Raw genomic sequence first — 57,138 nt, 5'->3', positions numbered from 1 at the left:
ATCGACGCGATTCGTAGCTTCACCGCCGCTTACAACAACAATGCCGCTCCCTTCGTCTGGCGTAAGCGTGAGGTCAAGGGCGCTCAGCTTCGAAACACTATCGTTAACTTGCGCAATTAGACACTAGATTTCCATGAATGCCTAAACCGGACATCACCCAGCTGAGCGCCTTCGCCGAGGTCGCGACCTTGCGCTCCTTTCGGAAAGCAGCAGAGATTCTCGAAATCTCACCCTCGATGGTGAGTCACCTGATGCGTCGCCTCGAACAGCGTATGGGCGTGCGTTTGCTTCACCGCACGACCCGCAGCGTGGCGCCTACGCAGGCTGGGGAACGGCTCCTCGCCCGTCTGCGTCCCGCGCTGGAGGAACTCCGCGGCGCGCTCGGCGAAGTCGATGACTTTCGGGATCAGGCCACGGGCCGCGTCCGCGTCGATACGCCCGAGCAAGGAGTCCGCCTCCTGCTCCGCGACGTCGTCCCCGCGTTTCAGAAGGCGTTTCCGGACATCGAACTCGACCTCGTGACCGAAGGTCGGCTCGTCGACATTGTCAAAGAAGGCTTCGACGCCGGCGTGCGGCTCGGCGGCACCATCCCCCGAGACATGATCGCGATACCGCTCGGTGGCCAGGCGCGCTGCATCGCGGTGGCTTCCCCGGGGTACCTCGCGCGGCATAAATGGCCGCAAACCCCGGACGACCACCAGTCGCACGAATGCATCCGGGTCCGGCTTCCAAACGGGAAACTGCCTGCATGGGAATTTGAAAAGCGCGGGCAGACGCTGGCGATCGACGTGCCGGGGACGCTGATCTTGAATCAGGAAGGTCTGATGATTGAAGCTGCACTCGTGGGGCTCGGCGTCGCCTACGTGTTCGAGAGTTCGGTGCGTGACGCACTCAAGGCTCGGCGGCTCACCAGCGTGCTCGACGATTGGTGCCCCGGCTTTCCGGGCGCGTTCCTCTACTACCCAGGCAACCGCAACCTCCCCTCGGCGCTCCGCGCATTCGTCGATACGATCAAGATCTCGCGTGCGTCGTAGCTCGTCCGCAGTGTCGAGGCGTGTCCCTCAGGTGCTCGTCCAATGGCTTTGCCTCCCAGGAGGCATCTCGCCGTGGCCACGCTGCCGGTGTCCTTCGAGCACCAAGATCGACGGCGAATAGCAACGCTTCCAGCCCGGAGAGCCGTACAGCAGCGATCGGACTCCTGGGCCATCACGGGATCACATGCCCAGGAAATCACCTGTTTGGGCGACCCGCAACAAGGTCGCGACGAAATTTCTGCTGGCCGGGTTGTCGTCATCGCGGGTCGTCACGATACCGAGTTCGAGCGCCGCTACTGGACCGCGCAGCGGCCGATATTGAACGCCCCGTCGCCTCAGGTTCTGGAGCGAGGCCGGGACCAGGGCGAATCCCATGCCGCTGGCGACGAGGCTGATAACGGTCTGCATCTGCCGCGCCTGCTGCGTGATCCGCGGCGTGAAACCAGCGGCGCGGCACTTGCCGATGATCAAGTCAAACAGTCCCGGTGCGAGTTCCCGTGGCGGGATGATGAAGCTTTCGTTGGACAGGGCCCTGAGGTCCACCGCCTTGCCACCCTTCGTCAGATGGTGTCCGGTCGGCGCCGCCAGCACCAAGCCTTCGGTCGCCACGGGTTCGAACAGCAGGTCCGGCGTGTCCAGCGGCCCGAGGCCGATACCGAGGTCAAGCCGAGCCGCGCGGATTTCCCGCACCTGGGCGTCCGTGGTCAGCTCATGCAACTGCACGGCCATGCCGGGATACAGGCTACGGAACTCCTTCAGCGCCGGCGGAAGGATGCTGTAGTCGGCGATCGACACGAAGCCGACCGACAGCGTGCCGACGTCGCCACGCCCGGCGTTGCGGGCCATCTCCTTGCCGCGCTCGAACCGGGCAAGCACCGCGCGCATCTCGTCGAAGAAAACCTGGCCGGCGGCGGTCAGTGTCACGCCGCGGTTGCTGCGGTCGAGCAGCCGCACGCCGAGTTCGTCTTCGAGCGCTTTCAGCTGCGTCGACAGTGGCGGTTGCGAAACATGCAGGCGCTGCGCCGCGCGTGAGAAGCTGCGCTCCTCGGCAACGGCGATGAAATACTTCAGCTGTCGCAATTCCACTATTCGTGCTCCATATACCGGAGAGGCTTAAATCGTATTGGTCAGTATAGGAGATGCCGGCCAGAATCCGGCCACCGCCGCATCGTCGGCTGCACGCCCAGGCTCAGACCCATGCCCGCTCTCCGTTCCCGCACCAGTACTTTCGGCCGCAACATGGCAGGCGCCCGCGCGCTGTGGCGGGCCACCGGAATGAAGGACGGCGACTTCGGCAAGCCGATCATCGCCGTGGCCAATTCCTTCACTCAGTTCGTACCCGGCCACGTCCATCTGAAAGACCTCGGCCAGCTGGTGATCAGCGAAATCGAGAAGGCCGGCGGCGTCGGCAAGGAGTTCAACACCATCGCCGTCGACGACGGTATCGCCATGGGCCATGACGGCATGCTCTACAGCCTGCCGTCGCGCGATCTGATCGCCGACAGCGTGGAGTTCATGTGCAACGCGCACACTGCCGACGCGCTGGTCTGCATCTCCAATTGCGACAAGATCACGCCCGGCATGCTGATGGCCGCGTTGCGCTTGAATATCCCGGTGATCTTCGTGTCCGGCGGGCCGATGGAGGCCGGCCGCACGATACTGGCCGGCAAGCCGGTGACACTCGACCTGATCGATGCGATGGTCGCCGCCGCAGACGACCGCGTGTCCGATGCCGATGTGCAGCAGATCGAGCGCTCGGCATGCCCCACCTGCGGTTCCTGCTCAGGCATGTTCACCGCTAATTCGATGAACTGCCTGACCGAGGCGCTGGGCCTCGCGCTGCCCGGCAACGGCTCGCTGGTCGCCACGCATGCCGATCGCGAAAACCTGTTCCGCGAAGCCGGGCGCCGCATCGTCGAGCTCGCCCATCGCTACTATCGCGACGGCGACGAGCATGCGCTGCCGCGTAGCATCGCGGCCAAGGCTGCGTTCGAAAATGCGATGTCGCTGGATATCGCGATGGGCGGTTCGAGCAATACCGTGCTGCATCTGCTCGCCGCGGCGCAGGAAGGCGGCATCGCGTTCAAGATGCAGGACATCGACCGCTTGTCGCGACGCGTGCCGACACTGTGCAAGGTCGCACCATCGGGCCCCCTGCATTTGGAAGACGTGCATCGCGCCGGCGGCGTCATGGCGATCCTCGGCGAACTGGACCGCGCCGGATTGCTCGACACCTCGGTGCCCACCGTACATTCGACAACACTAGCCGCCGCGCTCGATGGCTGGGACGTGATGCGGTCCGACGATGCCGCCGTGCATACGTTCTATCGAGCGGGACCGGCCGGCATCGCCAGCCAGCGTGCGTTCTCGCAGGACTGTCGGTATCCGAATCTGGATCTCGACCGAACGAAAGGCTGCATTCGTTCGGCCGCTGCGGCCTTCAATCGCGACGGTGGGCTCGCCGTGCTGTCAGGCAATCTCGCCGAGCGCGGATGTATAGTTAAGACCGCCGGTGTGGACGACGGCCTGCTGGTGTTCCGTGGCCAGGCCGTGGTCTTCGAAAGCCAGGACGCGGCCGTAGACGCGATCCTCGGCGGCCGCGTCACAGCCGGCGATGCCGTGATCATTCGCTACGAGGGCCCAAGAGGCGGCCCCGGCATGCAGGAGATGCTGTATCCGACGAGTTATCTGAAGTCCAAGGGCCTCGGCAAGCACTGTGCGCTGATCACCGATGGCCGCTTTTCCGGCGGCACCGCGGGGCTGTCGATCGGCCACGTTTCACCTGAGGCAGCAGAAGGCGGCAACATCGCGCTGATCGAAACCGGCGACATGATCCTGATCGACATCCCGCGGCGAACCATCCGCGTCGACATCGACGACACCACGCTGGCGCAGCGTCGCTCGGCGCAGCTTGCGAAAGGCTGGAAACCAGCACTGCCCCGCAACCGAAAAGTGAGCATGGCGCTCAAGGCCTATGCCGCCTTGACTACCAGCGCCGACAGGGGCGCCGTGAGAGATCGAGCGTTGCTGGACGCTTGACTCGAACGGCCGAAGGGCAATTCCCACTCATCCTGTCCGGGATTCGCAGGCATACCAGCCATAACCCATGATGGTTACGTAGCACAACAGGGGGATGAACAACGCGATCTTCAAACTGCTGTGGTCAGCGGTGTAGCCTGCTATCAGCGGAACGATGGCGCCGCCGACAATGGCCATGCAGAAGATGCCTGATCCCTCGGACATACGACTGCCGAGATTTTCGCAGCCCAACGAGAAAATGGTCGGAAACATGATCGAGTTGCACAGGCCGACTGCCAGTAGCGTCCAACCCGAAATGCTGCCTGCGGTGATCGACGACGCCAGGAGTAGCAGTGCCGCGGTGAAGGCCGCCGTCGCGAGCACCTTGCCCGGCGAGTAGACGCGTAGCGCCCAGGTCCCTATGAATCGACCCAGCATCGCGCCGCCCCAATATAATGGGACGTGCATGCCCGCGTCCCGCTCTGCCAGTCCCATCCCGTCGGCTTGCATCAGGTAGCTGACAATGAAGGAACCAACAGTGACTTCAGCGCCAACATAAAGAAAGATGCAGAGCGCTCCAAAGGCAAAACGAGGCCTGAGGAGAAGATCGAACGACTTCAGGAGACCCAATGCGACTTCAGGCTTCTCCTGCAGCTTGCTTCGCATACTCCACACCGCAACGGCGACCAGCGTCAGTGCTGCCGCCAGACCCACATAGGTGTGCACGATGACCATCGACTCTACCGAACGGTAGGACTCCAGCGCGGCGCCGGCAAGATCCCTTGCATTGATCGTCGTCAACGATCCCAGGATCAAGATAGAACCGACGTAAGGAAAAACCGTGGTCCCCAAGGAATTGAAAGCTTGAGCAAAGGTGAGGCGACTGTGTGCCGTTGATGCTGGTCCCAGGATCGAAATCAGCGGGTTCGCCACGACCTGTACCGTCGTCACTCCTGACGCGAGAACAAACAGTGCAAAGAGAAACATGCTGAAGATTCCGGACTGCGATGCAGGAATGAACAACAGGCATCCGGTCGTCATCACCATCAGGCCGATAGCCGCGGTCCGCATGTAACCGAATCGCCGGACCAGCAAGGCCGCGGGTATCGAAATAGTGAAGTAGGCGGCGAAGAAAGCGAACTGAACCAACATCGCCTGAGCGTAGCCGAGCGTGAATAGATCCTTTAGCTTCGGGATGAGCACATCGTTCAGGCTGGTGAGCCCGCCGAAGACAAAAAACAGACCGATGACGAAGAACTGCAGACTCCTCGGTGCTCCGGTCGCAGGTTTCGTTACTGAAGCGGTCGATGTGCCGCTCGGATCGATATTCATGAAACCGCCATTTGACTGATCGAAATCCATCCGGAATGCCCGATGGAAACTCTGAAGGGTGCTGAGCATCCACGGATTTGACGCCTTCAGAAAAGGATCTGTCAGCGCTGCCCGATGCGAATCGAACATCGGAGTGAGTCGACTGTGTTATCGCCGAGCCTAGCGATTTCGATATCTCCCGAACGGGGCCATCGAACTGGCTATGATCGGGTAGTTCTTGCTCGAGCGATAGCCCCGAGATAGTGGGCGCTCGGCTTCGGTGAGCGCTCAAAGGTTTTTCGATCGACTGATACCAGTCCAAATTTCGGTCGGTATCCAAAGATCCATTCAAAATTGTCCAGTAATGACCAGTGAATGTAGCTGCGTACGTCGACACCGTCTTTGATGCAGTTGTCCACCTCTGCCAGCGCAGCGTCGATGTATGCGATGCGCCGCGTATCATCTTCCGTGCCGATGCCATTCTCGGTGACGTAGACCGGCTTTCCGGTGACGGCAGCAGCATGTCGTATCGTTGCGCCAAGCGCCTGCGGATAGAACTCATAGCCCATCTGCGTCAGTTCAGCGCCAGCTTCGGGCCCGAGGTCACCGTCGGGCCCCGTCCGATTGCGTGAATAGGTCTGAACGCCTACGAAATCGGATTTGGCTGCGGCCTCAAGCCAGGATCCGTAGCAATCCTTCTGCCGTTGAGTGGCCAGATTGTTCGGGCCAACACCTTGTTCGTCCGATATCGCGATGTTGACGCCGACCGGAAAGTTGCCGGCCACTGATTTGATCGCTTCGTAAGCTTTGGCATGGGCCGCCAGATAGTTGGCCTGGATAGCATCCGAGCCGCTGCTATAAAACGTCACGAACGTTTCCGAGCCGCAGGCTCTTGCAGCAGCGGCAGCCATCTGCATCGCCTTGGGTGATTCCGCCAGCGACGCTTTGTGCCAGAACACGCTCTGCAATAGGTTCGGTTCGTTGAATGTGGCGGCCGCCGCAATCAAAGGACCCAAGCGGGAAGTCGCTTTGTCTGCATAGCGCGCGAACAGTTCGGAGCTGTCATCTCTCGAAAAACCGCCGCGGGCTGCAAACCATCGCGGGGCCGTGAAATGGTTATAAGTCACAAACGGAGCCAGGCCGTGTTTGTGACAGCACTCCAGAACTCGCTCGTAGCGATCGATTTCCGCTTGCGAGAAGAACCCAGCCTCCGGCTCGATTCGACTCCACTCAATGCTGAGCCGGATGCAGTTGAAGCCCAGGCGGGCGGTCAGGGCAATGTCTTCTTCATACCGATGATAGTGATCGCAGGCGTCGCCTGATCGTTCGGTAAAAAGCGTCGGATTGACGTTTTCATAGACCCAGAAATCGGAGTTGACATTGTTGCCCTCGACTTGATGCCCCGCAACCGCGCAGCCGAACAGAAAGCTCTTGGGCAGTGCTTTGGCTTTACTCGCGGGTGATGCCTGGGCACGGGTCGATAAAGTGCCGATGCCCGCCAAGCCCAGAGAGCCGGCAATGAACATGCGGCGATTCAAATCAAGTTCGCTCATGATGTCTCTCCCTCTATCGGCTTACGGAAGCCGCGACGCCGGCCTTGAGGTTTGCCAGATCCGTGCTGGATCGATAGAAACCCGAGCGGATGACAGCATTGATCCGATGCAAATTCCCAGCGTCGTCCAGCGGATTCGCGTCGAGCACCACAAGATCAGCGACCTTGCCTTGCTCGACAGTGCCCATTGTCGAAGTGCGCCCCAGAAAGCCGGCGGCATTGATCGTCGTCATCTGCAGGATGTGCAGAGGCGACAGACCCGCGGTAGCCAGCTCGTCGAATTCCGTATGGAGGGAGAAGCCGATCCAACCGGGCCCGGCATCGCTACCAGCCATCATGCGCACCCCGTCGGCATCCAGCAGCTTGACCAGCTTGAGATCAAGGGAATAAGCGTCGCGCAAAATCTGTTTGTCCTTCGGTGACACTTTTTCGATGAACTCCTTCGTCACCTCGCGCCACAGATTCAGCCGATCCGCGTCTACGTATTTCAGATTGAGATCGTTTGTAAACTCCGCTGAATCCGCAAGATGCGAGTTCTTCAGTCGAATAAGCGTCGGGACTTGCCAAGTTTTGTTGGTGGTGAACACCGCTGCCGTCGAATGACATTTGGCTTCGCTGTAGGTTGAAACCGCCAGTCGTATGCGATCGAAGTCTTTTGACGACAGCCCCATGGAAGGGTTGACCAAGATTCGTTTCAGGAAGTGCGCCACGATCTGGTCGCTGAAAGGGATCGCAAAGGGAATCTTGAGAAAGGCCGGCAAAGCGGGAGCCTCGCCCTGGAGAGCCGCTGACTCCATGGAACACGCGATCATGACGCTGTCGCCGGGGCCCAGATGTTCGATCGAATGCATGCCTTCGTTTGACGCGGTGATCGCGTCGACATCGGGTGGGACATGCCCCAGAGCCGGTATTCCGTCGCGGTGACTTTCTTCCAGAGCCGCTTTCAGAACGATGGGGCTGACCAATCCGATTTTGATGAAATCTGCGCCGGCAGCCTGCTGCTTCCGAACCAAGGCGCTCGCCATCTCCGGCGTTCGCGCATTGACCGGCGTCAGGATGGGCCCGGGCATTGCCAATAGTGCGGGTTCATCGTTCCGAATAGGCAAACCACCTTTTCGGCGCTGCTCGAGCAAAGCCTCCGATCCGCTCATCTGCCGGAATCCCGTGATGCCGTTCGCCAGCATCAGCGCCAAACTGTCGGCTAGATCGTCTTCTCCCATCACGTGTACATGCATGTCGTTGTAGCCGGGGACAACGAACTTGCCGGTGGCATCGACGATCTGGGCTGATGAATCCGCTGCAAGGCTCCCGCGGGGCGCAATGGTCGTGATTTGGCCGCGACTGATCGCGATATTCATCCCCGGTAAAAGCAACCCCTTGCGTACGTCCACGATCGTGGCGTTTTCAATGAACAGTTGATCGGCGCGCATTGGATGCTCGACCGGTGCCGCTTCTTTACGCGACTGCATGGATTCGGCGGGACAACCGCTCAGTAAGGCGGCAGAACTTACGATCGTGATCGCCAGAGCACGGGCTTTAGTCATCTGTGATAGCGAGCCCTCCGCGAACCTCATCCCGCGTTGCTTCTCCACTGCACTTCTCCTGCGCCGTTTCGGCCGTTGCTGTCGGAGACAGCGAAGCAGGCCGGGATATGTTCTGGGGCTAACGTCATCCCAGATTGGAAAATCGATATTGACAAAATTATCAGATATGCACAAGCTATCAATATAAGAAAGAAAATCGGAGGAGAGCCCAGCATGTCCCTGTCTGTGTTTCGAGCGTTCGCGCTTGTATTGCCCCTGTCTTGGTCGGTGGTCGCTTCTGCGCAGGAAGCTCCCGTCGCGCAGGGTAGTACGCCTGACGGTCAGGCTGCGGGGGCGCCGGAGCTTTCATCTATTCCCGTCGATACACCGGCTGAGACTCCGGTGGAGGCCGAAGCTCGAGACAGCAGTGAGCCAGGCGGCCTGGAAGAAATCGTGGTTACGGCCCAGCATCGTGTCGAAAGCGCGCAAAAGGCGGCCGTAGCCTTGGATGTCGTCTCCGGAGACGATCTGGAAAAGTCCGGAATTGTCGATTTGACGCGGCTCAACGAGAAAATGCCGGCGCTCGTGAGCAACGGCATCAGCAACTTCGTCCGCGGGGTCGGCACATTTTCCCAACTGGGTTACACCGATCCTGCGGTGGCCTTCAATTACGACGGCGTTTACATCGGTCGCTCGACTTCGACTCAAGGCCTTTTCTTTGATTTGCAACGCATCGAATTGTTGAAGGGCCCGCAGGGCACCTTGTATGGGCGAAATGCGACCGGTGGCGCACTCAATGTATTGCCCGTGGAGCCGCAGTTGGGGCAAACATCGGGCTACTTCAATGTGGGATACGGCAACTATGCCTTCTACAACGCCGAGGGTGCATTCAATGAGCCGATTGGTGAAGACAGCGCCATCCGGCTTTCGGCACTGGTGACCGCTAACGATGGCTTTGCAAACGACGGCACCGGCGATAAAAACATCAAGTCCGTTCGGCTACAGGAAAAGAGTCAGCTCTCCGACGACGTCACGTTACGATTGTCCGGGGATTATTCGCATGCTGGTGGAGTCGGCGGGTCCAGCACGTATCTGGACTACAGCCAGTACGATTCCCGGGCAGGCGCTTATACGGCTACGCCGACGCATTTTTCCCCCAGCGAAGGCTTGTTCTCAACCAAATTGCAGGACTACCGGACAACGCTCTTCATTCCGCAGGTCGGGCGAAATTATGATCATTTGAGTCCTTATCCTTTATCCGACAGCGACTATTACGGGACCAATGCCGAATTGGACTGGACCACGAACGCAGGCGTTGTCACGTTCATTCCGGCATACCGCGGCTATCATTCCAATGTGATCGTTGGCACGCCGTTCTCGCTGGGGTCCGTTGATACCGGAAATCAATTCAGCGTCGAAACGCGATTGGCCAGCGCCGGAGGAGAGCTTCTCGATTACACGACAGGCATGTATTTCTACCATGAAGCCGTGTCATCGGATGGCGCTATCAATCAGTCGGCCGTCTACGCACGCCAGTTTTACGATAGTGATTCAAGCTCCGCAGCTGCCTTCGCCCGGCTCACCTTCCACGTGACGGATGACCTGCGAGTAGTGGGCGGTGCCCGGTACACCCGTGACTGGAAGAAGTTTGATGGGAATACGGACGGCTTGGCCATGGTCTGTATCAATAAGATCATCGGGATTCCGAATTGCCCCAACGCCCGGCTGTTTATCTATGCACCCAAACCTGAAGATCAGCCATTCAATATCCCGACTGCCGGAGGGCTGCCAACGGTACAGCTCCCGGAAGAGACGATCATCATTCGCCAGATCACGAGTGAGCAAGCAAAGCTCAACCAGGGCAGGCCAACGTTCCGTGGCGCGCTTGAATACGATCTGGAGCCCGAATCGCTGCTTTACGCCAGCGTCGAGAACGGCTTCCGGTCGGGAGGCTTCTCGATTGCCGCCGGCTACGAGAGCTACCGACCGGAAAAGATCATCGCCTACACAGTGGGCTCGAAGAACCGTTTCTGGAATGGCAACTTCGAGCTCAACGCAGAAGCGTTCGATTGGGAATACAAGGATCAACAGCTGGGTTATTTGGGCGAGGATACCAACGGCAACCTGAACTTCATTATCCAGAACATCGGCTCATCGAGCATCCGTGGCTTTGAACTCGATGCCAAGGCGCTACCCTGGCCGGGAATGCATGCGGGCGCGACACTGCAGTATCTCGATTCGACTTATAACGCTTTTCAGTATGACACCCCGATCGTCGACGTTATCCCGATCATCACTACGGACAATTCACCGCCACAACTCGTGGGATGCCCCAGTACGAAAAACGCCGGCGGCGATTCATATCATGTGAATTGTGACGGTTACCCGGGATTCAATTCTCCGAAGTGGACGCTCAATTTATCGCTTTCTCAGGCGATTCCCGTCTCCGATTACATCGTACTGCTGAGCGCAGAGACTCAGTACCGCACGAGCTACTATGTTGGGTTCCAATATCTGCCCTTTCAGCAGCAGGGCGATGCATGGCGCAGCCAGGCCCAAATCGTCCTCACACCGAAGAACGCGACCTATGTTTGGTCAGTTTCGGCATATATCCGCAACATTGAGAACACGCGAAGCCTGACGTCCACTGCCAGCCAAAGCGGAATCGACTCCGCGAGCTACAGCGATCCTCGGACTTACGGAGTCCGGTTGAGCGTGCAGTTCTGATGCACGCCAGTCGGCTCACGATCTTTGCCCGCAAGCAATTTGAGGTGCTCGTTCTTCACTGCTCACTGTTGCTCAACCATGCAGCGCATCCACGCTTTGGAGCTCGTTCATGAAGCTGATCAGTTTTCGCATTCAAAGCCAGTCTGGCTACGGCGCTCTCAAGGGCGATGGAGCAGTCGATCTCTCGAAGCATCTGGGCAAGCGCTTCCCCGACCTGAAAAGCCTGCTCTCCAGCGCCGATGGCGAAGGGCTCAAGTCCGCCGCGGGGCTGCTTGAAGGCGCGGCGCCCGATCTCCGGCTGGAGCAAATCGAACTCCTGCCGCCCATCCCGAACCCGGGCACGATTTGGTGTGCGGGCATGAATACGCATTCGCACTTCAACGAGGCCAAGGCCTACATGGGCCTGAAGGACTTACCGCCCAAGCCCATTCTTTTCCTGCGCGCCAACGCGACCCTGGTGGGCTCCGGGCAGCCTCTGGAGAAGCCCAAGCTCGAACCCATCTTCGATTTTGAGGGCGAGATTGCGCTGGTGATCGGCAAGCGTGGCCGCAATGTCCCGGTGGAGTCGGCGCTCGACTACATTGCCGGCTACTCGGCCTTCAACGACGCGAGTGCACGGAGCTATCAGCAGGCTTCTCCGCAAATCACGGCCGGCAAAAATGCCTATCGCAGCGGCGGCTTCGGTCCCTGCCTGGCCACACCGGACGAAGTCGATCTCGCCACCATGACCATGGTCTGCCGTGTCGACGGCAACGAGATGCAGCGCATGCCGGTCGATGATCTGATCTTCAGCTTCGCGCAGCTGATCAGCTTCATCTCTGAATTCGCCTGGCTGGAAGTGGGTGACATAATGGTCACTGGCTCGCCCAAGGGCATCGGCGCACTGCGCAATCCGAGAGTGCTGCTGGTTCCGGGCACACGCGTCGAGGTGGAGGTGAGCGGCGTCGGCACGCTGGTGAACGACGTTCTAGAGCAGGTTCTGACCTAACTCGCCGCCAGGCCTTGTCCAGGCGAAAGAGCCCACACGTCTAAAAGGCCGGTCGTCTAAGGTAGCGATGACCCCTGAATCACCGGCAAACGCTTGCGGGCGATCTTGCCAGCCTCGGCGAACGAAATGCCCAGGCCATGGATCAAGAAGGCCGCAGCCCGTTCCGGCAGGCTCTGCTGGTCCAAGCCGTGGCGGGTGAACGCAGCGCCGTCACCGCCCCTCATCTGGATTTCGGCGGATATGGCGACCAGGATGCCGCCGCTGATGGCGATGAAGCTCATGATCGGATCGGGGGCCTTAAACCGACCACTGGCAACACCTCGTGTGATGTCGCGCATCAGTCGCACACCGAGGCCACGCGAAACCAGGTCCGGAGTCAATCCTTCGCGTATCAGCAGGCGGCCCCAAAGCGGATTCTGCTGGGCGTTCAACAGGGTGTGGCGAATCGATATTGCGATGACTTCAGCCGGATCTTCGATGTCCCGCACCAGCCGGTCCAGCGCGTCGCCGAATTTCTCGAATTCCACATCGACGATGGCCGCGTAGAGCGCTTCACGCGTATCAAAGTGGTTATAGAAGGAGCCGAAGCCAACGTCGGCAGCTTCGGTGATTTCGTTGATCGCGACGGCATCCATTCCGCGCTCGGCCATCAGGCGAAAACCCGCCTCAAGCAGCCGTTCGCGCGTCTCGCGCTTTCGCCGAGAGCCACGCGTCTCTTTTTCCGGCGCGGCATCTACTACGATTGCCGCGGCTGGACCGACCTTAGCCGGAACCGACTTCGGGACCGCCGCCGGTTTTCGCGGCTTGGGCTTGATTGCGGGGGTGCCACTCGCCGATGGCCGGCTGGCAGATTGGGTCTTCATTGACATCGAGCTTACGTGCCGGGTCTGTCAGAACAGATGATCAATTCTATTATGACAGAACTATCAGACCAGCTGAGCCTATGCGGCAACCGATGTCGGTCGATCTATTAGTCACCTGCCAGCCACTTCTGTCCGTCGACGTAGAGCGTCAGCATTGCGGGGCTCTTATCCAGCACCGCGGTCGGCGAGATTGATTTGCCTCCCTTTGCGAGCGCCGCAGCGAGGAATTTGAACTGTGCTGGGTATTGGCCCAGGTCCTTATAAAAGCCATCGGGCAGCGCGGCGTGGTCGACGGCGTCGGCTCGATCTTTCTCATAGATCGCGGTTCGTTTCAAAATTTTCCATTTTCCGTTCTGCTTGACGACATAGTCATAAAAGCGCGCATAGGACGTCGTATCGATCTCGCCGACCGGCGTCTTGGCGCGGACCATGATCGTCACGTTTTCTTCGGCGATTGCACGGTCGCCGTTGAGCTTGATCATCGGTACCCCGATGTAGTGCTTGACGGTGTTGTCCTTGTGCTCGGCGAGCTTTTTTGATGCAGCGACAAAGCCCTTGTTGGGGCCGTCAAACCAGCTCAGGGAAATCGAGCCGTCGTCAGTGAATGCGGCGAGCAAATCGTCCCAAGCCTCCTGGTCGCGGTAGAAGCCCCAGCTATTGATCAGCTCTGCGATTTCGGCTTTGGAGTTTGTCACGGCGGCATCACCTGTCTTTTGGGAAGCAGCAAGCAGCTGCGGGGATATCAGAAGCAGAAACAGTAAAGCAAGTCTCTTCATGGCTTGATCCTTCTTGTTGTGGTTCCGATACAAAAAACCGTATTCAAGTGCGCGTCGCCGAAGCTTGGCTCGGCCGGTCACTTGCCCAATGGCATTAGGGCATTGTCATTGTAGATATAAAACTCTATCATGATAAAAGTGTCAGTAGTGTAATAACAATCAAATATACGACCGTGAGTCGCTGATCCAGCCCGAGGATTTGCATGAAGAAGCTGATTCCTTCTGAGGTCGACGTGCTGGTCGTCGGCTACGGGCCGGTGGGCGCGGCGATGGGATGCCTGCTTGGTGGCTACGGTGTTCGTACGCTCGTGATCGACCGGGCGCCGGCCATATTCACGGCCCCGCGGGCGATCGCGCTAGACAACGAGGCGCTGCGCATCCTGCAGATGGTGGGCTTGGCGGACGACGCGTTCGACAAAGTCGTGATTCAGAAAGTCTGCATGCACAGCCCTTATTTCGGCCATTTCGGCACGATCAATACGCGCGGCATGATTGACGACCATCCTCGGCAGGTCACTTTCTTCCAGCCGGACCTCGAACGCGCTCTACGCAACAGAGCCGAATCGCAAACAAGCGTTACCGCGGTGACGAGTACCGAACTGATCGACTTCCAGGACCTGGGTGATCAGGTTGTTGCGCGATTGAAAACGGTCGATGGTCAGCTGTCGAATGTTTCGGCGAAATTCATCATCGGCGCCGACGGTGCCGGGTCCGCGGTCAGGAAAGCCATCGGGCAGGAATTTACCGGGCAGACCTACGGCGAAGACTGGCTGATCGTCGATGCGCTCAACGTGCCGAATAACATCGATCACATCGAGTTCATTTGCGATCCGCATCGGCCCACGCCTCACATGGTGGCGCCGGGCGGCAGAACCCGCTGGGAGTTCATGCTCAATGGCAGCGAAACCCGCGAAGAGGTGGAGAAGGACGAGTCGATCCGTCGGCTGCTCGCGCCCTGGGGCGATACAAAGGCCATGATCATTGAGCGAAAAGCCGTCTATCGTTTCGCGGCTCGCTCGTGTGAGCGCTACAGCAAAGGGCGTGCGTTTCTGATCGGCGATGCCGCGCACGTCACGCCGCCGTTCGCCGGACAGGGCCTGGTCGGCGGCCTGCGCGATACCGCGAATCTGAGTTGGAAGCTGGCCTGGGTGCTGCGCGGTCACGCTGCCGCTTCGATCCTGGAAACCTACGATCAGGAACGGCGCCCGCATGCGATCGCAATGATCGACCTCGCCAAGAAGATGGGGGGCGTCATCATGCCGCGGAGCCGGTTGAAGGCAGTGACCATCCACGGCGCACTGCGGTTGCTGCGCCTGGTACCGCCGGTGCGGAAGTATCTTGAGGATTTCGGTCCCAAGCCAAAGAACGAGTTTAGCGAAGGTCTCTTCGTGGCGGGCGTCGGCAAGCTGCGCCGGGGCGCGATGTTGCCGCAGTTTCGCGTCAAAAATCCGCAAGGCAGTTCGCATCGCAGCGACGACCTGATCGGATCGAAAATGACCTTGATCGGCTTCGGCGCGGATGTGCAGTCACAGTTGAGCGGTGACAGCCTCAGGCAGTGGCAAGAGCGCGGAGGGCAGGTCGTGAATGTGCGTGCGGCCGGCGACAGCAATGCCAGTACCGGCATCTTCTACGAAGTGATGGACGGTGAGCCGCTGATGACGAAGGTCCCGGCGGGCTGGTGTGCGGTGATCCGTCCTGACCGGACGATCCTGCACGACGGCGAGGTGGTCAATGCCGAGCAGATCGTTCGCGATTCCCTGGCTGCGCTCAAGGCTGCCGCGTGAAAGCAAAGATCAGTACGTCGATCGGTATATCGAACCTACACGAGCCATTATGAAATCCGACATCCAATATCCGGGCAGCGAACACCGGTCCGCCGCCGCTGTCGCGGCCGCCGGCACGATCAGAATCGATCGGATGGAGGCAATCGTCAAAGCCGACGCCGTCGCCTACATCCTGTTCAACAAGAACGATCTTGAAAAGCAAAAGCAGTTCCTGGCCGATTTCGGCATGCATCTCGCTGCCCAGACTGCCGATACGGTCTACATGCGCGGCGTTGGCACGCTGCCGTATATCTACGCGGCTTACGATTTTCGGCAGCAGAAAAAAGCGCTAGGAAAAGCAGCGCGATCGGGGTACATCGGGATCGGTTTCAGCTTTAACAGCGAGTCGGATTTGACGGCACTGAGTCGAGCCACCGGCATGCCGATCGAGACGATCGATGGCCCCGGCGGCGGGCAGCGGGTGCGCCTGCACGATCCGGACGGATTCATCGCCGACGCGGTCTGGGGCCGTACGCCGGTAGAGCGCTTTCCAACTCAATCGACGCTGACGCCGATCAATACCCCATTCGAGAAGCCGCGGATCAACTGCACAGTGCGCCCTGTCTTGCAGCCGTCGCCGGTGGAACGCGTCGGCCACGCCGTGCTGTCGGTATCCAATTTCCGCAAGTCGCTCGACTGGTACATGACGCATTTCGGTTTGATACCGACCGACGTGCAATGCCTGGAGGATGGGACACCGGCCCTGAGTTTCAACCGCCTGGATCGCGGCAAGGAGCCGACCGACCACCACTCGTTGGTGCTGATGCAGAACGTCGCCGCGCAGTACATGCATAGCGCCTACGAAACCTTCGATCTCGACAGTGTTGGCCAAGGCCAGCAGTACCTGTCCGCAAAAGGCTGGAAGCATCACTGGGGAATCGGCCGCCACATTCTCGGTAGTCAAATCTTCGACTATTGGCTCGATCCGGAAGGCGAGGAGGTTGAGCATTACGCCGACGGTGACCTGTTCGACGCCGGCTATGAGACAGGCTACCACCCGCTGGACATGGGCGGTCTATGGGCCTGGGGCGACGACGTGCCCGACATGGCGCCGAAGATGACTCCGAAGCAGATCATCGCGATCGTCAAGGCGATCCGCAGCGGCAATCTCTCTGGCAAGACGCTCGGCATGATCAAGAAGGCGATGTCGACGCAGGCGCGGCCCTGGGTCAAGTAGGCGATGAGCATGGCAGACCAATTGGTCGTCGAAGGCGAGTTGCTGTGGACGCCCGATGTCGATTGGGTGCGCAATTCCAATCTGACTCAGCATCTGGCCTGGTTGAGAAATTGTCGCGGCAAAGATTTCGAGGATTACGATGCGCTGTGGCGCTGGTCGGTGCGCTCGCCTGAGGAATTCTGGGCAGCGCAGTGGGACTACTTCGACGTATTGTCCGACACGCCCTACCGGCAGGTTCTCGATCGATGCGTGATGCCCGGCGCGAAATGGTTCGAAGGCTCGCGCGTCAACTACGCCGAGCATCTGCTGCGGCATGAGTCGAAAGCTGGCGCAGATGAGATCGCGATTCAGCATCTGACCGAGACCAGGCCGCTCGCGCGGATGTCCTGGCACGAGTTGGGCCGGCAGGTCCGCATTGTGGCCACGCAGCTGCGGTCGATGGGCGTGAAGCCCGGCGACTGCGTCGTCTCCTATATGCCGAACGTGCCTGAGACCGCCATAGCGATGATGGCGACGGCGGCAATCGGAGCCGTGTGGTCGTCCGCGGCGCCGGAGTTTGGTGTCAAGACCGTAATCGAGCGCTTTTCCCAGATCGCGCCGAAAGTGCTGTTCGCCTGCGACGGCTATCGATTTGGCGGTCGCAGTTTTTCTCGCGAAATCGAGCTATGCCGTATCGTCGAGGCTCTGCCATCGCTGGAGTGCGTGATTTGGCTTCCATGCATGGAGCCCGGTGTTTCGCCGCCCGAACTGCCGCGGCTGATGACCTGGACGGCAGTGCTGGATCATCCCGATGTGCCACGCGAGCAATTCCGCTATGAGCGTGTCGCGCACGATCATCCGCTCTGGGTGCTATTTTCTTCAGGCACGACCGGGCTGCCCAAGGCGATCGTCCATTCTCACGTGGGCATGCTGATCGAGCATCTGAAGTTGCTGCACTTTCACATGAACCTCAAGCCCGGTAGCGTGATGCTGTTCTACAGCACCACCGGCTGGATGATGTGGAACGCGCTGATTGCCGCCTTGCTGACCGGCTCGGCTGTGGTGCTGTACGACGGCTCGCCGATGCATCCGGACCCCAGCTTTCTGTGGAAGCTGGCCGCCGATACCCGCGCCACCCACTTCGGCGCCAGCCCGACGTTCGTGCAGATCATGGAAAAGGCGGAGATCAAGCCCAGTGAGACGTTCGACCTGTCGGCGCTGCAGGGCGTGCTGGTTAGCGGAGCGCCCAGCACGCCGGAAACCTTTGCCTGGTTTTATCGAGCCGTGAAGCCGGATTTATGGGTGACTTCGCAATCCGGAGGGACCGAGATTTGTAGCGGCTTTGTCGGCGCGGTGCCGACCTTGCCGGTGTACGCCGGCGAGATCCAGACTCGCATGCTCGGCATGGATGTGCATGCCTGGAACGATCGCGGGCATGAAGTGATCGATGAAGTCGGCGAGCTGGTCGTGACTACGCCATTCCCGTCGATGCCGATCTATTTCTGGAACGATGTCGGCGGCAAGCGCTATCACGAGAGTTACTTCGACATTTTCAGCAATGAGAACGGAGCGGTCTGGCGGCACGGTGATTTCATCAAGCTCAACGCGCGTGGCGGCTGCTACATCTACGGCCGTTCGGACTCGACACTCAACCGTCATGGCGTGCGCATCGGCACGGCGGAGATCTACCGGGCGGTTGATCAACTACCGCAAATTGCCGATAGCCTGATCGTGTGCTGCGAACTGCCGGGCGGGCATTTCTTCATGCCGCTGTTCGTCAGACTCAAGCCGGATCATGCGTTCACTCCCGATCTGGTCAAGCAAATCGCCTCGAAGTTGCGTGAAGACTGCAGTCCGCGACACGTCCCGGATTTGATCTATGCGGTTGATGCGGTCCCGTACACCCTCACTGGAAAAAAGATGGAAATTCCAGTGCGGAAAATCCTCATGGGATGGCCCTCAGAAAAGGCCGCAAGTCGAGACGCGATGATGAATCCTGAATCGCTAGATTGGTTCATTAACTACGCCGCTGAAACAGACGACTACAAATGGCGCACGTAAGAATAATTGGCGATGTGGATCGTGAGGAGTGCCATTGAAAAATGCCGAGCGAAACTTAGAGAGGAATAGTGTGGGGGTGCCGTTGCAGTTTGCTGATTTTTGACCAATCTATTGACTTTTGATTGATGATATGGCTATGCGCTGGTAGTGGCATAAGCTGGATGTTCCGGCACCGGTGTCATGAGCGATCAATTGGTCTATCGATTCGGGTCATTGCCGGCCCGAACCACCGCTCATAAGGTCAATCGGCCCAAGCGCCGACAAGCGGTGATGGAGTGCGGCGGCGGGCGCAATCGGCCTAAAGAAGCCGGTTCGTTCTGAACACACCCGAATCCTGAGGAGCACCCATGTCGAACTTCGATTTAAGCGGCAAGACCGTCCTGATCACCGGCATCGCCAAGGGCATTGGCCGCCAGACCGCGCTGGAACTCTCGGCGTTGGGTGCGCAGGTGGTCGGCACCGACATCGACGTGAAGGGTGCCGAGGAAACCCAGGCGCTCCTGCGCGAGCAGAGCGGCAAGTCACTGGTGTTCGCGCAAGACGTGACGCAGGCCGCGGACTGGAAGCGCGTGATCGAGAGCATCGCCAAGGAATGCGGGCGGCTCGATGTGCTGATCAACAACGCCGGCATCATTCTCAACAAGCCATTCGTGATGACCTCGTTCGAGGACTACCAGCGCGTGCAGCGCATCAATGTCGACAGCGTCTGGCTCGGCTGCCAGGCCGCGCTGCCTCTACTGACGGAATCGGCCAAAACCAGCAAGGGCTCGTCGATCGTCAATCTGTCGTCGGTCTACGGCCAGGTGGCCGGGCCGATGCACGCGGCCTACTGTGCCTCCAAGGGCGCGGTGCGCATGCTGACCAAGGCGATGGCGGTGGAATTCGCCCGCATGAAGACCGGCATCCGCGTGAACTCGGTGCATCCCGGGCCGACCAATACCGACCTCGGTCGCAGCGGCCTCACCGACGCGGTAAAGATCGGCCTGATCCCCTCCTACGAAGCCGGCCTGGAGATGGTGCTGCGCCAATTCCCGATGGGCCGCATGGGCGAAGTCGACGACATCTCCTCGGTGATCGCCTTCCTCGCCTCGGACGCATCCAAGTTCATGACCGGCACGGAGCTGATCATCGACGGCGGCTTCACCGTGATCTGAGCTCTCATGCATCTCACCGAACTCGCCAGGACGCAGCCCGACAAGTGGTCCCGCCATCCTGCGCGACAGCGGCAAGGTCGTGATCTACGCCGACCTCGATGGGCCTTCCGAGCACTGCGCACAGGTGTTCCACTTACTCGCTGTGAAGGCCGGGCGTCACGCGGTGCTGTAAACGTCTACTCGCATGAGGTCGCGCCCGACGTTGCGGTGTTCGGCGAGGTGGTTACGGCGACGGTGCAGCAGCGTGATCCGTCGCGGGCTGGTCTCGAGTGGGAGCGCGAGCTGATCGCCCACGGCCGCGAATGCCTGTCGCATGTGAAATGTCCGCGTTCCATCGACTTCGATGCCCAGTTGCCGCGCTCGGACAACAGCAAGCTTTGCAAGAAGCAGGTCCCCGCGTATGTCACCTCAAGAGCTGATCACGCGCGTCGATCCCTGTGCCGGATAACACGTTGAGGAGTCGCCCATGAGCACTACGCATCTGTCCTATTGCCGCAATTGCGCCGCGAACTGCGGAATGAAGGTAGAGGTGGAGGATAACCGCATCCTGAGCGTTGCTCCGGAGCGCGAGCATGCGATATCTGCGGGCTACCTGTGCATCAAGGGGCACATGAATGCCGATCTGCACAACGGTCAGGAGAATCGCCTGACACAGTGCTTGCAGCGCAACGGCGACGGCAGTTTCGAACCGGCCGCCAAGGAAGCCATGCTCGACACGCTCGCGGAGCGCTTGCGCGGGATACTCGATCGACATGGTCCACGCGCGCTGGGTCTTTTTTTTGGAACCGGCTCGTATATGGATCCCATCGCGCGGCCCACGGCCAAGAGCTTCGTCTCGGCGATGGGCTCACCGAATGTGTTTTCGACGATGACCATCGATCAGTCATCCAAGTGGGTGACCATGCAACGCATGGGCATATTTGCGAGCGGCCGTCCTGCGCTTGAGGACACCGATGTGGTGCTGCTGGCGGGCAACAACACGATCGTTTCCCACGAGGCTTACCCCTTCACGCCGGTTCCCAACAGCAACCAGGCGGCGCACATCCGCGCCGCCAAGGCGCGCGGTACCCGGTTCATCGTCATCGATCCGCGGCGAACGGAGACGGCACGCTTTGCCGATCTATTCATTCAGCCGTTGCCTGGGCACGACGCCGCTATCTTTGCCTGCCTGATCAATCTCATGATCGAGCGGGGCTATGAAGATCAGAGTTTCTGCAATCGCTACGTCAGCCATCTCGACGAACTGCGCGCTGCCGTGCGCGATTTCACCCCGGCCTTGGTCGCGGCTCGTGCCCGCATTCCGGAGGAGCAGCTGGTGGCAGCGGCGGAAATGTACGGACGTGCCCGCAGACCATCCGCCGGCTGCGGTACCGGCGTCTGTATGTCGGATTTTTCCAATTTGGCTGAACACCTCTGCGAGACACTCAACGCCCTGCGTGGTGGCTACCTGCGAGCAGGCGACGTCGTCCCGAATCCGGGGATATTTGTACCCAAGCTGCCGCGCGAGATGGTTATTCCGCCGATGCGTTGCTGGGAGTCGGGACCACGCAGCCGCAACGGGCAGTATGGCCAGATCTACGGTGAATTCCCTACATCGATCCTGCCCAGCGAAATCCTCGAAAGCGGTCCGGATCAGATCAGGGCGCTTATTGTCTTCGGTGGCAATCCGGTCATGGCCTTGGGCGATCCCGAGCGCACGCTTGCAGCCTTAAAGAGCCTGGAGTTGCTGGTCGTACTGGACCCGCGCATGACCGAAACAGCCAAGCTTGCGCACTACGTGGTTCCGCCGCCGCTGCCGTTCGAGAAATCCGACCTCACCGCCTTCAATGACATGGTGTTCTTCAAGCCCTTTGCCCAGTACACGCCGGCGATCCTGTCCGCGCCCGAAGGCGTCATGGAGGAGAGTTACTTCTTCTGGGGCCTGGCCAAGCGGCTCGGAGTACAACTGACTTTCAAGAACGCGATCTTCGGAATGGACTATTCCGCGATACCCGGCGGCATCAAGCTTGACGAGCAGACGCCGCCCTCGCGCGAGGGACTGCTGGCCTGGCTGTGCCAGCAGACGCCCGTATCGCTCGACGAGCTGAAGACGCATCCGCGTGGTTTCGAGCCCAAGCTTCCAACCATGATCCTGGAGCCGCCGGCCGCCGAAGATACGGCGCGGCTGGACCTGTGTCCGGCAGATGTTGCAGGTGAAATCAGCGATTGCCTGGCCGTCGCTGCACAGTCGGCCAAGTCCTATCGGCTCAGTTCGCGACGCCTGGTAGAAAGCTTCAATGGCATGTTTCGTCTGAACGAACGCAATCTTGGCCGCAAGGTGCCCAACTACCTTTATGTGAATCCAGAGGACATGTCGCGTGAAGATCTCGGCGAGGGTGATGCCGTCGAGATTATCGGCGACCGTGGCCAAATCGTCGGCTATGTGCGTTCTGACTCGACGATGCGTCCGGGCGTGGTGTCGATGGCTCACTGCTGGGGTGCGCTCGATCCGGCGGCCGATCCTTTCGGCAGGCTGGGCGGGCATACCAGCCGCCTCGTATCGCTCGACGACGATCTGCAGACCATCAACCGCATGCCGCGTCAGTCCGGCATTCCGGTGGACCTTCGAAAAATGCCGGGCCTACCGGAATGGGCAGATCAATGAAGACGAACTCGTGCTGCGGCAACGATGCAAACGCGAGATACGCACGATCGAATGGAGCTTCACGCGCTAAAAGCCCATCGGAAGTTGGGACGACACGTTGTTGCCTGGAAAGTGTTGATCTGCAAGCCAGACGTTCCGCCCTGGGCATCCGGGAGATGCGCGGCAAGGTCGTGATCGCCGTGCGGGAGCACTGAGGTGCCGTCCTCCAAGCTGAAGGGTGTCACGGCGCTGGTGACGGGTGCGGGACGGCTGCGCGGCATTGGCAGGGCCATCGCCCTGCGGCTGGCGGACGACGGCGCCGACGTGGTTATATCGGCCATCGCACGCAAGGAGCAAGACTTTCCCGAGCATGAGCGTGCCTGCGGTTGGCGCGGTATCGCGGCCCTGGCGGATGAGATTCGCAGCCTCGGCCGCCGAGCGCTCGCGGTAGATTGCGACGTGACTCAGCCCGAGCAAGTGCGGGCCCTGTACGAGCAGGCTGAGCATGAGTTCGGCGTGATCGGCGCCATTGTCAACAATGCCGGCATCTCGGGACCGGCCGGCGCGACCGCCATCGTCGATCTCGAAGATGAGCTGTGGCAGCGCACGCTCGACGTCAATCTCAACGGGGTCTATCACGTCTCCAAACGCGGCGCGCAGGGCTTGCTCAAGGCCGGCCGTCCCGGCGCCATCGTCAATCTCTCTTCGCTGGCGGGGCGCATGGGCATGGCGTACTACGGCGCCAACTGCGCGAGCAAGTTCGCGGTGATCGGCTTGACCCAGCAGATGGCGCAGGAACTGGCGCGCCATCAAATCCGCGTGAACTGCATCTGCCCCGGTTCGGTGGATACCGGCATGATGGACGGCACCTTCTCGCGTGCCGCCGATCGCAGCGGCAAGTTCAACGCAGCCGAGGTCAAGCAGATGGTTGCGCGGGGTGTGCCGATGCGGCGCCAAGGTCTCCCAGAAGAACAGGCCGCAGTGGTGTCCTTCCTGCTATCGCCGGAGGCGTCTTACATCACCGGGCAGACCCTCAACGTCGATGGTGGCGTGCGAATGGATTGATGCCCGCCCGGGTAACAGCCGAATTCAAGACTTCCATTTTTTCAGCGAGGAGAGTTCCATGACAGACATTACCGATGGGCTGCCGCTGCAGCTGACAAAAGTGCCGGGCCCGCGCGGTCTGCCCCTGGTCGGCGTGGCTTTCGATTTCATTCGCGACCCACTGCGTTACATGGAGCGAATGCTCCGGCAATACGGGCGCATCTACCGCGTGTCGCTGGGGCAGACCAGCCTGGTGCTGCTGCACGACGCCGATCTGGTGGAGAAGGTGCTGCGTCTGGATTTTGCGAGTTACGGGATGTCGCGGCAGCAGGAGGCCCTGCTCGGCCCGTTGCTGGGGCATTCGATGCCGGTGGTCACCGATCATGCTTACTGGGAACAGCTGCATTCCATGATGCTGCCGATGTTCTCGCCGAAGATGTTGCAGGGTTATCTGGTGCAGACCGTTGCAGCGGTGCAGGAAGAGGTCGACCACCTGGCGGAGTTGCAGCACGACGGCAAGACGGTGGAGATGTACGACTTCGTGCGTGCCGGCGTGTTCGGTGCACTGATGCGCACGCTGTTCGTGCGCGGGCTCGAACACAGCGAGATTCCACAGTTGCTGGACTGGTTCAGCCGAACGGACACCTACATCAACGCGCTCGTTCTCTCGGGCGGATCGTCCTTGGTGAAGCTGCTGCCCAAGGTGCGCGATGGAGCGCGTTGCCTCAAGCGCATCGACGAGCGCGTTTATCGGCTCATCGCCGAACGCAAGGCGCATCGCGTCGATGAGCCAGAAGACATGCTCGATGTGCTGCTCGCGGCCGTGAAGAAAGATGGCAGCCCGCTGAGCGACGTGGAGCTGCGTGACAACGTGGTGGCACTGCTGTTCGGTGGTCAGGAAACCACGCCCACGATCGCCACCTGGGCCTTCGGTCTGCTCGCGGCGAATCCCGACAAGCGCCGCATCATGCTCGACGAGATCGACCGCGTGCTGCAGGGCCGCGTGCCGACCTGGGCGGATCTCGCCAAACTGGAATACACCGAAATGGTGCTGGACGAGGCCTTGCGTCTGTATCCGCCGTTTCTCTTCATTGGACGCGAAGCGTTGGTGGATACGAGCCTGGAGGGCTACGAGATCAGCAAGGGCACTTCGCTGGGCTTCGTCGCATGGACCGTGCACCGCGATCCGCGGCTCTGGCCTGACCCGGAACGCTTCGAGCCCGAGCGGCATTCCAAAGAGCAGAAGCGTTCGCGTGCCAAATGCGCCTTCTTGTCTTTCGGCCATGGCCAGCGCCGCTGTGTCGGCGAACGCGTCGGACGCATGGAGGGCCTGCTGATGCTGTCGATGATTTCGCAGCGCTTCCTGCTCGATCACGCGAACGGCAAGCTGCCCGAACCGCGGGTGCAGATGGCGATCAAGCCCGCCGGCGGTATGCACATGCGGATCACGCCCCGCGTGCCACAACAATAGATAAAACAGCCGCGGCTGCCGCATTGCGTCGATGTCATACATGGCCTGGGGCAGCATCCGCTGCTTTGGCGAAGCTGTCCGATGGCTCCTATTCGGTCAGATAGCCGTTGCTGATTTCGCAGGAAATTCCAGGCACAAGCTTGAGCCCTTTTCTTCACCTGTCGGAGTAGTTCCCATGGACACACAGGAAGCACCGGTTTCACGCAGCGGACAATGCCTCTGCGGTGGCGTGCGCTACCAGTTGGAAGCAGAGCCGCTGAGCTTCATGTTCTGCCACTGCCGCGATTGCCAAACGGTTTCCGGTGGTGGACCGGCCGCCATAGTCATGCTGCCCAAGCCGGCGTTCCGCCTGCTTCAGGGAACGCTCAAGACTTACAGCAAGCGGTCCGATCGCGGCAACATGGCGCATCGCCGGTTCTGCGCTGAATGCGGCTCGCAAATCCTGAGCGAGCTCGACGCGCGTCCGCGGTTCGTCTTCATCAAGGCCGGTACGCTGGACGACCCGGCCAGCCTGACGCCTCGGGCCAATCTCTGGATCCGTTCGGCCCAGCCCTGGAGCGCCATGGACCGCACGCTCAAGCAGTTCGAAACCGAACCCTGATCGAGCTAACGCCAGGTTGCCCAGGTGCCCAGAAGAACCGCCAGGAATTTTTTAAAAGAGTTGTTGGGCGCGACAGTGACAGGACGTGGTCTCGGGTCAGCAGCGGTAGCTGCTTGGGAACGTATGCCGGGGTGAACCCAATACGATGTTCAGCGGGCGGGAATCGTCAGCGCGTCGGCCGAGGCATCACCGATGACAGAGCCGCCGTCGCAATCGATGATGGCTCCTGTGATGTATTTCGCATTGTCGCTACTCAGGAAAACTGCAAGGTCGGCGATATCGCGTTTGGTTCCGTAATCGCGAAGCGCAATCTTGGACTTGAGTGCCTTCGTTGCCTCCGCTGTCGGCGCCAGTCGTGCCATGCCTTCGGTATCGCTGATCGGGCCCGGCGCGATCGCGTTGACGCGCACGCCGGCCGGGCCCCATTCCATGGCCAGCGTCTGGGTCAGGTTGTTGATGCCGGCCTTGGCGGCGCCGGCATGCGCCTGGAACATGGTCGGGCGTATCGCCTGGCCCGCCGTGATCGAGATCACGCAGGCGCCGGGCTTGCGAATGTGTGCGTAGCTGGCTCGCAGCACGTTGAAGCTGCCCAGCAGATCGATGTCGATGACGGTCTTGAAGGCGTTGGCCGACATGCCGACCACGGGCGCCAGGAAATTGCCGGCGGCGCCGGAGATGATCACGTCGATTTCGCCGTAGGCGTCGCGCACCTGCCGGATCGCGGCTTCTACCGCATCGTAGCTACGCACATCGGCGGCGATGCCCATAGCCTGTCCACCCGCCTCCTTGATCGAGGCTACGGCCGCCGACACACGATCCTGCTTGCGGCTGATCAGGCCAATGGTGGCGCCCAGCCCAGCGAAACGCTGTGCAATGCCGAGATTGATTCCACTGGAGCCACCGGCGACGAAAACCACTTTGCCGCGGCAGGCATCTTCCTTGTAAATGTCCACGATCATTCTCCTGTTGATGTCCGGCTTTGCAGTTTCCTGCAGATGGATCAGCTGTCCTGGTAAACCGGCGGCCGCTTGGCGATGAAGGCGTCGATCGCTTCGCGCAGATCGTCGCTTTGTCCGCACAGGCATTGCTGGCGGTCTTCCATCGCGATCACGGATTCAAGGCTGCCGGCATCCACGGACTGGTTGAGTCCTTCCTTGGTCAGCCGCAGGCCCAGTGGCGCTGTCGCCAGCATGTCGTCGACATAGCCTTGAGTGGCCCGTTCCAGCTCCTTGTCCGGCACCACTTCCGAGACCAGGCCGCTGCGCAGCGCACGCGCCGCATCGATGAAACGGCCCGTGAGCATCAGCTCCGAGGCCAGTGAAACGCCGACCAGGCGCGGCAGAAAATAGGACACGCCGATATCGCAGGCCGAAAGACCAATGCGGATGAAGGCCGCGTTCATGCGAGCGCTTTCTCCGGCGATGCGGATGTCCGATGCCAACGCCAGGGCGAAACCGCCACCGCAGGCCGCACCCTGGATCAGGCTGACGATGGGCTGCGGCGCACGCCGCATGCGCATCACGATCTCGCTGATGCTACGCTGTTTGCGCAGCGCTTCGGCGGGGCTCGGCTTCACGGTCGAGCCGGCCTCCTTGAGATCGAGCCCGGCGCAGAAGGCCTTGCCGGCGCCACGCAGTACCACGATGCGCACCGCGTGATCGAAGTACAGTCGCTGAAAGTAGTCCAGCAATTCGCTGGTGAGTTCGGCGTCCAGCGCGTTGAGCTGCTGCGGCCGGTTCAACGTTACCCAATCGACCGCACCACGCGATTCGACCAGCAGACAACGGTACCGGGAGACTTCGTTTGACATGTACGACCGAGATGCCTGGTAGCGCTGGTTCGAGGCGATTGTGTCGATGTCATTCGCCCCGAACAATGCCGGCCCGTGACACCGAGGTTGACCGGTGCGATCAGCTGACCGCGCCAACCGCCGCGGTCGATCTTGTCGGAAGAAGAAAGTGGGACAGCGCGGGAATCAGGATCAGCGCACCCAGCATGTTCCAGAGGAACATGAAGGCCAGCAGCAGCCCGGTGTCGGCTTGAAACTTGATCGGCGACCAGGCCCAGGTCGCTACGCCGGAAGCCAGCGTGATGCCGACCAGCGCAACCACCTTGCCGGTAAAACGCAGTGCATGCTGGTAGGCCGGTGCCAATGCCACACCCTGCCGCTGTATCGCAAGTTGCACACTCAGCAGGTACAAGGCGTAGTCGACACCGATGCCCACACCGAGCGCGATCACCGGCAACGTCGCCACTTTGACGCCTATGCCCAGTGCGACCATGAGTGCCTCGCATAGCACGGTCGTGACGAGCAGCGGCACGATCGCGACGACGACGGCGCGCCAGCTTCTGAAGGTGATGAAGCACAACAGCACGATGGCGCCATAGACGTAGACCAGCATCTGTCGGTTGGCACGCTCGACCACGATGTTGGTCGCGGCTTCGATGCCGGCACTGCCGGCTGCGAGCATGAATTTGAGATTGGCGGTGTCGTGCGCCTTGGCGAAAGCGCGGACCGTTTCGACGACGCCCTTGAGCGTCTCCGCCTTGTGGTCCTGCAGGTAGGCCACAACCGGAAACACCGAGCAGTCGGCGTTCATCAGGTCGGTTGTGAGCGCCGCTTCGGCGGCGATCGCCGGGTTGATCAGGTTCGGATCGTTGCTGATGGTGAACCACTTGGGGCTGCCCTCGAATCCACCCGAGGTATAGAGACGCACGCGATCGGCCAATGAGGCGACGGCCTGCACACCGGGCGTCTGCCGCAGCAGCCATCCCAGGCGATCGGTCTCGACCATCGTCGGATACTGCGTGCAGCCGTCGGCATCGGTCTTCACGATCACGGCGAGTACGTCGCTCGACAGGCCGTAGTGCTCGTTGATGTAGCGGTTATCGCGGTTGTAGCGCGAGTCCTGCCGGAGTTCCGGCGCACCCGAATCGAGGTCGCCGATCTTGAGCTTCTGGCTCACGACAAAGCCGAGGACCGTGATCACGGCGGTGATGACGAGTGCTGCCGTGGCCCAGCGCCGCTCCGTGAAACGACCAAGGAATGCGAGCAAACGACCGCTGAAATCGCCGACGGTTTTACCGCTATCGGCACGCAGAGCGCGGTGTGCCGCCTTGGGTGCGACACCGACGAACGACAGCAGTACCGGCAGCAGCAGCAGGTTGGTCACCACCAGCCCGGCGACGCCGATGCTCGCCGCGATCGCGAGATTGCGAATGACCGGTATGTCGATCACGGCCAGCACGCCGAAGCCCACGGCGTCTGCCGCGAGCGCGGTGAGGCCGGCGAGAAACAGGCGGCGGAAAGTGTATCGCGCGGCCACGTAGCGATGCGTGCCGCGACCGATGTCCTGCATGATCCCGTTCATTTTCTGCGCGCCATGCGAGACGCCGATGGCGAACACCAGGAACGGCACCAGGATCGAGTAGGGATCCAGTTCGAGGCCCAGAAGGTTTAGGCTGCCAAGTTGCCAGACCACGGCCACCAGCGAGCACAGCATCACCAGCGCGGTGCTGCGCGGGCAACGTGTGTAGCAGTAGATGATGCCGGCCGCGATCAGCGCTGCGATGGCGAAGAAGGCCATCACCTTGCGCAGGCCGGCGATCAGATCGCCTACGAGCTTGGCGAAGCCGACGATGTGGATCTTGACCGTGCCGTCGGCTTCGAACTTGCCGCGGATGTCGCGCTCGACCCTCGCCGAGAAGTCGCCGTAGGAAAGAGGCCTGCCGGTTTCGGGATCCACGTCCAGCAGCGGCAGCACGATCATGCTCGATTTGAGATCGCTTGCGACCAGCGCGCCGATGATGCCGGAGCGGCCCACGTTTATCCTGAGCTTCTGCACGGAATCATCCGAGCCGTCGTAGTCGGGTGGCATGACCGGGCCGCCGCTGAAGCCGTCCTCGGTGACCTCCGTCCACTGCACCAGCGGTGTCCACAGCGATTTCATCCACGCGCGATCCACGCCGCGCGTCAGGAACAGTGCGTCGTTGATCTCCGACAGCCGCTGAAGATACTTCGCGTCGAACACATCTCCACGAGGGTTCTCCACCACGATGCGCAAGGTATTGCCGAGCCCCTTGAGTTCGGACTTGTTGGCGAGATAGTTCTTGATGAAGGGATGCGACAGCGGAATCATTCGCTCGAAACTGGCGTTGATCTGCAGACGGGTCGTCTGCCAGCCCAGCAGCGCCGTCAGTGCGAGGCAGATCGCAACGACCCAGAGCCGGTAGTTGAAGATCAGACGCTCGAGCGTGTTACCGGACCTGCGATCGAAGTCGGCCGGGTTCTCCACGACCGGCATCTTGGTGCTGTCCATGCTGGCCATAGCTAACGAACTCCTGCGGGTAGCGCGTGCAGGCGCAGCCCGGCCATGCCTGCCAGCACGATCTGGTTGCCGGTGATGACGAGGGATGCATACGGCAAGGGCAATACACCTTCGAGATTCTGGAACTGCGCGGTATCCGGACTCTCGATGAGCACCTGCCCGGTCTGGCTCACCAGGATCGCGCGGCCGTCCTCGAGATTGCTGCCGCCGACGAGGCCGGCCTGCACCTTGGTCCGCTCCGCTTCCCAGGTCTGGCCGCGATCACGGCTGCGATAGGCATTGCCGCGCATCCCGAAGATCGTGAGCACGCCGGTCTTGTTGAGCGCGATGCCGAAGAAGGTTCCGCGGTAGGGCGACGGCAGCGCCTTGAATCGGCCATCGGCCGGGTCGAGTCGCAGTACGAGCCCGCGTTCACCGGCGATGTAGAGGTCGTGCGCGTCGCCGCGGATGGAGTACAGATGGAGCTTATCGGGGTTGTCGATCTGCGCGCTCGCGTACGCCCAATGCTCGCCACCATCATCGGTTCTCAGCAGCAGGTTGAACGCCCCGATGGCATAGCCTGTTCGTGCATCCTGGAACCACACGTCCATCAGCGGCAGCGTCGGCAGGGACTCGGCGAGCCAGGCCTGGTCAGCGTCGCCTTCCGTCGATGCGGCTTGCGGAGCCGGAGTTGATGCGAGAAACAGATCCTTGATCTGTTTTCCGGAGAGCTGGCGCTTCCAGCTGCGACCGCCGTCGACCGAATGCAGGATGACGCCCTGATGGCCCACGGCCCAGCCCAGCTCGGGCGTCGGGAACGTCACGGCCACCAGGTCGACACTCACCGGCGAGCGAGACTGCTGCCAGTTGCGGCCATCATCCGGCGAATACAGGATGACGCCGCGAAGCCCGACTGCGACCAGATGATCGCCGGCTCCGGCGATGCCGACCATTGGGCTCGCCGGACCCAGTGTACTGACCGCGGCGGGGGTGTCGACCGGAGGCTCAAAGCTCAAGGCCGCCGATGACACCAGAAACGAGATCAAAGCAGACAAAATCCTCGCTGTCGGCCAGCGCTGCAAACAAATCATCTAGCGATCTCCTCCGGCGCGTAGGCGGAGCAGGAACTCGCGCAACGGGCAGGCAATGCGTTGGCTTCGAATGGTTCCCTCGTGGAGGGCCGGGCTCTTCGACGTGGAACCCGATTGTAGGCATGGCCGGTGTTTCGGCAATGGCGCAAGCGGACAGATGGATTGACTTGACCTAACAGGAAGGTCGACGCGCGTGGCGTCGAATCGCCACCAGTGTTTCCACAGGCGATGCGGACGCGAAATACGTTGTCACAGTGGAGCGTTCGTGTGGTGGTTGGTTGCTGGCTACTGCAGTCAATCGAATTGTCGTGAGCCGTCCTTGATGGCCATCATGGCTTCTGTGAACTTCACCCTGAGATTTCTTTGCAGGCGCAGAAATCCATTCGCACGGCTACGGCCGGCGGAACTATTCGAATGTGAGACCGCGATGAATGAGGGGGAGAAATGATGAACAAGGTGATGTTCCGGGCGGGGCAGTCCGCCTGGCAGGGTATGTTGTCGGCAACGCTGTTGCTGGCTTATGCGGGAACGACGCAGGCGCTGCCACTGGATCTGGGCGTGCCCGATACCGAAGTGCGCTTCGACAACGACGTTCGCTACAACACAGGCATTCGTGTGCAGAGCCGCAACGATCGCGTCTCGCACAACGTGGGTTTCGACGAATCCGATTACAGCTTCGGCCCCGGCGATCTGGTCACCAACCGCTTCGATCTGCTCTCGCAGCTCGACGTGGTCTACAAGCACGATACCGGTGTGCGGCTGTCGGGCTCCGCCTGGTATGACTTCGCTTACGCAGGCAAGGATGTGGAGACCGCGCCGGGCAACGAGCCGGTGACCGGGCTTCCGTATTCGTCGCTGGGTGCCTATCCGAACAACAAGTTCACCTCGCCGACGAGCCGCTACTACAAGGGTCCGTCGGGCGAGTTGCTGGATGCCTTTGCATTCACCAAGCTGCAGCTGGGACCGGTGCCGGTGAACGTGAAGGTTGGGCAGTTCGCAACCTACTGGGGCGAGGCGCTGTTTTCGGACGGTGTGGCTTATGCCCAATCGCCCACCGACGGACGCAAGGCACTGTCGGTGCCCGGCACGCAGGCCAAGGAATTGTTCCTGCCCGTGAGTCAGGTCACTGCGCAGGCTCAGATCGCCGATGACTTGTCGTTGGGCCTGCAGTATATGCTCGACTGGAAGCCGGGCCGTGCACCGGAAGGTGGAACGTATCTGGGCGTGGGCGACTTCCTGTTCCAGGGTCCGACGCGTCTGACCATACCGCTGGCAACGGGCTTCGCGGCCTTCGTGCCTCGCGCCGACTCAGTCGATGCCGACAATCACGGCAGCTACGGTGTCAATCTGCGCTGGAGCCCGGCATGGCTCGGCGGCACGATGGGTGTCTATTACCGTCAGTTCGACGACGTGAATCCCTGGGTTCTCGGCGGCGCGCCCGATCCCACCACGATGCTGCCCTCGAACTATCATCTGACCTACGCCGAGAACGAACGTCTGTACGGTTTCAGCGTTGCCCGCAACCTGTCCGGTGTGAGCGTGGCGTTCGAGACGACCTATCGCCGCAACGCGGCATTGAACACGGTCGGACTGGCGCCGCTTGCGGAGGGCGCGCGTGGTGATCTGTACAACGCGCTGATCAATGCCATCGCTTACTCCAGCTCGAACGCGATCTGGGATTCTGCGGTGACCTCGGTCGAACTGGCGGCGACGCACTACGCCAAGATTCGCAGCAACGAGAGCGTCTTCAACGCGGAGGGTGAGGCCTGCACCGGCGGCGAGAATGTCGGATGCTCGACCAAGAACGCCGCAGCATTCTTTCTGTCGTTCAGCCCCACTTGGTATCAGCCGATCGCGGGTGCCGATATCTCGCTGCCGGTGGTGTTCACGGTCGGCCTGGCGGGCAACAGCGCGGATGTGGCGACGTCGATGCACAAGGGCTCGGGAACTTACAGCTTCGGCGTCGCGGCCGACGTGCTCTACAAGTACAACGTGAATATCGCTTACAACGGCTATTTCTCGCATGTCAACGACGACGGCACCACCAACGGTGCGCCGCTGGTGGATCGCGGCTGGTTGTCGCTCACGCTGAAAGCCTCATTCTAACTATTGGAGAATCGATATGAAGGCAAAGCAATTCCTGACCGTCACAGCTCTGACCGTCTTCGGCACGCTGTCGATCGCCCATGCCGCGGTGTCGCCGGAAGAAGCCAAGCAGCTCGGCAGCACGCTCACCTGGTTCGGCGCCGAGGCCGGGGCCAGCGCCGACGGCAGCATCCCCGCCTATACGGGAGGCCTGACCACGCCGCCGCCCGGGCTGAAGAAGGGGTCCAGTGACTATCCCGACCCGTATGCCGACGAGAAGCCGCTGTACACGGTCACGCCGGCGAACATGGCGCAATACGCGGACAAGCTGACGGAGGGCCAGAAGACCCTGCTAAAGAAGTACGCGGACTACCGGCTCGACATCTATCCCACGCATCGCACCTTCGCCGCGCCCAAATCCGTCCAGGACTACACGCTGAAGAATGCGACGCACTGCGGCACCACCGACGGCGGCATATCGGCCGACTTCAAGACCTGCTTCGGCGGCATTCCGTACCCGATTCCGAAGACCGGTTACGAGGCGATCTGGAACTACCTGATGCGTCCGCAGCCGGCGGCGCGCCGTGTGCGCACCACGGCCTATGTCAGCAACGGCGGGCGGGCGACGCTGGCCGGTGATTCCACGACGCAGATGGAGCTTCCGTACTACGACCCCAACAAGACCCAGTTGGACTCGACGATCTATTTCCGGGCGAAGTTGAACACGATGGGTCCGCCGCGCTCGGCAGGAGAACAGCTGCTGCAGAAGATTCACGTCAACCCGATGGTAGAACCCCAGCAGGTCTGGCAATACTTGCCGGGCCAGCGCCGCGTGCGCCAGGCACCGGAACTGAGTTTCGATACGCCCTCGCCGCAGTCCGGCGGCCTGATCAACATGGATCAGAACGAGGTGTTCCAGGGCTCGCCGGAGCGCTACGACATGAAGCTGGTCGGCCGCAAGGAGATGTTCATTCCGGCCAACAACTACAAGTTCATGAAGGACGCCCAGCATTGCGCGGCGGCCAACCTGGTCCACGACAAGTTCCTCAACCCCGAATGCGTGCGTTGGGAGCTGCGGCGCGTCGTGATCGTCGACGCCACCCTCAAAGCCGGCAAGCGGCACAGCGTTCCGCACCGCGTGTTCTACCTCGCCGAAGATGGCTACACCAACGCCATGTCGGACGACTACGATGCATCCGGCGCGCTCTATCGCGCGGTCTACAACTTCTTCTTCATGTTCTCCGAAGTGCCGATCCCGGTGGCCGGACCCTACGTGTCCTACGATTTCAGCAAGGGTAGCTACGTGGCCGTTGGCACGGTCGCCGACTCGCCGGACTTCGGCCTGGTGGAGCCCTTGCAGGAACGCGACTGGAGTTCGGACGCACTCGCCGGCAGTGGAATCCGCTAGGGCCGCATGACTGACGGAGAGGGCCTCGCGAAGCGATTCGCGGGGCCCTTCTGTTTTGTACCAGCGCCGACTCGGAGCACCGAATGTCTTGGCATGCAGGCGGTGCTAGAAGCCGTGGAACTCCGCGAACTGATCGAGCGACAGGCGGCGTGTCTGCAGGCGATTGGCCGCGGCTTCGTTGTCGGCATAGCCGATGGCCATTCCGCAGAACAGCATGAGTTCGGGCGGCACCTGCAGCGCCGACGCGATCGTCCGGTTGTAGAGCGACCAGCATTCCTGTGCGCAGCTGTCCAGGCCCTTGCCGCGCAGCACCAGCATCAGGGTCTGCAGGTACATGCCGAGGTCCGACCACTGCGGCCTGCCCATGCGGCGGTCGACGAAGCAGAACAGCCCCACGGGGGCGCCGAAGAAATCGAAGTTGCGTTCGAACCATTTCTTGCGACCGGCCTTGTCCTCGCGTGCAATGCCGAGAAGATCGTAAAGACTCTCGCCGATGGCGAAGCGTTCCGTGCGATGCGGCTCCCACAATGCGGGCGGATAGATTTCGTAGTCGCCGGGCTCGCCGTCCGGCTGTTCGGTGAGGCGCGTGGCCACGCGTGCGCGGATGTCGGCCAGCGCGTCGCCTGTGACCGCAACGATGCGCCAGGGCTGCAGGTTGCCGCCGGACGCGGCCCTCGCCGCGAGTTCGATCGAGTCGCGCAGCAGGTTTTCGGCGACCCGCGTGTCGAGAAACGCCCGGACACTGCGCCGTGAGCGGATGGCTTCGTCGATATGCATGTCAGTCCCCGGTTGATTGCGGTCGTTGCGGCTGCATCAGAGTGAACTGCAGAGATGGCCGCCGTCGACCACGATCTCGCTACCGGTCATGTAGGCGCCGGCCTGCGAAGCCAGCAGCAGCAGGGGACCGTCGAGATCGGCGTATTCGCCGAAGCGCTGTACCGGTATGCGGCCGCGCATTCTCTGGCCGGCCTCGCCGGCCAGGAAGTCGCTGTTCATGTCGGTGGAGAAATAGCCGGGCGCGATACTGTTGACCCGGATGTCGTAGCGCGCGAGTTCCAGCGCAAGCGCCTGCGTCAGCTGACGCAGGCCCGCCTTCGAGGCGCTGTACAAGCTCGCGCCGGCCGCAACCCGGTTGGCGAAGATCGACGTCACGTTGACGATGCTGCCTGGACGCCGGTCCCGAACCATCCGCCGCGCCGATTCCTGCGCCACGATCCAGGCGCCTCTGAGGTTCGTGCCGACGATGCCGGTCCAGTCCTCGTCGGTATATTCGAGCGGCCGCTTGGAGTAAGTGAGGCCGGCGTTGTTGACCACGATATCCAGGCTGCCGAGTTGCTCCATCACCGAGTCGAGCGCGGACGAGACGGCGCCGCGCTCGGTGACATCCATCGACACGGCGATCGCACGGCCGCCGCCCGCGACGATCTGGTCGACCACGTCGCTCAACTTGTCGGCGCGACGGGCCGCGACAGCGACAACGGCGCCCGCGCCGGCCAAGGTCATCGCGAAATGGCGCCCCAGCCCGCCCGAGGCGCCGGTGACTGCCGCGACTTTGCCCGCGAGGTCGAAAGGCGAGGTTGATGGGATCACGCCTTCTTCTCCTCGCGCTGCGGCTTGCCGAGGATCTTGCGAGCGATGCTCCAGCGATGGACCTCGCTGGGGCCGTCGTAGATCCGGAAAGCGCGAATGTCCTGGAAGATACGCATCACGATCGTTTCCGACGTGACGCCCTGGCCACCGAGGATTTGCACGCAGCGATCGACCACGCGCCAGACGGCCTCCGATACGGCGACCTTGGTCATGCTCGATTCGATGTTGCCTGTTCCGCCCTGATCGAGCACCCAGGCGGTATGCAGAATCTGCAGGCGGGCAGCGTGCAGATCGATCTCGTTGTCCGCCAGCATGAATCCCACGCCCTCGTGCTCGCCCAAGGTCTTGCCGAAGGCCTGGCGCTTGCGCGCGTACGCCAGCGCGACGTCGTGCGCGCGCCGGGCCTGCCCGAGCCAGCGCATGCAGTGGGTCAGGCGCGCCGGCGCAAGACGGATCTGCGCGTACTGAAAGCCTCGGCCGATTTCTCCGAGCACGTCCTGCGCCGGCACGCGCAGCCCGTCGAAACTGATCACCCCGTGGCCGCCGGTAAAACAGGAGTCCAGCGAATCCATCAGCCGTTCGAGCTTGACGCCCGGCTGATTCATGTCGGCCAGGAACATCGAGGCGGAGCCGTCTTCCATCTTCGCCATGATGATCGAGAACGCCGCGCCTTCGGCGCCGGTGATGAACCACTTGCTGCCGCTGATCAGGAAATCGTTGCCGTCGCGAACCGCGCGCGTCTGCATCATCGATGGATCGGAGCCGGCTCCCGGTGCGGGCTCGGTCATCGAAAAGCATGAGCGGATCTGTCCGGCCACCAAGGGCTTGAGCCAGCGTTGCTTCTGTGCGGCGGTGGCGGCCAGCTCCATCAGATGGATGTTGCCTTCGTCCGGCGCGTGGATGTTCATCGCGACCGGCCCCAGCGGCGAATAGCCCGCCTCCTCGAAGACTGCCGCCTTCTCGACGTGCGACAGCCCGAGCCCGCCGAGCTCCGGTGACGCGTGGGGCGTCAGAAGTCCTACGGCGCGCGCGCGTGCGACCAGATCCGTTCGCAGCGCCTCGCTGGGTCCGTGACGGCCATGTCTTGGGTCCTGCTCGAACGGAATGATGTCTTCGGCAATGAAGCGCCGGGTCCGGTCGCGGAGTTCCTGAAGCTTGGGAGACAGCGAGAAATCCATGAATGACCTGTGTTAGAAAATCGTTTTAGAAGACCCGATCGGCGGCGATGTCCTGTGCAAATGCCAGCAGGCTCTCACCGAGTTGGCCGAATGACGCGTAGCGCCGCTCCTTGGTGTCTCCCGAACGCCAGCGCGCATGCAATTGCAGGAAGATCACCGCGGTCTTGAACTGGGCGAGAACGCGGAAGAAGCGAAAGTCGGAAAGATCGCGCCCGGTCGCTGCCGCGTAAGCCTGCGCCGCTTCCAGCCGCGTCGGAAATCCGGGTTGGGCAGTCGGCATCTGCTGCAGCTGTTGCATCGCTTCGGGATCCCCGGCCTCACTCCAGTAGCTCAGCAGCGTGGCCAGGTCGAAAAGGCCGTCGCCGCGCGTGCCCTGGTCCCAGTCGATCAGCGCCACTGGCTCCAAGGTGTGCGGATCCAGCAGCAGATTATCGAGCTTGAAGTCGTTGTGCAGCAGAACGCTTGGACCATCGGGCACACCATTGGCGCGCATCCAGCCCGAAAGCTCGACGATTAAGGTGAGCATGCGCGGGCTGGCCCAGCCTGCAACGGCCTGCGTGGCGCGTTTTATCCAGCCTTCGACCGCACGCCCCAGAAAGCCCGACGGCCGTCCGAGTTGGTCCAGGCCGACCGCCGCGGGGTCAAGGCGATGCAAGCGGCTCAGCACCTCGATCATCGTTGCTCCAAGCCGGCAACCGACTTCTGCGCTGCCGTCGTACTGCAACGGCAAATGGTCACGGATGGACAGGCCGTTGCGGAATTCGGTGATCTGGAACGGCGCGCCGATAACGGCCGCGTCCATGCAAAGATGAAGCGAGCGCGGGGCGAGAGGGAAGCGCTCCCATAGCCGCGACAGGATCTTCGATTCGCGGCCCATGTCATAGGCCCCCGGCGGCAGTATGCCCAACGGGGGGCGCCGCAGCACCGCTTCGGCATCGTCGATGCGAACCAGGAAATTGAGATTGGCAAAGCCGCCCGCGAACTGCCTTGGCTCCTGTCTGCGATCCAGCGACATTCCCAGCGCGTCCAGATACTCCGCTAGCCGCGCCCAATCCTGTTGAACGGTCTCGGCCTGGCTACGCAGTTGCGGCCCCTGGTTGCTCGGCGCGGTTTGCATCGGGCTAGACCCGTCCGGTAACCGGTATCAGTGCACCGGTCACGGCCTGCGCCTTGTCGGATAGCAAGAACAAAATGACGTCGGCGAGTTGTTCAACGGCGACCCAGCGGCTGAAGTCGACGCCGCCCCATGGATGCCGCCCAGATCGCTTGCAATGCGGTCGACGATGCTCGTGGCGGACGCGCTGCTGCCGATATCCGCGAGCGGATAGAGTCGGGCACCTTGCAGCACGCCCAGCGATGGTGGTTCGGAGGACTGGTCGACCGCGGCCACCCGTGCGCCGGCCAGCATGGCCGCCTGCACGACAGCTTTCCCAAGGCTCCCGAACGCTCCCGTAACCACAATGGTTTTGCCGCTCAGTGACATGACGCTCCCGTTGTCGACGACCGGCATTTCAATAGGCCGGACGATTAAAAATCCATCCCATGATCCGCGCGGGATAGTCGATCGTCCATTGCTTCAGCGCACATTGCGATGATCGTTTTGTTACTTCTCCATCGCGGGTTGTCGGGCATCTGCACGGGTGTCGGTCGTGGTCGATCCGTTTGTCAGATCCGAGCATTGACCAATCGAAAATCGGCCTCTGGAAAAGCCTGCGGCTGAAATTTGGTCAGGCGAAATGTCAGTTTTTATCAATCGCCTTGAGCGCACCAATCATTGCGACGACGGTCGAGGAGTGGACAATTGCCTGAGGATGGAGAGCCGACCGAATTAGAAAAAAAGGCACGCGTGGGAATGCGATTGCCGAACGCGAAAGGATATTTCCGGTGATGGTGAACCGGATTGTCCGCAACGTCGGCCGCGTGGGTCTAGCCAGATAACGAGTCCATCAGCCGCATCGAACAGCGATGCCGCGAGTTTGGAACGATCATAAGAGGAGAAGAAATGATGGCACCTGAGATGGTGAGATGTCCGGCATCGAAAGAGACCGGCGCGCGAGCCGCAGTTCGGATTGCGCCGCTGCTTGCAGTGAGCCAGCTGCTTGTGGTGTTGAGCGTCAACGCGCAGATTGGCGCGGCTCCCGGTTCACCCGCCGGTGAACAGACGGCGCCGCCGACGCAAGCCGCAGCAGCCGCTGGTTCGGAAAGTCCCGAGACTCTCGGCGCAATCCCGGTTTCGCCCGCCGCGGACTCGGAGCCGCCCCCGAAACGAGATACCGCCACGATGGCCGGCATCGAGGAAGTGGTGGTCACCGCGCAGAAACGGCAGTCGAGTGTGCAGGACGCGCCGATGTCCATCTCCGCCATCGGCGGCGAGGACATGGCGTTCCGTGCCGTCAACAACGTCACCGACCTGCAGTCGCAGATTCCCGGATTGAACGTCAGCGAGTCCGGCGGCGCGTCGTTGATCTCCATCCGCGGTGTCGGCACCAACGTCGACACCGGCGCCACCGAGCCGGGTGTCGCCGTGCATATCGACGGCGTATACCAGCCCCGGCCTACGACCGGCCCGCTGGGTCTGAGCGACCTGGATCGAGTGGAAGTCCTGCGCGGCCCGCAGGGCACGCTGTACGGGCGCAACTCCACCGGCGGCGTGATCAACTTTCTGCTGAAGCGCCCGACCGATACCTACGAATCCACGCTCAAGCTCTCGGTCGGTAGCTTCGAACAGCGCGGCGCGGTGGGCATAGTCTCGGGTCCGCTGATTCAAGGCACTCTGGATGGCAGGCTGGTCGGCGAATGGGACGCCGATGGCGGCTTCGTCAAGGACGAGACCTCGGGCAAGGAATCCAACGGACACCATGGCTACGGCGGCCGCGCAGCGCTGGCGTGGATGCCGGCGGAGGATCTCACCGTCGACCTGTCGGTGCTGTATCGCTACGACGACGGCGGTGGCGTGACGCCGCGCGACGTGATCCGCGTACCGCCGCAGCCCAACCAGGAGTTGCTGGGTTATTTCATCCCGCCGGGATTCACCACGCGGCCCGACCAGTCGATCACCGGCAGCACCACCAAGCGCAAACTCAATTTCCTGCCTTACGGCGAGCGCGAGACCACCAACGGCGCGCTGACCGCGACCTGGAACCTGGATGCACTGAGTCTGAAGTCGATCACGGGCGTCCAGGATCATCATTTCGAAAACGTCTACGACGCCGACTTCACCTCGGACGATCTGACCAACTTCTACGGCTATCGCAACCGTTCGAAATCCTTCAGTGAAGAGCTGACGGCATCGGGCTCCAGCGATTCGCTGCAATGGCTGGTGGGCGCTTTCTACTTCCACGAGAAGTTCAGCCCGTTTCTGCCGGTCACGATTCCGAAGGCGGTGGCGGGCGGACTGGTGCCTGGCAGTGCCGGTCTGATGCTGGAGCTGGGCTCGGATGAGACAACCCGGTCCGTTGCCGCTTTCACCGATCTCACGTACTCGCTGAGCGAGTCGTTCCGGCTGATCGGTGGTGCCCGTATTCTGCGGGACGAGAAAACGGCGGATACGACCAACCAGTACTTCACTTCGGTTGCCGGCATCCCGATTCAACTGCCCAATGTTCCCGGCGTGCTCACCTCCTGCGACGATCTGCACACCTCGCTGACGGGCAAGAAGTTCACGCCCAAGCTGGGTGCGCAGTACGACATCACCAGCAGCATGATGACCTATGCGCAGTACACGCTGGGTTTCAAGTCGGGTGGCTCCAATTTCTCGTCCTGCGGCAACACCTACGAGCCGGAGGAGGTGAAGTCGGTCGAAGTCGGATTGAAATCGCGCTGGTTCAATCGTCGCCTGATCGCCAACGTATCGGTGTTCGACAGCCGCTACACCAACTTCCAGACGCTCAAGATCAATAACCTGTCGGCCAGCATCGTCAACGCGCCCAAGGCACGCGTGCGCGGTGGTGATCTCGAGCTGACGGCGCTGGTCGCGGAGCCCGTGTTGCTGACGGCCGCGGTCTCCGTGCTGGATGCCTACTACCAGAAGTTCTGCGACACCGATTCGAGCAAGCCCGCCGCGCAGCGAGTCAATGACTGCCCCTACGAAGGCGGCACCGGCCAGGATCTGAAAGGTGTGGAGCTCTCACGCGCGCCGGACTACACGGTCAATCTCGGCGCCGAATATTCCTTCGAAACACCGGCGGACTGGGTCAATCGCTGGCGCTTGCGCGGCGAGTGGTTCAAGAGTGCGCCGGTGGTGTTTCGTCCGTTCGGCGGACCCGAAGACGGGCAGAAGAGCTACTCGCTGGTCAACGCCTACCTGTCGACCAATGACGTGTCGGGCAACCTCGGCCTGCGGCTGTTCGTCAAGAACATCATGAACACCGAGTACTACCTGTATTCGGCTGCAGACGCGGCCGGGCGGGTCTATGGCCCGGGTGGCGAGCCACGCCGTTTCGGCCTGGAGATGACCTACCACTGGTTCTGAGCGGCGAAAGTTCCTGTCAGGAATGGCACCCCTGTCATCTTTCGCCATCGCGGATGTTTCACGCAGTCATGGTGAAGGCTTCCTCGCGACGTTACGTTGCCATGCAGATGTGTCCCATCACCGCCGAGCAGAACCGTCATGACGAGCTTTGAAACCGTGCTGTATCACGTCGACCGCCGCGTCGCGACGATCACGATGAACCGGCCCGAAGCGCTCAACGCTTTCAATCGGCAGCTGCGTCACGACCTGATGCAGGCCATCTTCCAGGCGGCTGCCGACGACGAGATTCGTGCCGTTGTGCTCACCGGTGCGGGACGCGCGTTTTCGGCGGGAGCCGATCTCTCTGAAGACAACGGGCCGGGCTTCCTGCCGCAGTACCAGCAGAATCGCCTGACCAGCAGCGCGGACGCACGCGAAGGCATCAGCGCGTTCATGGGCAAGCGCAAGCCCGCGTTCGTCGGTCGCTAAGCGAAACGCCGGCATGCACAACTACCGCGCTCCGATCCGCGACGTTCTTTTCTCGCTCAACGAGCTGCACCGCTACCCTGAACACTATGCCGCCTTGAACGCTGGCGTCGGTGGCGACGAGATGTCGCTGATCCTCGGCGAAATCGGCAAGTTCGCCGAACGCACGCTGGCGCCGATCAACGCCGGCGGTGATGCCGGCGCGCGCTGGACGGACGGAGCCGTGAGCGCGCCCGAAGGCTTCAAGGACGCCTACCGGCAATACGTCGACGCCGGCTGGCCGCGCCTCGGGCATGACGAGAAGCACGGTGGCCAGACCGTGCCGTACTCGCTCAAGCAGGCGGCGTCCGAATTCCTGCAAAGCGCCAACCATGCCTGGTGCATGTACGCGGCGCTCAACGACGGCGCCATCAAGACCTTGACGCATCACGCGCGGCCGGAACAGGTCGAGGCCTTCGTGCCGCGGCTGGTCAGCGGCGAGTGGATCGGCACCATGTGCCTGACCGAGCCGCAGTGCGGCTCCGATCTGAATCTGGTCAACACCCGGGCGCAAGCGATCGGCGACGGCCGCTACCGGATCAGCGGCACCAAGATCTTCATCTCCTCGGGCGAACAGGATCTCAGCGAAAACATCGTGCACCTGGTGCTCGCGCGTTTGCCTGACGCACCCAAGGGCACGCGCGGCATCTCGCTGTTCGTGGTGCCCAAGCGCAAACTCGACAGCGCCGAGCGCAACGGCGTCAGCTGTATCTCGATCGAACACAAGATGGGCATCAAGGGCAGCGCCACCTGCGTGATGGCTTTCGATGAGGCCGAGGGCTGGCTGGTGGGCGAGCCCAACCGCGGCCTCAACTGCATGTTCGTCTACATCAACAAGTCGCGGCTCGGCGTGGCGCAGCAGTCGCAGGGGCACGCCGAGGCGAGCTTCCAGGCGACGCTCGCCTATGCGCGCGATCGTCTGCAAGGGCGTGCGCCCGGTGGCGCAATTTCGCCCGACAAGGCGGCCGATCCGCTGATCGCCCAGCCCGACATCCGGCGCATGCTGTTCACGCAGAAGGCCATCGCCGAAGGGGGCCGCAGCCTCGTGCATCTGTGTGCCAAGTGGGTGGACCTCGCGGATGCGCCCGACGCCGCCGTGAGGCGCCAGGCCGAGCACCGGCTGGCGCTGCTGATCCCCATCGCCAAGGGCGCCTTGTCCGAGCTCGCGAGCGAAGCCACCGATCTGGGCGTGCAGGTGCTGGGTGGCCACGGCTACATGCAGGAGTGGGGCGTGGAGCAGCGCGTACGCGATGTGCGCGTGGCGCGCATCTACGAAGGCACGACCGGAATACAGGGCAGCGACCTGCTGGGCCGCAAGGTGCTGGGCGCCGAGCGCGAGACCTTGGACGAATTTGCCCGCGAGATCTTGCAGGCTTGCAGGCTTCCTTCGCGGCCGGAGCTGCTGGCCTTGCAGCTGCGGCTGCAGCCTGCCGTCGAGATGTGGCTGGCGGTCAGCGACGAACTCGCGGCCGGGTCGCCCGCCGATCCCAGCCTGGTGGGCGCAGCGGCGGTGGACTACCTGATGCTGTCGGGCTACGTCGTGCTGGGTTATGTCTGGCTGCAAAGCGCTTCGGTGGCTGCATCGGCGCTGGCGGCGGGCACGCAGGAGGAGGGCTTCTATCGCGCCAAGCTGCAGACCGCGCGGTTCTATTTCGACAAGCTGTTGCCCCGCGCATCGGCGCATCGCGAGTCGATCGCCAGCGGCAGTGCCGCGCTGATGCAGCTCGACGAAGCCAGCTTCAGCTTCGCGTGAGCGTAGCGCAGGCACTGGATTTCTCCGGCAAGCGCATCGTCGTCGCCGGCGCGTCGGACGGCATCGGCTATGGTATCGCGCTGGCGTTTCTGGATGCGGGTGCGGAAGTCACCGTCACCGGAACCCGGCCTGCCGCCAGCTACGGCCGCGACTTCGGCGGCATGCGCTTTCTGCAGCTCAACGTCGCCGAAGCGGAGTCGGTGGAGGCGCTGGCTGCGCAACTCGACGAGATCGATGCGCTGGTGTGCTGCGTGGGGACGGTGCTTTACAAGAGCCAGGAATTCCAGAGAGCGGGTTTCGCGGCCGTGGTCGACATCAACCTGACCGGCGTCATGCATCTGTGCACGGCCTTGCAGCCCCGACTGTCGGCACGGCGCGGCAACATCGTGGTGTTGGATTCCATCGTCGCGCGCACGGTGGCGCGCAACAATCCGGCCTACTGCGCCAGCAAGGCCGGCCTCGTCCAGCTGATCCGTGTACTGGCCGCGAAGTGGGGCAAGGCGGGGCTGCGTGTCAACGGCATCGGCCCGGGCATGGTGCCGACCAAGCTGACCGCGAACCAGGTGTCGGATGCGGCGCAGTCGGCTTTCGAAAAAGCCTGTCCACTGGGCCGCTATGGCCGGCCGGAGGATATCGCCGGCGTGGCCTTGTTTCTGGCGTCGCCGCTGGCTGCCTATGTCACCGGCCAGTCGCTGCTGGTGGACGGCGGAATCAGCCTGGCGGGCGGCTGAGCGAAGGATCGAGCCGCCGGCCAGCGCGTCGATCCGCGACCCTCGAAGCGCCGGTCGAAACGATAGCGCAGCGTGACTCGGCCTTCATGTAAAAAAGGCCAACCGGAATGTCGGCTGGCGTCATCGTCGAAGCCTGTATCGCATGTTAGGTTTTCTATGCGTCAGAGCACTGACGCTATAAAACTTACAATGTGCGGTCGGGAAGAGAAAACTATATGAATCGAACTTGGCCTGTGCTGGGTGTTTTGACCTGTGCGGCGTTTCAGCTTCCCGTTGCATGGGGCCAGCTCGCTGTCCCAGCGGACGAAACAGCCGACGAAACGGCGCCCGCGGCTGCGCCGGGAGGCCTGGAGACGGGAGCCGGGCCGGTTGCAGCGCCGGCCGAGGCCGCTGCGCCGGTGGCCGAGAGCAAGAGCGACGACGGCCACGGTATCGAGGAAATTTTCGTGACGGCGCAGAAGCGCTCCGAGTCGCTGCAAAGCACGCCTCTGGCGGTCAGCGCATTCACCAGCGAGGCGCTGGAGCAGAAGCAGATCTCGGGCGTGCAGCAACTGCAGTTCAACGTTCCGTCGCTGGTGTTCGCGGAGAACACCGGCTTCTCGCAGATCTCGCTGCGCGGCATCGGCTCCGACCTCACCGTCACCGCCGGTGAGCCGACCGTGGCAACGTTCCAGGACGGCGTCTACACCGGGCAGCTGATCGCCCAGGGCGTGCCGAGTTTCGACCTCGAACGCATCGAAGTGCTACGTGGCCCGCAGGGCACGCTTTACGGCCGCAATTCCACCGGCGGTACGATCAACTACATCACCAAGTTGCCGAGCTACGTGCCGGAAGTGAACACCGCCTTCGAGGTCGGGAGCTATGGCCGCACGGTGTCCGACATCGGCGTGACCGGCGGCAGCGTCGAGGACAAGCTGGCCGGCCGCCTCAGCATCCGCTACGAAAATCGTGACGGCTACCGCAAGAATCTTTATGACGGTTCGGACACCGACGATCTGCAGCAATTCGGCGGTCGCGCGTCGGTGCTGTACGAGCCCACCGAGGATCTCAGCGTGGTGTTGCGCGGTGATGCTTCCAAGAAGAGCTCATCGGGAACCAACCAGTTCATTGCGACGATGCCGAACAACGGTGGCGTCTCGCCGCAGACTCCGCTGGGCGTGTTCTCGTTGCCGGGTCCTGTGCTCGCAACCCTGCCGGGGCCGCTGTTGTCGCCGGAGGACCTGCAGCGCGTGGGCAACGGTAGCATCGCGAGCCTGTTCGGACTCAGCGCCGGGCAGACTGCACCGAACCTCGATCCAACATCGACCACGGATCTATACAACGATACGCCGGCGATTACCCAGGTCGATATCCGTGGCGTGAGTGCTACGGTTCAATGGAAAGCCGGCGCTGTCGATGTCAAGTCCATTACCGCTGGTCGCTACAGCAAAATGGAGACGCAGCTGGACGGCGACGGATCTGCTGCCGCGTTCATAGTCGAGGAGTTGGGCCAGGACTCCAAGCAGTTCACTCAGGAATTCAACATCTCCGGGCAGGCCTTCGACGATCGCCTGGACTGGATCGCCGGTGGCTTCTACCTGCACGACAAGGCCAAGCTCGCCGCCGACCTGTACCTGCCGGCGCTGACCGATCAGATCATCGCCGGCGGCAGCTTCGCCAGCGCCACTCCGCCTCCGGTTTTCGATCTGTCGCAGCCCTACGTCGGCAATTTGCTGCAGTTGACCGCGGATCCGGTGCTGGGCACCACGCTCAGAGGCGGCACGATTCCAACCACGGCGTTCCTGGGTTTCGGTGCCGACCAGACCTCGCAGTCCACCGCGGGCTTCGGCCAGGCTACTTACAAGCTGACCGATTCGCTGCGTGTCACCGGTGGTCTGCGCTACACCCAGGACGAGAAAAAGGTGGTGCGCCACGTGCATTCCAACTTCGTGCCCGCGGCCGGGCTCTGCGACCAGGGCGAGAAGAAAACCTGGGATGCACTTACCGGTACAGCCGGCCTGGACTACGACGTGGCCGCGCAGACGCTGGTCTACGGCAAGGTTTCCAACGGCTACAAGTCCGGCGGCTTCAATCCTCCGGAATGCAGCGGCAGCTTCGATCCCGAAAAACTCATGGCCTATGAAGTAGGCCTCAAGTCCACTTTCGCGGACGGGCAGGTGCGCACCAACCTGGCCTCGTTCTATTACAAGTTCGACGATATCCAGTTCACGACGTACAACCAGAACAGCTCGACCATCCGCAATGCCGCCAATGCAACGCTGTACGGCGTAGAGCTGGAATACACCCTGGTCCCGGATGCGGTTCGCGGCTTTGTTCTCGACGGCTCGGGCTCCTATATCCACTCCGAGTACGGCGACCAGGACCTGCAGGAGCAACTGGGCAGCACGCTGAACATCGGCGGCAACCAGCTGATCCGGGCGCCCGAGTGGAAGCTGAACTTCGGCGCCCAATACACCTTGGACACGGCAAAGTTGGGAGCCTTCACGCTACGCGGCGAAGGTTCGTACACGAGCACGACGCAGAACGATGTGTTCAACGGCAAGGCGCCAGGCCAGGATGCGACGGTGCAGCCTTCGTACTGGATCACCAATGCGAGGCTGATCTGGGAAGCGCCAAACAATCGGATCCAGGGCCAGCTGTTCGTGGAGAACATCGGCGACGAGATCTATTCGTACAGTCGCATCGCCAGTGCCACGGGCAACTACGTGAGCGGGCCGTTCTCGCCGCCACGGACGATCGGAGCGCGTATTGCGGTGCGCTTCGGCGGCTAGTATCGAGACACCTTGATTGCGCAACGTACGCGGCTTGTTGCCCTCTCCCTCCGGGAGAGGGTGGCCCGAAGGGCCGGGTGAGGGACTCGCAGCTTTGCACGAGCCTGGAAGGCCCTCACCCGGCGCTACGCGCCGACCTCTCCGGGGGGAGAGGCAAGCCGTCCTGCGACTGAATGTTGCTTTTCCTTCGTGTCGTCGTACTAGGGCCTGTTGACATTTACCTGATCGCTGCGTTGCCGCCATCGAGGCGGCCAGACAAGGCGCGAGGAGGAGGCATAGTGGTGACTATGGTGACGACGAGCAACGCGGTATGGCCGCCTCGATGGCGGCAACCCGGAGGGCGGGTCCCAACGGGGACGCATTGCGGCGTCTCTCCCTCCTTGTGTACGTCGAGTACACGTCGTCGGTCGATCCTTGCACTGCGTCCCCGTTGGGACCCGCGCAGCGACCAGGCAAATGTCAACAGGCCCTAGTCTGCCCGCTGTGCGTCGACAAGGGGCGCCGGCCTTGCCAGGCGGCGGTGCCCCTTGTCGTTTGTCGCCGCTAAGTGACGTGAATCAGATCGTAGCGATGCTTGATCGATGCGATCGGTTCGCGAACGTCGATCGCCAGAACGCCGCTGATTTTGGCGATGCGGTTGTCGATGTATTCGGCGAGCTCGCCACGGGTCCTGGCATTGAACAGGGTCACGATGTCGAAGCTGCCCACGCTCAGGCCGACGAAGCTGCAGTCGTCCATGGCGGCGATCTCCTTGGCGATCGCGCGTATCCGGTCCGGCTTCGCCTTGATCCTGACATAGGCCACCGTGACACGCCCGGTAACCGTGATGTCGACTACCAGGCCGAGACGCATGGCCTTGGCCGCCTCCAGCTTCTTGAGCCGTTGCCGTACCGTTCCTTCCGATACGCCCACGTCGCGGCCCACTTCGCGGTTGCTCATGCGGCCGTTCTGGCCGAGTGCGGCCAGGATCGCGTTGTCGATGTCGTCGAGTTTCATAGGTGCAGGTTGCCCATCTCGGAACGGTACTTGATCACCTTGAGAATCATGTTGGCGCTGGTGCCGCTGACGCCCTTCACCTTGGCGATTTGATTGAGCAGCACGTCCTCGAGCGCGGCCAGGTCCGGGGTGTGAATCTCGACGATGATGGAGGGCTCTCCCATCAGGATCGACACGCTGCCGACGTTCTCGATCAGCGTGAGATCGTGTGCGACCGCATCCACCGTTCTGCCGAGTACGTCGATGTCGACGAGTGTCAGAATCTCGCCGCCGATGGTTCGAAAGTCGCGTTGTGCCATCACCCGCATGATCTTGCCGCTCTCCATCGCGCGGATGCGCGACGCGATCGTGACTTCACTCAGCGACAGTTCTTCGGCGAGCGCCTTGTTGGTCACGCGCGGCTCTGTCTTCAGGCGATCGAGAATCTGGCGGTCCGTCGCGTCCAGCTGGTGGACGGTTCTTTCCTTGCTGGCGGCCCCGGTTTTCGCGGGAGCGGCTTTGGATTCGCTTCTGGTTTTGGTTTTATTTTTTTCCATGACGATTACGGGTTGATCGACGCGGGGACCGGCTCAAAAACCTGATGGCTGCAATCAATCCTGAAGTCAGCTTGCGACATTGCCGGATTGTAGACGAGCGCGACAGCATAGGACTCGGATTAAAGGAGGCTCGAATGACCGCGGTTCCTGAGCTGAGTCGATCGGTCCAAGGTCTGGCAGTCCTGGTGACCGGCGCTGGCAGCGGCATGGGCCGGGCCACGGCCGTGGTGTTCGCCCGGCAGGGTGCCAGGGTGGCGGTCACCGACATCGACGGCGCGGCCGCGCAGGCCGTCGCCCGGGAGATTGCGGCCGAAGGCGGCGAGGCGCAGGCCTGGCGTCTCGACGTGGCCCGGCCCGACGACATCGGTGATTGCGTCCTCGGCATCGGCGAGGCTTTCGGCGGCGTGGACATCGTCGTCAACAACGCCGGCGTCGCACGATTCGCCAGGCTCGACGACCCAGGCTACGACGACAACTGGCATCGCCACCTCGATATCCTTCTGAGTGCGCATCAGCGCATCGTGCGTGCGGTCTTGCCGATGCTCAGGCGCTCGGTTTGCGCACGCATCGTGAACATCGCATCGACCGAGGCCTTCGCCGCCACTGCCGGCAACAGCGCCTATTCCGCGGCGAAGGCGGGCGTCATCGGCCTTACACGCGCGCTGGCGGTGGAACTCGGCCCGGAAGGCATCACGGTCAACTGCATCTGCCCCGGACCGATCCTGACCGGCATGACCGACGCCATCGACGAAGAAGCCAGGCGCGTCTATGCCCGGCGCCGAACCGCGCTGCGCCGTTACGGCGAGCCCGCGGAAGTGGCCCACATGGTGCTGTCGCTGTGCCTGCCGGCCGCGGCGTACACCACCGGCTCGGTGCTTTTGGTCGACGGCGGCCTACAGGCACGCAATGCCTGACGACGGCTCGCCTGCAGGCCTACGGTGGGCTTCAGATTTCGACGACCGGCGCGCCGACCTTGATCGCGCTGTCGTTCATCGTCTGAATGGCGCCGTCGAGAAAGGCGCCGAACGCCGCTTTGAAATCGGCTGGGAAGTGGCGGGCGCCCAGGATCAGGATGCAGGTCAGGCGCCAGGTGGCGAACAGGCCGTAGTAGCCCATGTGTTGCAGCTTCGTGCCGGTGATCTGCTCGTAGTAGGCCCACAGCTCCGGCAGCAGCGGCACGCCGTCGAGTGGCTCGCGCATCATCGTGGCCAGCGCGTTCTGGATGTAGGCGAGATCGCACTCCGGGGCGCCTATAAACGCCATCTCCCAGTCGATCACGGCGGCGACGCGATCGTCACGAAACAGATTGTTGGTGAGGTTGGTGTCGCCATGGCAGAGCACGGCGCGCGCGCCGGCCGGCTCGTGGTCGATCAGCCATTGGTAGACCGGCTGCAGACGTTCCATGTTGCGGCCTTCGTCGGCCCAGAGCAGCGCGTCCCAGTACCAGTTGGCTTCGCGATCGATCAGGCACCGGCCGGCGGCGCGGTCGGCAAGAAAGCCCAGGCCTTGCTCGCGCCAGTCCACCTGGTGGATCGTCGCAAGCGTCCTGACGTAGTCGAGCAGCATCGCACGACGATGCTCGGGCGCGGCCGCAGCGATAACGCCGTGGAGGTGCCAGTCCGCAGGCGCGGCCTGGCCTTCGACACGCTCCATGACGTAGGCCGGCATCTGCAGGTAGCGGCCGGTGGGGTCTTCCCAGAACAGTCCGGGAACAGGCACAGCCGTTGATTGCAGAATCTGCTGCAGTCGCACTTGGCCCGCGATGTCGTAGACATGGAACAGCGGCGTCACCGGCGTGAAGCGGAGCACGAAGCGGCCGTCTTCCTGCTTGCCGTTGCGTCGATAGCGGGCGTCGAAGAACAGCGTGCCGCTCGAACTTCCGGATTCGCCTTCCAGCGCGCGCACGGCGCTGATGTCGATCACGGTCTCGATGTCGGGCTGCGACTCGATCAGCGCGCGAATGCGCTGCGTCCAGTCGGCGATCGTGATGTCGCCCAGCCGGGCCTTGCGCGACAGGGCGACGATACGCGTGCCGAGATCACTGGGTTCACTCATGGCAACGGTCCTCTCCTGACATCGGGCGCAAAAAAGTCACGCGGTCAGCATCACTGGCTTGACGCACTTCCCCGACAGCGAGTCGGCGATTGCGAGATTGATATCGTGCAGCGCGTAGGTGCTCAGCAGCTTGTCGAACGGAAAGCGTCCGGCCTTGTACAGCGCCACCATCTGCGGGATGAACTCCTCGGGCTCGCTGTCGCCTTCCATGATGCCGATGAAGCTGAAGCCGCCGCCGACCAGCGCCGTGATCGGGATGCTGATCGCATCCTCCATCGATGGTGGCACGCCTACCAGTCCGAACTTCGCGTGTGACGCGAGGCAGCCGATGGCGGCGGCGATGACCTGCTTGAGGCCGGAACTGTCGAACGCATAGTCCACTCCCGTGGGCGTGATCGCTCTCACCGCGGCTGGCAGGTCGATACCGCTGGGATCGATGACATGCGTGGCGCCGAGTTGCAGCGCCAGCTCGCGCCGCGCCTGCTTGGGCTCCACTACGATGATGGTGGCGCACTCGCGCACCACGGCGCCGAGCACCGCGCTTAGGCCGACCGCACCGCCGCCGAGCACCAGCAGCGAAGAACCCTTGCGGCAGGCCAGCGAGCGCATGATCGCGCCGGCGCCGGTCTGCACGCCGCAGCCCAGCGGCCCCAGCAGCTCGATGGGTACGTCGCGGTCCACCTTGATGACGTTGCGCTCGTGCGCGAGAGCGCGTGTCGCGAACGAAGACTGGCCGAAGAAGTTGGCGCTCGCGCGCTCGTCGCCGATGGTGATGGTGGGCGAACCGTCGAGGCGTCCGCCTGCGTAGTTCAACTTCGGGAACGAGAAACAGTAGGCGGGCTCACCGCCATTGCAGCGCGGACAGTCGCCGCAGCTGTTGAAGGTCAGCACCACGTGATCGCCCGGCTTCACCTTGGTGACGGCGCTGCCCACCTTGGCGACGATGCCGGAGCCTTCGTGCCCGAGCACGGCCGGCGGCTTCATGATCTGCAGCTTGGCGCTGAATACCAGATCGGTGTGGCACAGCCCGACCCCGGCGATGTCGATCAGGATTTCGTGGGCACGTGGATCATCCACGCTGACCGTCTCGATGGTGAATTCACCGCCCGGAATACGGGCGACGGCAGCGGTAGCCTGGTTGAGCATGATTCCTCCGTGGCAATCCGGATCGCGGTTGATTTGTCCTCAGTCGCAGATCGGCAAGACCGTGCGGCGTGGATGCCGGCGAGCCTTGTCGGTCGTCGGCGGGATGCGACCTTGAAGCCGCATAGTAGTTTTAAGGTGAGCCGCCGTAAATACAATACGTAAATAAATAACAAAATAAATACGCAGTATGAAGACTGGAGAGGGCTCGCCTGTCGTCGCATCGGCGTGGAGCTGATCGCTGGGATCAATTCGCAAGTCAGCTCGCGACATTGCCGGCCCGCCGGGCCAGGCAACAAGATCGGGGCTCAATCGCAGTCGTCGGCAAGCGGTCCGTCACGGCCAGCTGCCGCAGCGATGCCGAGCCAGATCAAGACGCCGGGGCACCATGAAAATTTCTCTGCACGGCCGCGTTGCATTGGTAACAGGCGGCAGCCGAGGTATTGGCCGCGCGATCGCGTTGGCCCTTGCAGAGGCCGGCGCCGATGTCGCGGTCAACTACAAGCGCGACGAAGCCGCCGCGCGTGAAACCGTTGCGGCGATCGAGCGTCTGGGCCGCAGAGCCAGGGCCTATCGGGCCGGCGTCGAGAACTTTGACGAGGCCACGGCGATGATCGCCGCGATCGAGCGGGACTTCGGCAGTCTTGGCGTGCTGATCAACAACGCCGGCATCGGCAGCCTGGGAAACGCAGCTGCCGATACGGATTTCGAAGAGATCGAGCGCCTGATGCGCGTGCATGCCTACGCGCCGTTCAATCTGAGCAAGCTGGCGCTGCCCTTGCTGCGCCGCCAGCCGCGCTCCGACATCGTCATGATCTCCAGCATCGCCACGCTGTACATGCGCGATCGCGGCGTGGCCTACAACATGGCCAAGGCGGCGATGGAAGCGCTGGCCTTGACGATGGCCAAGGAAGAACGCGCGCATGGCGTGCGCACCAACGTCGTCAGCCCCAGCCTGACCGCAACCGAAATGGGTTCACGCCTCGCCATCGCGGTCACCGGGGTCAGCGAAATTCATCAGCTCAACGAGCAGAGGCCGTACGGCCGCGTCAGCGAGCCGGAAGACGTTGCCGCCGTGGTCACTTACCTGGTCTCGGATGCCAACGCTTACGTGAACGGGCAGATCATCGCGGTCGACGGCGGCGGCCCGATGACGATGCTGCCGTGAACCCGTCGATGTCGATCGCCCATTTGTACTGGAGCATTGCTTGAACCTGAGCCTGACCGAAGAGCAGGTCCTGATGCGCGATACGCTCAGGAGTTTTCTCGCCGATCGCTATGCCTTCGATACGCATCGCGCGATCCTGGAGTCCGAATCCGGCTGGAGCGCGAACTGCTGGCGGGCCCTGGCCAACGAACTCGGCGTGCTGGGCGCATCGCTGCCGGAAACACTGGGCGGCAGCGGTGGCAATGCCATCGACAATCTCGTGATCCTGGAGTCGATGGGCAGGTCGCTGATGGTCGAGCCCTACCTGAGCACGGTGGTGATCGGCGGTGGCCTGCTGTCGAGGCTCGGTGGAGCCCTGGCCGAAGCGCTGGTACCGAAGATCGTGTCGGGCGAGGTCGTGATCGCCTTCGCCTGGGCCGAGCCGCAGGGCCGCTACGAACTGTCGGATCTGCGTACCACGGCCGTGCGCAGCGATGGCGGTTACCTGCTCTGCGGGCACAAGGCGGTGGTCGTTGGAGCGCCATGGGCGACCCACTTTGTCGTGACGGCGCGGACCTCGGGTGGCGAGCGCGATGCCGAAGGCGTGAGCGCTTTCCTGGTCGAGCGCGATACGGCAGGCACCAGCCTGCAGTCCTATCCGACCGTCGATGGCGGCCGTGCGGCCGAGCTTCGCTTCGACCAGGTGCGGGTTCCGGCTCATCACCTTCTCGGTGAAGAGGGCCAGGCCTTGCCGATGCTGGAACGCGTCATGGACGAAGCCATCGTCGCCGTCTGTGCGGAAGGGCTGGGCGTGATGCGCCGCATGCTGGACGAGACCGTGGAGTACGCCCAGCAGCGCCTTCAGTTCGGCAAGGCGATCGCGTCGTTCCAGGTGCTGCAGCATCGCATGGTGGACATGCATATCGCGATCGAGCAGGCGACGTCGCTGGTCACCGTCGCGACACTGAAGCTCGACGAGCCGCCGCGCGAGCGCGCGCAGGCGGCCAGCGCAGCCAAGGTGCAGACCGGCCGCGCGCTGCGGCTCGTAGGCCAGTCTGCCGTGCAGATTCATGGCGGCATGGGCGTCACCGAGGAACTCGCGGTCGGCCATTTCTTCAAACGTGCGAGCGTGATCCAACATCAGTTCGGCTCCGTCGACCACCACCTTCGGCGCTACGCCGAGCGACTCTGAGGCGCAATCATGGATCTGGCTTATTCACCCGAAGAGAACCGTTTTCGCGATGAAGTGCGTGCGTGGATCACGCAGAACTTCGACGCGCCGATGCGCGCGATGATGGCGCAGTCCAAGAACGGCTATCTGGACAAGGAAGGCCAGCGTCTCTGGCAGCAGCGCCTCTACGAAAGAGGCTGGGTCGCGCCGGAATGGCCGGTCGAATACGGCGGCCCCGACTGGACGCACACGCAGCGCAGCATCTTCTACGAGGAATGCGCCGGTGCCGGCTGCCCTCAGGTCATCGCCATGGGCGTGAAGATGGTGGCCTACGTGTTGATGAAATACGGTACTGCGGAGCAGAGGGCGCGCTTCCTGCCGCCGATCCTGCGGTCCGAGGAGTTCTGGTGCCAGGGTTATTCGGAGCCCGGCTCTGGTTCTGATCTCGCCTCGCTGCAGATGAAGGCCGAACGCGGCGGTGACGACTACGTGCTCAACGGTTCCAAGACCTGGACCACGCTGGCGCAATGGGCAGACTGGATGTTCTGCCTGGTGCGGACATCGAAAGAAAGCAAACCGCAGGCCGGCATCTCGTTCCTGCTGATCGACATGCGTTCGCCGGGCATTACGGTTGCGCCGATCGTCACGCTGGATTCGCCGATGCCGGGCCAGCAGGAGATCAACCAGGTTTTCTTCGACAACGTGCGGGTGCCGGTCTCGCAGCTCGTCGGTGAAGAGGGCCAGGGCTGGACTTGCGCAAAGTATCTGCTCGAATTCGAGCGCGGCAATGCCTGGGCGCCCACGCTCAAGCACCAGCTGCGCAAGGTTCGCGAGATCGCGCTCAAGGAGTATGCCGCTGGAGCGCCGCTGTTCGAGCAGGCGGATTTCCGTCGCCGCTATGCCGAGCTGGAGATTCGCCTGTCGGCGGCCGACGCGAGCGAACTGAGGGTGTTCTCCGGGCTCAAGGCCGGCCAGTCGGCGGGCGCGGACGCCAACATGCTCAAGCTCGTCGCCACGGAATTGCAGCAGGACATCACCGAGCTGGCGTTCGAGGCAGTGGGCATTTACGGGCAGGCAAAGGTGCGCGACACCTGGGCCGAGCTGCAGAACCGTCCCGCAGACCCGCGTCCCGGCCCCGTGTATGCGGCGCCGGCTGCGCCGGCCTACTTCAACTACCGCAAGGTCACGATCTACGGCGGAACCAGCGAGATCCAGCGCAACATCATGTCCAAGATCTTGTTCGGGCTGTGAGCATGCAATGGAGCCCGCTGGTCGATCGCGAGCGACTGCTCGCGTGGATGGATCAGCAGAAGCTGGAGCGGGGCCCGATCGTAAATGCGCAGCTGCTCACCGGTGGCACGCAGAACGTGCTGCTGCGCTTCCGCCGCGGCGAGCGCGAGTTCGTGCTGCGGCGGCCGCCACTCAAACCGCTGATGGACGGCAGCCAGACGATGCGCCGCGAGGCGCGATTGCTCGCAGCGCTTGCCCATACCGACGTGCCGCATCCGCGCTTGATCGCGGCCTGCGCGAGTGACGAGGTCATCGGCTCGGCCTTTTACCTGATGGAGCCGATCGAAGGCTTCCTGGTCAAGGGGGACCTGCCGGCGCGGCATGCATCGACACCGGCTATGCGGCGACGCATGGGGTTCTCGGTGATCGACGGCATCACCGCGCTGGGCCGGGTCGACTACGTGGCGGTCGGCCTCGCGGACTTCGGCAAGGCCGAGGGCTACCTGGAGCGCCAGATCAGGCGCTGGCGCCAGCAGCTGGATCACTATGCCGTCAACACGGGCTGGCCAGGTATCGCCGGCCTGCCGTACGTGGACGAGGTGGAGCGCTGGCTGGAGGCGCATCGTCCGGCCCGTTTCACGCCCGGGATCCTGCATGGCGACTATCACCTGGCGAATGTGATGTTCCGCCACGATGCCCCCGAACTTGCGGCTATTGTCGACTGGGAACTGGCCACCATCGGCGATCCGCTGATCGATCTCGGTTGGCTGCTGGCGATCTGGCCGGGCGAGGGCGCCGTGTCCAATCCGCTGGCGATGGAGATTCGGCCCTGGGACGGATTCCCGACAGCGGACGAGCTCATCGCACGCTATGCCGAGAACAGCACGCGCGATCTTTCTGCGGTGTCGTGGTATGCCGTCTTCGCCTGCTACAAGCTCGCCATCATCCTCGAGGGCACGTATGCCCGTGCCTACGGTGGGCAGGCCACGCACGAGGTGGGCGCGGAACTGCACGGCTATGCCAGGGCGCTGTTCGAACGTGCACGCGAATGGATCGAGGCTTAGGCCGGGCACCATCCGGGCGTGTCATCTGACGTCAACCATTCCGTCTCTGCCGATCATTGTTGGACAGCGGCTGGCCTTGAATACTGAAGAGAGAAATCACTTCGATCGCGCGCTGTGCCGCGCGCGATCTTTCAGGCCGAGCAGGAATCCCCGATGTCCACCAACGCTGCATACATTTTCGA

General features: G+C 62.2%; 44 protein-coding genes and 1 pseudogene (1 of these 45 running past the window's edge). 26 read left to right on the top strand and 19 right to left on the bottom strand.

The annotated features are described in order from the left end of the window. Together JWQ90_RS12515 and JWQ90_RS12510 are read left to right on the top strand one after the other, a co-directional pair. A pseudogene (locus tag JWQ90_RS12515) lies at positions 1-120 on the top strand (IS630 family transposase); the annotation flags it as partial. Positions 121-137: 17 nt separating this feature from the next. After that, complete coding sequence (locus JWQ90_RS12510) at positions 138-1,034, top strand: LysR family transcriptional regulator (RefSeq protein WP_299694310.1); 897 nt, start codon at positions 138-140, stop codon at positions 1,032-1,034. Between the two features lie 180 nt (positions 1,035-1,214). Here the strand turns inward: JWQ90_RS12510 and JWQ90_RS12505 are convergent, their stop codons facing one another. Next, entirely contained in the window at positions 1,215-2,120 is a 906-nt protein-coding gene (locus tag JWQ90_RS12505; RefSeq protein WP_299694307.1) for a LysR family transcriptional regulator, read from the bottom strand. Between the two features lie 111 nt (positions 2,121-2,231). Here JWQ90_RS12505 and ilvD point away from each other — a divergent pair, with 111 nt between their 5' ends. Continuing rightward, positions 2,232-4,073: a dihydroxy-acid dehydratase gene (ilvD, locus tag JWQ90_RS12500; RefSeq protein ID WP_299694304.1), complete on the top strand. Its 1,842-nt coding sequence runs from the start codon at positions 2,232-2,234 to the stop codon at positions 4,071-4,073. A 27-nt stretch (positions 4,074-4,100) separates the two neighbouring features. Here the strand turns inward: ilvD and JWQ90_RS12495 are convergent, their stop codons facing one another. The 3 genes from JWQ90_RS12495 to JWQ90_RS12485 all read right to left on the bottom strand — a co-directional run bounded on the left by JWQ90_RS12495 (position 4,101) and on the right by JWQ90_RS12485 (position 8,507). Then, positions 4,101-5,384, bottom strand: a complete 1,284-nt coding sequence (locus JWQ90_RS12495; RefSeq protein WP_366919506.1) for a sugar MFS transporter — start codon at positions 5,382-5,384, stop codon at positions 4,101-4,103. Positions 5,385-5,584: 200 nt separating this feature from the next. Beyond that, a complete protein-coding gene (locus JWQ90_RS12490) occupies positions 5,585-6,916 on the bottom strand; it encodes a family 1 glycosylhydrolase (protein WP_299694298.1) in 1,332 nt (443 codons plus the stop codon). Between the two features lie 13 nt (positions 6,917-6,929). Then, on the bottom strand, positions 6,930-8,507 hold the full coding sequence (locus JWQ90_RS12485; RefSeq protein WP_299694295.1) for an amidohydrolase family protein: 1,578 nt from the start codon (positions 8,505-8,507) through the stop codon (positions 6,930-6,932). A 165-nt stretch (positions 8,508-8,672) separates the two neighbouring features. Here JWQ90_RS12485 and JWQ90_RS12480 point away from each other — a divergent pair, with 165 nt between their 5' ends. Next, positions 8,673-11,165 carry a TonB-dependent receptor gene (locus JWQ90_RS12480; protein WP_299694292.1) on the top strand — a complete coding sequence of 831 codons (2,493 nt, stop codon included), beginning with the start codon at positions 8,673-8,675 and terminating at the stop codon, positions 11,163-11,165. Between the two features lie 109 nt (positions 11,166-11,274). Next, on the top strand, positions 11,275-12,153 hold the full coding sequence (locus JWQ90_RS12475) for a fumarylacetoacetate hydrolase family protein (protein WP_299694289.1): 879 nt from the start codon (positions 11,275-11,277) through the stop codon (positions 12,151-12,153). A 56-nt stretch (positions 12,154-12,209) separates the two neighbouring features. On the opposite strand, the gene JWQ90_RS12470 is transcribed toward JWQ90_RS12475, so the two are convergent. Together JWQ90_RS12470 and JWQ90_RS12465 are read right to left on the bottom strand one after the other, a co-directional pair. Continuing rightward, on the bottom strand, positions 12,210-13,016 hold the full coding sequence (locus JWQ90_RS12470) for a TetR/AcrR family transcriptional regulator (protein ID WP_299694286.1): 807 nt from the start codon (positions 13,014-13,016) through the stop codon (positions 12,210-12,212). A gap of 107 nt (positions 13,017-13,123) precedes the next feature. Then, a complete protein-coding gene (locus tag JWQ90_RS12465; RefSeq protein WP_299694282.1) occupies positions 13,124-13,792 on the bottom strand; it encodes a nuclear transport factor 2 family protein in 669 nt (222 codons plus the stop codon). A gap of 203 nt (positions 13,793-13,995) precedes the next feature. Between JWQ90_RS12465 and JWQ90_RS12460 the strand changes: the two genes are divergently transcribed. The 8 genes from JWQ90_RS12460 (at position 13,996) to JWQ90_RS12425 (ending at position 25,725) form a co-directional block, all read left to right on the top strand. Then, positions 13,996-15,576 (top strand): bifunctional 3-(3-hydroxy-phenyl)propionate/3-hydroxycinnamic acid hydroxylase, encoded by a 1,581-nt coding sequence (locus JWQ90_RS12460; RefSeq protein ID WP_299694279.1) that lies wholly within the window; start codon positions 13,996-13,998, stop codon positions 15,574-15,576. Between the two features lie 49 nt (positions 15,577-15,625). Next, positions 15,626-16,792: a VOC family protein gene (locus JWQ90_RS12455; protein WP_299694276.1), complete on the top strand. Its 1,167-nt coding sequence runs from the start codon at positions 15,626-15,628 to the stop codon at positions 16,790-16,792. 21 nt (positions 16,793-16,813) lie between these two features. Further along, positions 16,814-18,832 carry an acetoacetate--CoA ligase gene (locus tag JWQ90_RS12450; protein WP_366919505.1) on the top strand — a complete coding sequence of 673 codons (2,019 nt, stop codon included), beginning with the start codon at positions 16,814-16,816 and terminating at the stop codon, positions 18,830-18,832. Positions 18,833-19,179: 347 nt separating this feature from the next. Next, positions 19,180-19,986 carry an SDR family oxidoreductase gene (locus JWQ90_RS12445; protein WP_299694270.1) on the top strand — a complete coding sequence of 269 codons (807 nt, stop codon included), beginning with the start codon at positions 19,180-19,182 and terminating at the stop codon, positions 19,984-19,986. Between the two features lie 466 nt (positions 19,987-20,452). Then, complete coding sequence (locus JWQ90_RS12440) at positions 20,453-22,630, top strand: molybdopterin-dependent oxidoreductase (protein ID WP_299694267.1); 2,178 nt, start codon at positions 20,453-20,455, stop codon at positions 22,628-22,630. Between the two features lie 195 nt (positions 22,631-22,825). Continuing rightward, a complete protein-coding gene (locus JWQ90_RS12435) occupies positions 22,826-23,674 on the top strand; it encodes an SDR family NAD(P)-dependent oxidoreductase (protein ID WP_299694264.1) in 849 nt (282 codons plus the stop codon). A gap of 58 nt (positions 23,675-23,732) precedes the next feature. Next, complete coding sequence (locus JWQ90_RS12430; RefSeq protein ID WP_299694261.1) at positions 23,733-25,124, top strand: cytochrome P450; 1,392 nt, start codon at positions 23,733-23,735, stop codon at positions 25,122-25,124. Positions 25,125-25,155: 31 nt separating this feature from the next. Next, entirely contained in the window at positions 25,156-25,725 is a 570-nt protein-coding gene (locus JWQ90_RS12425) for a GFA family protein (RefSeq protein ID WP_299694258.1), read from the top strand. Between the two features lie 149 nt (positions 25,726-25,874). Here JWQ90_RS12425 and JWQ90_RS12420 read toward each other — a convergent pair whose 3' ends face one another. The 4 genes from JWQ90_RS12420 to JWQ90_RS12405 all read right to left on the bottom strand — a co-directional run bounded on the left by JWQ90_RS12420 (position 25,875) and on the right by JWQ90_RS12405 (position 30,985). Continuing rightward, positions 25,875-26,684, bottom strand: a complete 810-nt coding sequence (locus JWQ90_RS12420; RefSeq protein ID WP_299694255.1) for an SDR family oxidoreductase — start codon at positions 26,682-26,684, stop codon at positions 25,875-25,877. Positions 26,685-26,725: 41 nt separating this feature from the next. Further along, positions 26,726-27,535 (bottom strand): enoyl-CoA hydratase/isomerase family protein, encoded by an 810-nt coding sequence (locus JWQ90_RS12415; RefSeq protein ID WP_299694252.1) that lies wholly within the window; start codon positions 27,533-27,535, stop codon positions 26,726-26,728. A 100-nt stretch (positions 27,536-27,635) separates the two neighbouring features. Then, positions 27,636-30,053, bottom strand: coding sequence for an MMPL family transporter (locus JWQ90_RS12410; RefSeq protein WP_299694249.1), 2,418 nt, complete (start codon positions 30,051-30,053; stop codon positions 27,636-27,638). Positions 30,054-30,055: 2 nt separating this feature from the next. Further along, a complete protein-coding gene (locus JWQ90_RS12405; RefSeq protein ID WP_299694246.1) occupies positions 30,056-30,985 on the bottom strand; it encodes a YCF48-related protein in 930 nt (309 codons plus the stop codon). Positions 30,986-31,570: 585 nt separating this feature from the next. Between JWQ90_RS12405 and JWQ90_RS12400 the strand changes: the two genes are divergently transcribed. Further along, positions 31,571-33,229: a DUF1302 family protein gene (locus JWQ90_RS12400; protein WP_299694243.1), complete on the top strand. Its 1,659-nt coding sequence runs from the start codon at positions 31,571-31,573 to the stop codon at positions 33,227-33,229. Positions 33,230-33,245: 16 nt separating this feature from the next. After that, positions 33,246-34,616: a DUF1329 domain-containing protein gene (locus JWQ90_RS12395; protein WP_299694240.1), complete on the top strand. Its 1,371-nt coding sequence runs from the start codon at positions 33,246-33,248 to the stop codon at positions 34,614-34,616. 105 nt (positions 34,617-34,721) lie between these two features. Here the strand turns inward: JWQ90_RS12395 and JWQ90_RS12390 are convergent, their stop codons facing one another. The 5 genes from JWQ90_RS12390 to JWQ90_RS12370 are packed head-to-tail and all read right to left on the bottom strand — an operon-like array spanning position 34,722 to position 38,867. Then, on the bottom strand, positions 34,722-35,393 hold the full coding sequence (locus JWQ90_RS12390) for a nitroreductase (RefSeq protein WP_299694237.1): 672 nt from the start codon (positions 35,391-35,393) through the stop codon (positions 34,722-34,724). A 36-nt stretch (positions 35,394-35,429) separates the two neighbouring features. After that, entirely contained in the window at positions 35,430-36,206 is a 777-nt protein-coding gene (locus JWQ90_RS12385) for an SDR family NAD(P)-dependent oxidoreductase (protein ID WP_299694234.1), read from the bottom strand. Next, a complete protein-coding gene (locus JWQ90_RS12380; protein WP_299694230.1) occupies positions 36,203-37,384 on the bottom strand; it encodes an acyl-CoA dehydrogenase family protein in 1,182 nt (393 codons plus the stop codon). Before JWQ90_RS12380 ends, JWQ90_RS12385 begins: the two co-directional genes overlap by 4 nt. Before the next feature lie 25 nt (positions 37,385-37,409). Then, the gene (locus JWQ90_RS12375; protein WP_299694227.1) at positions 37,410-38,501 is read right to left on the bottom strand and encodes a phosphotransferase family protein; all 1,092 of its coding nucleotides are present in this window, start codon (positions 38,499-38,501) and stop codon (positions 37,410-37,412) included. Positions 38,502-38,540: 39 nt separating this feature from the next. Beyond that, the gene (locus JWQ90_RS12370) at positions 38,541-38,867 is read right to left on the bottom strand and encodes an SDR family NAD(P)-dependent oxidoreductase (protein WP_299694224.1); all 327 of its coding nucleotides are present in this window, start codon (positions 38,865-38,867) and stop codon (positions 38,541-38,543) included. Positions 38,868-39,665: 798 nt separating this feature from the next. On the opposite strand from JWQ90_RS12370, the gene JWQ90_RS12365 reads away from it, so the two are divergent. The 5 genes from JWQ90_RS12365 to JWQ90_RS12345 all read left to right on the top strand — a co-directional run bounded on the left by JWQ90_RS12365 (position 39,666) and on the right by JWQ90_RS12345 (position 47,614). Continuing rightward, positions 39,666-41,855, top strand: a complete 2,190-nt coding sequence (locus tag JWQ90_RS12365; protein ID WP_299694221.1) for a TonB-dependent receptor — start codon at positions 39,666-39,668, stop codon at positions 41,853-41,855. A gap of 138 nt (positions 41,856-41,993) precedes the next feature. Beyond that, complete coding sequence (locus tag JWQ90_RS12360; protein WP_299694219.1) at positions 41,994-42,323, top strand: enoyl-CoA hydratase/isomerase family protein; 330 nt, start codon at positions 41,994-41,996, stop codon at positions 42,321-42,323. Between the two features lie 13 nt (positions 42,324-42,336). Continuing rightward, positions 42,337-44,112, top strand: coding sequence for an acyl-CoA dehydrogenase C-terminal domain-containing protein (locus JWQ90_RS12355; RefSeq protein ID WP_299694216.1), 1,776 nt, complete (start codon positions 42,337-42,339; stop codon positions 44,110-44,112). After that, the gene (locus JWQ90_RS12350; protein ID WP_299694214.1) at positions 44,109-44,843 is read left to right on the top strand and encodes an SDR family oxidoreductase; all 735 of its coding nucleotides are present in this window, start codon (positions 44,109-44,111) and stop codon (positions 44,841-44,843) included. The genes JWQ90_RS12355 and JWQ90_RS12350 overlap by 4 nt, the downstream gene beginning before the upstream one ends. Before the next feature lie 215 nt (positions 44,844-45,058). Beyond that, positions 45,059-47,614, top strand: a complete 2,556-nt coding sequence (locus JWQ90_RS12345; protein WP_299694212.1) for a TonB-dependent receptor — start codon at positions 45,059-45,061, stop codon at positions 47,612-47,614. 543 nt (positions 47,615-48,157) lie between these two features. Here JWQ90_RS12345 and JWQ90_RS12340 read toward each other — a convergent pair. Then, on the bottom strand, positions 48,158-48,610 hold the full coding sequence (locus JWQ90_RS12340; protein WP_299694209.1) for an Lrp/AsnC family transcriptional regulator: 453 nt from the start codon (positions 48,608-48,610) through the stop codon (positions 48,158-48,160). Then, complete coding sequence (locus JWQ90_RS12335) at positions 48,607-49,146, bottom strand: Lrp/AsnC family transcriptional regulator (protein ID WP_299694206.1); 540 nt, start codon at positions 49,144-49,146, stop codon at positions 48,607-48,609. Before JWQ90_RS12335 ends, JWQ90_RS12340 begins: the two co-directional genes overlap by 4 nt. 134 nt (positions 49,147-49,280) lie before the next feature. On the opposite strand from JWQ90_RS12335, the gene JWQ90_RS12330 reads away from it, so the two are divergent. Then, a complete protein-coding gene (locus tag JWQ90_RS12330) occupies positions 49,281-50,060 on the top strand; it encodes an SDR family NAD(P)-dependent oxidoreductase (RefSeq protein WP_299694203.1) in 780 nt (259 codons plus the stop codon). A gap of 31 nt (positions 50,061-50,091) precedes the next feature. Here the strand turns inward: JWQ90_RS12330 and JWQ90_RS12325 are convergent, their stop codons facing one another. Continuing rightward, positions 50,092-51,201 (bottom strand): phosphotransferase family protein, encoded by a 1,110-nt coding sequence (locus JWQ90_RS12325; RefSeq protein ID WP_299694200.1) that lies wholly within the window; start codon positions 51,199-51,201, stop codon positions 50,092-50,094. A gap of 36 nt (positions 51,202-51,237) precedes the next feature. Then, a complete protein-coding gene (locus JWQ90_RS12320; protein WP_299694197.1) occupies positions 51,238-52,347 on the bottom strand; it encodes an NAD(P)-dependent alcohol dehydrogenase in 1,110 nt (369 codons plus the stop codon). A gap of 385 nt (positions 52,348-52,732) precedes the next feature. Between JWQ90_RS12320 and JWQ90_RS12315 the strand changes: the two genes are divergently transcribed. The 5 genes from JWQ90_RS12315 to JWQ90_RS12295 form a co-directional block, all read left to right on the top strand. Beyond that, positions 52,733-53,512: an SDR family oxidoreductase gene (locus JWQ90_RS12315; RefSeq protein WP_299694194.1), complete on the top strand. Its 780-nt coding sequence runs from the start codon at positions 52,733-52,735 to the stop codon at positions 53,510-53,512. Between the two features lie 40 nt (positions 53,513-53,552). Next, a complete protein-coding gene (locus JWQ90_RS12310) occupies positions 53,553-54,683 on the top strand; it encodes an acyl-CoA dehydrogenase (RefSeq protein ID WP_299694192.1) in 1,131 nt (376 codons plus the stop codon). A 9-nt stretch (positions 54,684-54,692) separates the two neighbouring features. Continuing rightward, on the top strand, positions 54,693-55,913 hold the full coding sequence (locus tag JWQ90_RS12305; protein WP_299694189.1) for an acyl-CoA dehydrogenase family protein: 1,221 nt from the start codon (positions 54,693-54,695) through the stop codon (positions 55,911-55,913). Positions 55,914-55,915: 2 nt separating this feature from the next. Beyond that, complete coding sequence (locus JWQ90_RS12300; protein WP_299694186.1) at positions 55,916-56,956, top strand: phosphotransferase family protein; 1,041 nt, start codon at positions 55,916-55,918, stop codon at positions 56,954-56,956. Between the two features lie 153 nt (positions 56,957-57,109). Continuing rightward, positions 57,110-57,138, top strand: the 5' portion of a protein-coding gene (locus JWQ90_RS12295; RefSeq protein WP_299694183.1) for an acetyl-CoA C-acetyltransferase. It continues 1,183 nt past the right edge of the window; only the first 29 of its 1,212 coding nucleotides appear in the window; its start codon is at positions 57,110-57,112; the stop codon falls past the right edge of the window.

This window comes from Hydrocarboniphaga sp. (assembly GCF_028291725.1).
In the GTDB taxonomy this organism is placed as follows: domain Bacteria; phylum Pseudomonadota; class Gammaproteobacteria; order Nevskiales; family Nevskiaceae; genus Hydrocarboniphaga.
This window is presented reverse-complemented; position numbering and strand designations above follow the sequence as displayed.

What these genes read in the sequence shown, in the direction of transcription:
- JWQ90_RS12510 (WP_299694310.1), top strand. Translation starts at nt 138, where the DNA reads ATGCCTAAACCGGACATCACCCAGCTGAGCGCCTTCGCCGAGGTCGCG.
- ilvD (WP_299694304.1), top strand. Translation starts at nt 2,232, where the DNA reads ATGCCCGCTCTCCGTTCCCGCACCAGTACTTTCGGCCGCAACATGGCA.
- JWQ90_RS12495 (WP_366919506.1), bottom strand. Translation starts at nt 5,384, where the DNA reads ATGAATATCGATCCGAGCGGCACATCGACCGCTTCAGTAACGAAACCT.
- JWQ90_RS12490 (WP_299694298.1), bottom strand. Translation starts at nt 6,916, where the DNA reads ATGAGCGAACTTGATTTGAATCGCCGCATGTTCATTGCCGGCTCTCTG.
- JWQ90_RS12480 (WP_299694292.1), top strand. Translation starts at nt 8,673, where the DNA reads ATGTCCCTGTCTGTGTTTCGAGCGTTCGCGCTTGTATTGCCCCTGTCT.
- JWQ90_RS12475 (WP_299694289.1), top strand. Translation starts at nt 11,275, where the DNA reads ATGAAGCTGATCAGTTTTCGCATTCAAAGCCAGTCTGGCTACGGCGCT.
- JWQ90_RS12470 (WP_299694286.1), bottom strand. Translation starts at nt 13,016, where the DNA reads ATGAAGACCCAATCTGCCAGCCGGCCATCGGCGAGTGGCACCCCCGCA.
- JWQ90_RS12465 (WP_299694282.1), bottom strand. Translation starts at nt 13,792, where the DNA reads ATGAAGAGACTTGCTTTACTGTTTCTGCTTCTGATATCCCCGCAGCTG.
- JWQ90_RS12460 (WP_299694279.1), top strand. Translation starts at nt 13,996, where the DNA reads ATGAAGAAGCTGATTCCTTCTGAGGTCGACGTGCTGGTCGTCGGCTAC.
- JWQ90_RS12455 (WP_299694276.1), top strand. Translation starts at nt 15,626, where the DNA reads ATGAAATCCGACATCCAATATCCGGGCAGCGAACACCGGTCCGCCGCC.
- JWQ90_RS12445 (WP_299694270.1), top strand. Translation starts at nt 19,180, where the DNA reads ATGTCGAACTTCGATTTAAGCGGCAAGACCGTCCTGATCACCGGCATC.
- JWQ90_RS12440 (WP_299694267.1), top strand. Translation starts at nt 20,453, where the DNA reads ATGAGCACTACGCATCTGTCCTATTGCCGCAATTGCGCCGCGAACTGC.
- JWQ90_RS12430 (WP_299694261.1), top strand. Translation starts at nt 23,733, where the DNA reads ATGACAGACATTACCGATGGGCTGCCGCTGCAGCTGACAAAAGTGCCG.
- JWQ90_RS12425 (WP_299694258.1), top strand. Translation starts at nt 25,156, where the DNA reads ATGTCATACATGGCCTGGGGCAGCATCCGCTGCTTTGGCGAAGCTGTC.
- JWQ90_RS12420 (WP_299694255.1), bottom strand. Translation starts at nt 26,684, where the DNA reads ATGATCGTGGACATTTACAAGGAAGATGCCTGCCGCGGCAAAGTGGTT.
- JWQ90_RS12415 (WP_299694252.1), bottom strand. Translation starts at nt 27,535, where the DNA reads ATGTCAAACGAAGTCTCCCGGTACCGTTGTCTGCTGGTCGAATCGCGT.
- JWQ90_RS12410 (WP_299694249.1), bottom strand. Translation starts at nt 30,053, where the DNA reads ATGGCCAGCATGGACAGCACCAAGATGCCGGTCGTGGAGAACCCGGCC.
- JWQ90_RS12405 (WP_299694246.1), bottom strand. Translation starts at nt 30,985, where the DNA reads ATGGTCGGCATCGCCGGAGCCGGCGATCATCTGGTCGCAGTCGGGCTT.
- JWQ90_RS12400 (WP_299694243.1), top strand. Translation starts at nt 31,571, where the DNA reads ATGAACAAGGTGATGTTCCGGGCGGGGCAGTCCGCCTGGCAGGGTATG.
- JWQ90_RS12395 (WP_299694240.1), top strand. Translation starts at nt 33,246, where the DNA reads ATGAAGGCAAAGCAATTCCTGACCGTCACAGCTCTGACCGTCTTCGGC.
- JWQ90_RS12390 (WP_299694237.1), bottom strand. Translation starts at nt 35,393, where the DNA reads ATGCATATCGACGAAGCCATCCGCTCACGGCGCAGTGTCCGGGCGTTT.
- JWQ90_RS12380 (WP_299694230.1), bottom strand. Translation starts at nt 37,384, where the DNA reads ATGGATTTCTCGCTGTCTCCCAAGCTTCAGGAACTCCGCGACCGGACC.
- JWQ90_RS12375 (WP_299694227.1), bottom strand. Translation starts at nt 38,501, where the DNA reads ATGCAAACCGCGCCGAGCAACCAGGGGCCGCAACTGCGTAGCCAGGCC.
- JWQ90_RS12370 (WP_299694224.1), bottom strand. Translation starts at nt 38,867, where the DNA reads ATGTCACTGAGCGGCAAAACCATTGTGGTTACGGGAGCGTTCGGGAGC.
- JWQ90_RS12365 (WP_299694221.1), top strand. Translation starts at nt 39,666, where the DNA reads ATGGCCGGCATCGAGGAAGTGGTGGTCACCGCGCAGAAACGGCAGTCG.
- JWQ90_RS12360 (WP_299694219.1), top strand. Translation starts at nt 41,994, where the DNA reads ATGACGAGCTTTGAAACCGTGCTGTATCACGTCGACCGCCGCGTCGCG.
- JWQ90_RS12355 (WP_299694216.1), top strand. Translation starts at nt 42,337, where the DNA reads ATGCACAACTACCGCGCTCCGATCCGCGACGTTCTTTTCTCGCTCAAC.
- JWQ90_RS12345 (WP_299694212.1), top strand. Translation starts at nt 45,059, where the DNA reads ATGAATCGAACTTGGCCTGTGCTGGGTGTTTTGACCTGTGCGGCGTTT.
- JWQ90_RS12340 (WP_299694209.1), bottom strand. Translation starts at nt 48,610, where the DNA reads ATGAAACTCGACGACATCGACAACGCGATCCTGGCCGCACTCGGCCAG.
- JWQ90_RS12335 (WP_299694206.1), bottom strand. Translation starts at nt 49,146, where the DNA reads ATGGAAAAAAATAAAACCAAAACCAGAAGCGAATCCAAAGCCGCTCCC.
- JWQ90_RS12330 (WP_299694203.1), top strand. Translation starts at nt 49,281, where the DNA reads ATGACCGCGGTTCCTGAGCTGAGTCGATCGGTCCAAGGTCTGGCAGTC.
- JWQ90_RS12325 (WP_299694200.1), bottom strand. Translation starts at nt 51,201, where the DNA reads ATGAGTGAACCCAGTGATCTCGGCACGCGTATCGTCGCCCTGTCGCGC.
- JWQ90_RS12320 (WP_299694197.1), bottom strand. Translation starts at nt 52,347, where the DNA reads ATGCTCAACCAGGCTACCGCTGCCGTCGCCCGTATTCCGGGCGGTGAA.
- JWQ90_RS12315 (WP_299694194.1), top strand. Translation starts at nt 52,733, where the DNA reads ATGAAAATTTCTCTGCACGGCCGCGTTGCATTGGTAACAGGCGGCAGC.
- JWQ90_RS12305 (WP_299694189.1), top strand. Translation starts at nt 54,693, where the DNA reads ATGGATCTGGCTTATTCACCCGAAGAGAACCGTTTTCGCGATGAAGTG.
- JWQ90_RS12300 (WP_299694186.1), top strand. Translation starts at nt 55,916, where the DNA reads ATGCAATGGAGCCCGCTGGTCGATCGCGAGCGACTGCTCGCGTGGATG.